The following is a 57,671-nucleotide window of genomic DNA, read 5'->3' as shown; positions in this document are numbered from 1 at the left end:
GTGGTCATATCTTGGAAGGTTTGACGGTTGCTCTGGCAAATATTGATCGCATCATTGAAACCATTAAGACTTCTGCAAATCCTGCTGAAGCGCGTGAGCGTTTACAAGTCGGTGAGTGGTCTGCAGGTGGTGTGGTTGCATTGCTTGAAAAAGCAGGTTCAGTTTCTGTACGTCCTGAAATTATTGAAGGCGAAGACCTGTCTAAACCGTATGGTTTTGATGGTGGCATTTACCGCCTTTCACCTACGCAAGTCGGTGCGATTTTAGAGTTGCGTTTACACCGCTTAACCGGTCTTGAACAAGACAAGTTGCATGCTGAATATTCTGATATTTTAGCTCAAATTGCTGAATATACTGCAATTTTGAATGACTTTAATTTGTTGATGAATGTGATTCGTGAAGAGTTGGCGCTTATTATTCAACAATATGGTGATGCGCGTAAAACTGCCATTATTGAATCACGTATCGATTTCTCTCGTGAAGATTTAATTCCTGAAGAGCAAATGGTACTGACTGTTTCTAAAACAGGTTATGCGAAAACTCAACCATTGTCTGACTATGCCGCTCAGCGTCGTGGCGGTCGTGGTAAGTCTGCAACATCAATGAAAACTGATGATTACATTCAGCATCTGATTGTGACATCGAACCATGCGACAGTTCTATGCTTTACCAATGTCGGTAAAGTCTATCGCCTGAAAGTTTACGAAGTGCCACAAGCATCTCGTGGTGCAAAAGGTCGCCCAATGGTGAACTTGTTGCCGCTTGATGCCAATGAAACGATTACAGCGATTCTTCCTGTGATTGATGCACCGAAGAAATTTAAAGATCGTCTGGCCGATTTCCAGGCATTTGTGAAAGCCAATGCTGCGAAACTGCAAGAAAATGAAATCATCAATTCGCATTTTGTTGAACTTGAAGCGGCTTTAGCCGAGCTTGAAGATGGTGCAGATGACTTGTCTGATGCATTGCGTACTCAATTAAAACAATTGGGTCTTGAGCTATCGACTACTGATTTAGATGATGAAATCATTGCTGACTTTGCACAGCAAGCTGAAGCAGTTCGTAAAAACTTCTATGTGTTTATGGCGACCGAGTACGGTACGATTAAACGTGTAGAACTTGAACAATTCTCGAATGTTCGTTCAAATGGTTTACGTGCGATTGAGCTGAATGGCGATGACACCTTGATTGGTGTTGCGATTACCGATGGCGAACAGCAAATCATGTTGTTCTCGAATGAAGGTAAGGCAATTCGCTTCGCAGAAACTGACGTTCGTTCAATGGGTCGTTCTGCCAAAGGTGTACGCGGTATGCGCGTGACCATCGGTGCAGCAGCCTTACTTGAAGATGCAGAAACTGATGTAGATTCAGATGATGAAGATACTTCAGATTCGGCATTAATCAGCCGTATCGTTTCGTTGGTGGTTGTACCGGAAACTGGCGAAGTGCTTTGTGCATGTGCCAATGGTTACGGTAAACGTACCCCGGTGGGCGAATTCCCAACCAAAAAACGTGGTGGTAAAGGTGTGATTGCAATTAAAACATCTGAACGTAACGGTGAATTGGTCGGTGCAGTATCCATTGATGAAAGCAAAGAACTGATGTTGATTTCTGATGGTGGTACGATGGTTCGTACCCGTGCTTCAGAAGTTGCTACAACAGGTCGTAATGCACAAGGTGTTCGTCTAATCCGTTTGGGTAATGAAGAAGTCTTGGTTGGTGTTGTTTCTGTAGATGCCGTTGAAGAAGAAGAGTTTATTGAAGCAGTTGAAGGCGAAGAAGTCATTGCCTCTGAAGCTTTGATTGATTCTGAAACTTTGGTGGATGATGAAACGATTGCTGATGAAGCTGAAAGTGAATCAGATTTAAGAGATTCTGACGAAGAATAAGTTTTGACTTAAAAAGAAGGGCGCTTAGGCGCTCTTTTTTTGTTATAAATATAAAAATTAATAAGAGATCAGGAATGATTTGTCATTTGTGTTTGGAAGATAAAAAGTTAATAAAATCACACTCAATTCCAAATGGAGTATTTAAAAAGTTAAAAAATAATTCTATTAATAACTCACTTTTAATACAGTTAAATGCCAAAGTAGATAGCTTGGTTGAACTAACTCAAAATACGTTTAATTATGAATTGCTTTGTGCCGAATGTGAACAGCATTTAGGAAAATTAGAAAAAGTCTTTTTGGAAACTATACGGTCTCAGAAATATAAAAATAAAGTAGGGAAGTATTTGATCATTGAAAGTGATAATTTGGATGTAATTAAAATAGTTATTTGTTCAATATTTTGGCGCATGTTTTATGCAAAGAGGGCATACCCTCAATTTAATTTTATACATATAGATAAGGAGATGGCTGAAAAATTACGATTAAGTATTCTAAATAAGGATATTAATTTCCTGCTAGATATAGATGTAAATATTTATCCTGTAAGGGATAAGGTACATGATATGAAAAAGTGTGTAGGATTTTATCCCTCTGATTGCAAAAAATTTTATTACTTACTTATAGAAGGATTATTGATTGAGATATTTAATCCTAAAAATTTAGGCAAAATAAAAATTGGAAAAAATAAAGTTACTACTGTAGAAATTGATCCAAGAAAAGATAAGAAGCTTTTTCAAGTTCTATATCAACCACATGCAAAGCTCAGAAACGAATTATTTCCTCAAAAAATTTTAAATCAGTTAAATTTTAAAAAATGAACCAACTATATTTTCAAGATGTGAATAAATCAAAAAAGGAAGCCGAAGCTTCCTTTTTTGATGTTATAGATTATGCAGCTTCTTTCATTTCAACTTGATAATCTTTTTGCTTTTCAGCATCGAATTGACCTTCCCATTTACTGATCACAAGAACAGCCAACGAGTTACCAATTACATTCAACACAGTACGTGCCATATCTAGAATACGGTCAATACCAGCAATAAATGCCAAACCTTCAAGTGGAATGCCCACACTACCCAATGTCGCCAACAGCACAACGAAAGACACGCCCGGAACACCGGCAATCCCTTTAGAGGTAATCATTAAGGTAAGAACCAAAATCACTTGCTGTGTCACACTTAAATCAATACCGTAAAGTTGCGCAATAAAGATAGCCGCAATACTTTGATATAAGGTCGAACCATCTAGGTTGAATGAATAACCGATTGGAATGACGAAACTGGTAATAGACTTAGGCGCGCCATATGCTTCCATTTTTTCCATGATACGCGGTAAGACGGTTTCAGAACTTGCAGTTGAATAGGAAAGAATCAGTTCATCTTTTAGAATTTTAATAATTTCCCAAATGCTGAAACCACAGAATTTAGCAACTAAACCTAAAATGACAAAGATGAAGAAGAAAATAGCGCCATAAACCAGAAGAGCCAACTTCAATAATGGAAGCAGAGAACTAAATCCAAAGTTCGCAACTGTTGCCGCAATCAGGCCAAACACACCAAAAGGTGCGAATAGCATGATCATGTGCGTCACTTTGAACATGGTTTCAGAAATCGCATGCAACACATCAATTAATGGTTTCTTGGTTTCTTTCGCTAAAGATCCTAAACCAATACCGAAAATCACTGAGAAGAAGATAATTGGCAACATATGCCCATCAGTCAGTGAACCGAAAATATTGGAAGGAATTAAAGAGAGAACAGTATTCACCAGACCATGTGACTGGTTACTCACTTCATTTGTGGTTTGCTGATATTGAGAAATGTCAGTTTGCGTTAAACTCGACATATCAATACCGGCACCCGGCTGAAATACATTTGCCGCAACTAAACCAATAATAATGGCCACTGTGGTAATAATTTCAAAATAGACAATGGTTTTAAAACCGAGCTTACCTACATTTTGACCATGACTTGCATTTGCAATACCTAAAATCAGCATTGAAACCACAAGTGGAATGACGATCATCTTAATCAAATTAATAAAGATTGAACCCAAAGGACTCAGCAGATTATTAATCAGAGTTTCACGATATTCGGGAGAATAATGTAGAAAAGAGCCTACAAGCACACCTAAAATGAGCGCAATTACGATTTGCCACGCAAGGCTAATCTTAATCTTCTTCATGCTAAGCCCTTAAAATCAGATATTTAGTGAAAAAAATGCTGTAATAACGCTGTCGACATCATAAAGACATGTTAATGGAAGCATGGGAATGAATAATATAAAAAATATTCATGAAATATGAACAAAGGGCTATTTTGCATCGATTAGTATATTCAATCTAACTTTTTTCTTCACAATTGATGCGATGGGTTAAAAAAAACTCAGTTTTAGCTGTAAATTTAATTAAATTGTAAAGTTTTATTTAATAATCTTATAAGAAAGACGATCAAACTCTTATTTTTGATCCTGTTTGGTCAGGCGGAAATATCCCCAAACCAATAACAGAGCTCCCAGAGTCGCCAAATAAATCATTTTTGGAATCACAATATTTAAAGGCACGCCCATTTGATTCAACTGAATAAACATTTGAATGCCTTGAGTTGAAGGCAAGATATTTCCGAGCCATTGCATCCACTCAGGCATGGCTGCATGTGGCCACGCTGTCCCTGACAGTAAAAATAGCGGAATAGACGTAAAGACAATCACATGGCCTGCACGTTCAGGCATATCTAAAAATGAAGCAATGACCATGGTCAGACCAATCACGCAACTGATAAAAATCGGTACGCCAATCAGCATGCCGAAGAAATTTCCACCATGCGGATAATCATAGAACCAGAAAGTAAAGCCAAATAAATAGAAACAGCCCAAACAGCCAATGGTTAAAATGGCACTAAAGATGGCAAAAAATTCAGTTTTGCTGGGTCGCCAGTTTTGCAGTCGATAACCTGCAATCAGCATACTTAAACCCAAAACAATCGTCTGATAAATAATTAAAGGGGCAATGGCTGGAAAAATATAACTGCCATAACCGGACATGGTATTGAATAACGGAATTTGATGAATGGAAAGTGCAGGGGAGAAATGCGAAATATCACCAAATTTCTGCGCCCGTTCAGCAATGGCATATTCAATTGAAGTCGCTAAACCCAAACCAATCTGTTTGGTCCTTAAAAAATAGGCCGTACTTAAATATAAGCCAATGCCACCGACTTCACCGCGACGAATGCTGTTGGATAAATTTTCCGGCAATAACAAAATACCATCCGCTTGCTGGTTTTTCACCATCATTTCGGCTTCAGCAAAATTGCCTGTGACTGCCTTGATTTTCACATTCGGGCTTTTTGAGACTTCACCAATAATAGAGGAGGTGATCATGCTTTGTTCTTCATCCACAATCACAATCGGTAAAGACTCGGCATGTTCGGCTTTGTAAGCGGTGGGGTAAAAGAAGCTATAAAAAAATACAGAAAGTACCAAAGTGGTAAAGATTGAAGCATTACGTGTAATATCTTTAAAGGTTTTGAAGTAAAAGCGTAGGAAGTCTTTGATGCTATTTTTCATGACTTAACTTCCTTTAAATATTTACTCAGGAAGAAATAGGCAGTAGCAAAATAGAGCAGACAATAAATAGCCAACACCGCAAGTGGTAATAGGGAAATAGATACAGGACTGCCAATCACCCATTGTTCAGTTTGCAATTTCGCATAGGGCGTATAAGGAATAATACTGGCCCAAAATTGGGTAAATAGTGGCGCATTATTTAAAGGTAAAGTCACCCCTGCAAAACTTAAAGACGACCCCCCATACACCGCAATAAGACCGAAAGACTTGGCTAAGTCACGGGTGGCTAAAACCACAGTACTACTCATAAAAGCATAAGCGCTATAAAAGAAAAACTGACCAAGTAGAATGATCCATAAGTGACCTGCGACAAACCAGCCACGAATTTCAATCAGCCAGAACATCCACACCCACGTCCATGCTGTAAAAATCAGTACATAGGTTAAATTTTTGGCAAATAAGGCACTAAAAATAGTACGTTGATTGAGCCATTTTCCTGTGCTGTTAAATTTAAGTTCTTGTCCAACCGCAAAAGCCACACAACAACACAGCAGTAAATGCAAGATTGCCGGAACCACAAACGGTTCTAAGTAGAACTCGTAACTCAAACCGGGATTATATAAAGGCGATATTTTGACATTTGGCGTAGGAATATCTACATAAGGAATTATATTTTCCAGATAATTGTGTCCTGTAAAATCCGCCATTGCCTCTACGGTACTGACCAGCATTGCAGAGGAAATGCTATTTCCGACACTAAAATAGCTTTGATTGAATACAATGCTAATCTCGGCATCTTCGGCTTGAACCAGTCGCTGTTCCGCACCGGCCGGAATAGAAATATAACCCCAGATTTTGGTTTGATTGAGCAGACGTTCAACTTCATCCGGGCTTTGTGAAATAATCACGATGTCTAGAGTGGAATTATGGCTGACATATTTTGCAATATTTCGGCTCAGTTCACTTTGGTCTTGGTCAATGATTGCAATGGGTAAATGTTCAGGCTTGCCCTGATAAAACATGCTGCTAAATAATACAATAATAAATAAAGGCGCAAGTGTGACTAAGCACAAGTCCCATTTATGTGTCAGTAAATAGCGTAATTCACGCAGCATGCCAGACCACATTATTTCGGCTCTGCAATTTTAAACAGCACGCTCATGCCCACTTTTAAATCTGCAATCGGTTGTACAGGCGCTAAATGAACTTTAAAACTACGAATGTCATAACCACCGGTTTGGCGTGTGGTTTTAATGGTGGCAAATTCACCTTCAGCATCTATATTTTTAATTTTAAAAGTCGCAGTTTGATTTAAGGCTGGAATGAAACCTTCAATGGTTTTGCTTTTATAAACTTGCGCATAGATGTCTTCACGGACATCCACACTCACCCATAAATCATCATCCTCAATAAGGCTGACTATAGGTACAGCGATTGCCACCAGTTCAGAGGCTTTACCATAGGTTTTAGACACTGTGCCATTAATCGGGGAAAGCAATTTGGTTTCCGCTTCTAATGCATTGGCTTCCGCAACCGCCGCTTTGGTAATTTCCACCTGTGCATTGGCTAAAGATTTTTGTTCTGGTGTGCTGCCACGCTTGGCACGTTTATATTGTTGATAAGCCGCTTCGGTAATTTGACTGGCTGAAGCTGCTGCAGCTTGCATTTCATCCCGACGTTGGCGCGAAATAACCCCTTCTTTAAACAGGTTGGCACCACGTTGATAAGTGGTTTGCGCTAAAGTCTGCTGCGCTTTTAGGCTTTGCCAGTTGGCATACAGAGTTTCGATATTTTCTTGCTGCGAACCACGATCGGCAGTGGATTGCAGTGCTAAAGCAGATTGCAAAGAAGCTAGAGCCTGCTGTTTTTTTGCATCGACTTCAGGGCTGAATAATCGTACTAACTCCTGACCTTTTTTAACTTTATCCCCCTCATGCACATAGACTTCTTCAATGCGACTCGGCACTTTGGTGCTGACATGAATGGTTTCCGCTTCAACCCGACCTTGCAGCTCAACTTGTTTGGGTTGGTAGCTTTTCCATAAACCGAAAGCAATTAAGCCTAAGAGTAGAATCAGCACGATGAGGCTTACAACTTTAATGAAAGCTGATTTTTTGGGATTTGGCTTGGTATTTTCAGTCGTCTGAGCTTGTTCTGAATAACTGAAAAATGCGTCATCTGCATGGGTCTGCTGTTCAGAGGTTTCTTGAATATCTGCTTTGCTGCTTTGAGCTGATGTATCTGTAGAGCTTCCTTCTGATGAGGCATTTTCTACATCTTGATCAGGCTTGTTTTGATCTTGATTCATGTTTTTCCCCATCAAAAATTAACGGATATAGTTGGTTTGAGCTTGATTGACATAGCTTTGAAATTGATTGATCGAGCCGTGGCTTTGCAATAAAGCCGCCAGAGACATCACATATTTATAAGCATTCAGCGCCATTTCACTTTTTAAACCGATTAGGGCATTTTGCGCATCAACGACTTGGGTAGCGGTGCCCATATCTTCTTTAAAGGACAGAGTTTGAATACGCAGGTTTTCCTGTGCAGCTTTCATATTTTGCTGTAGCAACTGATGACTTTGCTGGGCGGTGGTCACTTCGCTATACGACTTATAAATTATATTTTCAATTTCCTGCTTGCTGCGTTCAGTCATCAGTTCAGAAGCATAGCGTTGTAATTCGGCAGCCTGAATGTTTTTATTTTTATCGACCCCTGAAAACAGGTTATAGCGTGCCACCACACCGACAATCCAGTTTTGTTTTTCATCCAGACTGTATTCCCCAAAGGCAAAAAGATTGGGCTTTTTCGCTGCACTTTGCGCTTTGACATTGGCATTGGCCAGCTGGGTATCCATTTTCATTTTACGAATCAGGGAAGATTGATCCTGATAGGTTTTTAGCAAGCTATTTAAAGACTGGCTTTGCGTAGAATTCACAAAAAGCGGGGTGCTAAGCTCCGTAATCTGACTGCTTTGCAAAAGATTATTCAGTTGAAAAAGACTCGATCTGAGATTGGCTTCAGCATTTTGATAAATCCGCTGCGCATTGTTTCTTGCCACTTCAAACTGCATGCGCTGACCTTTGCTAATAAAACCCTGCTTTTCCAGTTTGAGTGCATTGTTATAGTGGGTTTGCATGGCATTAAAATTGGAACGGCTTGAATCGAGTAATTGTTTTTGTAGTTGTGCATTAAAATAAGCCTGAATCAGTTCAAAGCGTTGCAGGTCTTGTTGTTGCTGGGTGTTAAGCTGGCTGCGCTGTGCTTTAATACTGGCGACTTCTTTGGCACTGGAAGTCAGTCCGCCGGTATAAAGCGGCATCAATACTGAAACCGTGGGACGAATCACTTGATCTTCCAAAATCACATTCGCAGAATCAGGAAATAAGCCTATACCGCTGTGAATGGTTTGATTGAGACCTTCTTTTAAAGGATCAGCTATTACTGAAGGGAGGTTTTGCTGATTCACACGATCGTTGATGCCTTGAGAAAGCGTTTGTTCCAAATTTTTTTTAAAAGAATCGAGCGGAATATCCACTTCATTATGAAAAGCATAAGCCCGTACATTTAAGTCCACACGGGGCAGCCCTAAACCTTTTACTGCTTCAGCTTCAAGTTGGGAAGCCTGCTGCAAGGCCTGATTGGCTTGGGTGCTATACGAATCCTTTAAAATTGATTGTTCAGCTTGTGCATAACTGATGCTTTGAGCCAATGTTGTCGTTGCATAAAGAGTGGCGCTAGACAATAGAGCAATCTTGATTATTGTTCTGATGGTCTGGTCTATATTTTCTTGTGCCCATGTCAAATTCAGTAACATAAATTCGGCTCTCAACATCATTGTTATAAATTATACATCGCTTGAAAATAAGATGTCTTTATTGTTGTTCGCAGTCGTGTTTAATATGCAATTGTATATTAAGGACTATTTAAAATTAAAGCTACAACGTCCTTACTCGATAATGCGACAAAAAGACTGTGAGTGAATACGAATAAAGTCTGGCATAGCAACCTGGGTAAGCCATTTCAATTTATAGGAAGTAACCCCACGAAACTGACGTGATGGGAAGGTGATGTTCCAATAGCCAATTTAAAACAATAAAAAAATCGAATATAAATCCTCAATTAATCTGTCTTGGTTTACGCTGGATCGAGTTTGCTATTCATGTTTTTTGGTGGTTCTTATTCATGTCGTTATTGTGATTTCTAGTATGATTACCAGTTTAATTGTTCGTACAGTCAGTTATTTAATCATGGATGGAACCGTTTAATGAAATTATTAAACCGAAAACAACAATAGTCCTTTATTGAACTTTTGACTTTAAATGTCCGACAGCATTGAAATATTTTCAGGATAATTTACTGCAAGCACAAGCTATCTGTGGTTAAATGCCGTTATTTTATTGTGTTTCACTTTGAAAGGAAAAATCATGCGCGCGTACAATTTCTGTGCTGGCCCTGCTGCATTACCGACTGCCGTTTTAGAAAAAGCCCAAGCTGAAATGCTCGATTGGCATGGCAAAGGTCTTTCGATCATGGAAATGAGTCACCGTAGTAGTGACTATGTGGCTGTGGCAGAAAAAGCAGAAGCAGATTTACGCAAATTGATGAACATACCAGAGAACTATAAAGTATTGTTCTTACAGGGTGGTGCTTCACTTCAATTCTCTGCAATTCCTTTAAACCTTTTAGGCAAAAATAATAAAGCAGATTATATCCACACCGGAATCTGGTCTGAAAAAGCGTTAAAAGAAGCAAAACGCTATGGCGACATCAATGTCGTGGAAGCAGGCACAAGCATTAATGGTAAGTTAGCGATTACTGATCAAAGCCAGTGGAATTTATCTGACGATGCTGCTTATGTGCATTATGCAGATAATGAAACCATTGGTGGTCTTCAATTTGCGGGTATTCCTGAAGTGAATGCACCATTGGTGTCTGATTTATCTTCAAGCATTCTTTCCGCACCGATTGATGTGTCCAAATTTGGTTTAATCTATGCAGGCGCGCAAAAGAATATTGGTCCTGCAGGCTTAACTTTAGTGATTATTCGTGATGATTTGCTTGATCAAGCGAAACCTGAAATTCCAAGCATTTTGAAATATTCTGCACAAGCGAAGAATGATTCAATGGTGAATACGCCATCAACCTATGCTTGGTACTTGTCTGGTTTAGTATTTGAATGGCTGCTTGAAAATGGTGGTGTTGAAGCCATTCACAAAGTAAACCTTGAAAAAGCCAAATTGCTTTATGGCTATATCGATGCGAGTGATTTCTACGCGAACCCAATTGCAGAACAAAACCGTTCAATCATGAATGTTCCATTTACTTTGGCAAATGCGGATTTAGATAAATTGTTCTTGAAAGAAGCTGAACAAAATCATCTTCTTAATTTGGCAGGTCACCGTTCAGTTGGTGGTATGCGTGCAAGTATTTATAATGCCGTACCATTAGAAGGTGTACAGGCTCTTGTTAAGTTTATGGATGACTTTGCGAAACGCAATGGTTAAGCCCTAAAGTTAAAAAAGCCCATCATATGATGGGCTTTTTATTATCTGTTGAAAGTTGAAACAAGTCTGTTGAAAATCAGGTGTTAAAATAAGCTTAAAGAATAAAGAGATGTAAAAGATAGGCAGACATAAACATGCCTAATACAAAAAATAAGCATGAGATGGTGTCTAACTGGAAGCGTTTTCCAAGTTGATGTTCAACTTGTTGTATATTTTCTTCTTGCACGATTTTCATGGAAAGCTCTATTCCGATTTATTTATCGTTAATTCCTATTTCTAATTTGCATTTTTATCATAAAAAATTGATTAAATAAAGTACTAAATAAAAATATGTAATTAAAATATTTATTTTATCGAAATAAATATCGCATTTATTCTCAGCTTCTTATCAATCAAGGGTTGGACTGTATAAAAAGCTTAAAAATTAACCATAAAATATAATCAGCAGCGTATTTTAAAAGATAAAATTTTGAATTTAAAATTGGGGATAAGTGTATTTTATTTTGAATTTAAAAACGTTAAATATAATGTTTAGCTGTGGATAAATATGTAGCATCATTCAAAACGAGATAATAAAAAATGGGCATAAAAAAGCAGCTAAATTGTGATATTAAGCATCACAATATTCAGCTGCTGTTTGTAGCTTACTGTTTTTTAGAATGAATATTGACTTGAATCCACAGGTTGCCTCGAATAAATTGACCAATCTGAAAGTCTTTATTGGCTGCATTCTTGGTCGCAATACGGATCAGGGTTGCTTCCTGGTTTTCATCATGAATTAAAGCAACGTCATAAAGCGTGTAGTCTTGCTCCATAAACGACATTGAAGTTTTACCGACAATATTACCCTGGAACCAGGCTTCATCTTCTTGGCCCATGTTTTCGCCATAAAGATAAGCCACCATTTTTGAGAAATCGACAGTGACGGGTTCTTTATCATCTTCCGATTTAGGCTCCCAGGCATCAATCTGTTCTTGCAAATTGGCAGGGGCAACACCGTCATTGGCTGCTAAAATATCATTTAAAGCACGGTGGTGTTTAATGGATGCAGGATCATCGACCACCAAGTGTTCATGGTCTGAAACAGCTTCAAGTTCATAAGCCCATGCATTTAACTGAGCAAGATAGGTCTGACCTTTTTCATAGTGTTCATGATTAACGCTATAGAGGGTATCAAAGGCATAAACAATGGTATTTGCACCTAGGTTTAAGCGTAAAACAGCCTGCGTATTTGATTTACAGCTGATAATACGTTCAATTTTAGCATCGACTTTATAGGGACCTTCGAAACTTGGAAATGCAGTTTTCACAGCTTGTGGCTTGTTATTTTCAACCGCAATCACTTGATTTATTTGCACCGCTGCTTTCTTTGGTCCTTGAATAAGCCATGTGGTTTCGTCCATGTCACATTCTTCGGTACACAAACCCATTGGCATAACCGGTGCATTCAGAGCTAAACCAAGCCACTTTGGCACATCTGTAGTTGGGTTGTCTGTGAGTAAATTCCAGTGTTCAACATGGCTGCCAAAGTTTTGATCTTCAATGGTGATAATTTCTGGTCTATTTTGATTTTTCATATTCACAATTGATGTTGGGTTGTATTTATCTATTAAATCGAGGGTTATTTTAAAATTTCAAGTCATCCGACTAAATTTAACCATCAAAGTATGAGAAATGGGCTAAATAACCTATGCAAAGAAACGGGTACGGGTAATAGAGATTATGCTTAAAAATTTGCGTATAAAAAAATCAAGGTCATCTCATTCAAATTTAAAGTGTGAATTGATGCAGTGGATTTATCCATCCTCTTGTCATACGAATTTGTTAAACTAGATCTTAATATTTTCTTGCTATGGATGCTTTGTGCTGCCATTTAAACTTTGGGTCGATGCCGATGCATTGCCTAAAATTCTACGTGAAGTCATTATTCGCGCTTCAGATCGTTATCAGTTAGAAGTCACCTTTGTCGCCAATCAAAATGTAGGCATTACTCCTTCAGTTCGAATCAATTCCATTCAGGTGATGAGTGGGGCAGATGCGGCCGATAAAGAAATCATAGATCGCATGAAAGAGCATGATATTGTGATGACACAAGACATTCCGCTTGCGGCTCTGGTGATTGAAAAGGGTGGAATTGCGATTCATCCACGCGGTGAGGTTTATACCACGGCAAATGTAAAAGCCCGTCTACATTTACGTGATTTTATGGATTCATTACGCGGGGCAGGTGTCAACACTGGTGGGCCACCGCCGATTTCTGAACGTGATAAACGTGAATTCTCCAGTTCACTCGATCAAACCATCCAGAAACAAAAACGTAAAACTGCACTCTAAGCCGAGCTCCATATGCCTTCCAAAGCCAATATTGTTTCAACCTATGCCTTATTGGTATTTATTTGGGCCACGACGCCACTGGCAATTGTGTGGAGTGTCTCTGACCTGCATTTAATGTGGGCGTTGGTGCTGCGGTTTTTTATTGCCTTACCCCTAGCAGTCGTATTATTGGTGATTTTAAAGGTTAAATTTCCCATCGACCAAACCTCTTGGCATAGCTATTTGGCTGGGTCATTTAGTTTAATGGGATCGCAGTTTTTTACTTATATTGCAACCAGCTATTTAAGCTCAGGCATTATTGCCCTGATGTTTGGGGTGGCGCCCATTATGGCAGGTCTGATTGGACGCTTTGGCTTTAAACAGCGTTTAAGTCGCTTGCAGTGGTTGGGCATGCTCATTGCAGTTGCGGGCTTGGCCATTATTTGTTTTGGCGGTGAAAATCAGCATGTCAACCCAATTGGTATTGGCCTCATGTTGCTGAGCGTATTTACTTATGCCTTATCGATTTTTTGGGTCAAGAAAGTGAATGCGAATATTGATCCTGTGGCGCAGGCAACCGGTTCTATTTTGGTTTCAACGGTAGCTGCAATCTGTACTGTGCCTTTTATCTGGCAATATGCACCCACGCATATTCCAAATGCCAAGTCGCTATTGGCACTGCTTTATGCAGTGGTGATGGCATCATTGATTGCAATGTTCTGCTATTTCAAATTGGTGCAAAATATTCAAGCCACAACTTTGTCATTAACCACGGTAATGACTCCAATGATTGCTTTATTTATTGGTGCGGTACTGAATAACGAGTCATTGTCGGCAATGGTTTTTGTCGGTGCATTTATTTTGTTGTTTGGTTTATTTGTCTATTTTTATCGTGACCTTAAGGCGAGTCGTAAGCTCGCCCACAAGATTAAATCTGGCAGTTAAATTTTTAATCCTTAGTCTTGCTCACTGTAATACATTCGCTCAGTTTCACCCGATCTTGTGGATGTAAGGTAATGAAATAGGCGCCAGTACGGAATTTACCATTGTCTTCAGCTCGGCTATAAACCACTTGTGCAGTTGCTGCAATATGAAAGAAATTTTCAGGGTGGCTTAAGGTCACGTGAATATAGGTTCCTTCCTGAATTGGATGCTCATTAAAGAAACTGAATCCGGTTTCTGAAAAATTGACATTTTCCGGGATGGGTAACATGGATTGTACAATTGCATCGTACAAAGAACCGGTAATAAGGTTTAATTTTTGATTGAATAAGGATAAGATTCGAGCAATTTGTTGATCTCTTTCAGATAATTGTTCTAATTCGTAGTTTATTGCATGATCAAATTGATCTAATTCTGCGAGTAGTAGAAAATAGCGTGGCAGTACAAAGTTAGGATCGTAAGGGTCATTAAATGCGACATCATCAGAAATAATCTGATAATTAACTCGCAAGGCAGCATCTATACGCGACATAACGCGACGTTCCATGTTGCCGCTTTGATGCTGTAAATTTTCCATAATTATTCCTCGGACTAAATGGTATGTTTAAACCAATCTCGCTGTATATAGGGTTGAGATATACTCGCGCACGGCGTAGTAACCACTTTATTTCTTTTATTGCTCTGGTTTCTATGATCGGCCTCACATTAGGTGTAGCCGTCCTCATTACAGTCTTATCTGTGATGAATGGCTTTGACCGAGAACTGAAAAACCGCGTCTTAGGAATGATACCTCAAGCTACTGTTTCTTCAACACAAATTTTAACAAATTGGCCTGAACTTGCAAAAAAAGTTGAACAACATGAGCATGTCAAAGGCGTAGCACCATTTACCCAGTTACAGGGGATGCTGACAGCGCAAGGACAAGTGGCCGGAATCATGGTTACGGGAATCGAACCTTCATATGAAAAGAAAGTTTCGATTATCCAGGATCACATGATTGAAGGCAGTATTGATAGCCTGAAAAAAGGTGAATTTGGCATTGTTTTAGGTAAACAAATGACTGATTCACTGGGTTTAGGCTTAAATGACAATATTACTTTAGTGCTTCCAGAAGCAACACCTTCACCGGCCGGTGTGGTACCACGTTTCAAACGTTTTAAAATTGTCGGGATTTTCAGTATTGGGGCAGAAGTGGATTCAATGATGGGCTATATCGCCTTGAATGATGCTTCGACTTTATTACGCTTGCCCGATGGTGCTCAAGGTGTCCGTTTAAAACTGGATGATATTTTCCTTGCGCCTGAAGTCGCGGATGATATTGTTAAAGACTTGCCAAGCAATTTCTATGCATCGAACTGGACTTTTACTCACGGTAATTTGTTCAGTGCCATTCAGATGGAAAAAGCCATGGTCAGCTTGCTGCTGTTCCTGATTGTTTTGGTGGCTGCATTTAATATTGTGTCATCGCTAGTGATGGTGGTAACGGATAAAAAATCCGATATTGCGATCCTACGTACTCTGGGTGCATCACCTGCGACCATCACTCGAATTTTTATGGTGCAGGGAACCATTATTGGGGTGATTGGTACCGTTTCGGGTGCCATTCTCGGGATTATTTTCGCTTCAAGTATTAGTAGTGTGATTGGCTGGCTCAATACCACCTTTGGTTTGAACCTGTTTGATGCTTACTTCATTAATTATTTACCATCTTATTTGCGCTGGCAAGATGTGGTCGTCATTGTGTGCTTATCCTTACTTTTAAGCTTCCTTGCGACGATTTATCCAGCTTTGCGTGCTGCGAAAACTCAACCTGCAGAGGCCTTACGTTATGAGTAATATTGTCCTCGAAGCAAAAAATATCTCGAAAAGTTTTACTGATGGGAAAACCACAGTAGAAGTGATTAAGGACTTGTCTTTACAAGTCAAAGCAGGTGAGTTTGTTTCGATTGTGGGTTCAAGTGGTTCGGGTAAAAGTACCTTGTTGCATGTGTTGGGTGGTCTGGATTGCCCTACAGCAGGACAAGTCTTTTTAAACGGCAAGCGCTTTGATAATTTGGGTGAAGCTGAACGTGGTTATTTACGTAATCAGCATTTGGGTTTTGTGTATCAATTCCATCATCTATTACCTGAATTTACCGCCTTGGAAAATGTCGCAATGCCACTGATGCTGCGCGCAGGTACCAATTATAAGCAATCCAAAGAGCAAGCTGAATACTTGCTGAATCGGGTCGGATTGTCGCACCGTATGACCCATAAACCGGGTGAGTTGTCGGGTGGTGAACGTCAGCGTGTGGCTTTGGCACGTGCTTTGGTGGCGAAGCCTGAACTGATGCTGGCCGATGAACCGACCGGGAACCTGGACCGTAAAAATGCAGTGAAAATTTTTGAACTGCTCAGTGAATTACGCAGTGAGTTCAATATGGCGATGCTGATTGTGACCCATGATGAACAATTGGCCCAAGAAGGAGATTCGATTTTGCATATGCAAGATGGTGTCTGGATTGATGCTTAGACACTGATCGATAAGTTTAAAAATTGATTGAAGCTCACTCCGGTGGGCTTTAATATTGCGCAAAATAAAAAATATTATAAAAATAATGATTCAATTAATCTGCGTAGGCTGGGTAATCGGTATTGCGAGCATGGGAAAAACGTTTCCGTTCTTGCAGTCTTTACTGATTCCTTGTATTGCTCTTTTCATTCTCTTCTTGCTTTTAAAGCTCACTGTTTTAAAACAAGTTCATTCTGTGTGGTTCACATTTTTACAGCTCTGTATTGGCTTTAGTCTGGGCATCACGCTTGGCTATAACTTTGCCCAACATCAACTGAATGACCGTTTACAGTTTCGAGAAAAGCAGACTGAACAAGTTGAAGTGATTGCCTATGTTAAAAACATCAATGAATTGGGTGAAAAATCTATACAACAAAAAATACAGGTGCTAAATCGACATGCTGACGTTGTGCAATGGCAGGCATTTTTAAAAAATGAAATAGATGCTCATCATCAACCTGTACTTGGACTAGGTCAATATTATCGCTTGCAGGGGAAACTTCTGCCGGCGCATAGCTATGCAACTCAAGGTGTTTTTGATCAAGAGCAATGGTATCTCCAGCAAAATATTATGTCGGGCTTTAAAGTCACATCGGCACAAAAGCTGTCTGAACAAGACATTTCTGCTTTAGGTTATGGTCGATATGTCAGGCAGCAACATTCTTTTTCGAATCAAATACAATTCTGGATGGAACAGCAACGCCTAGCGCTACGAAATTTTATTAATCAGCAGCCTGTACAACATAAAGGGCTACTTTTGGCTTTGTTAACAGGTGATAAAAGTTTACTCAAACCTGAAACTGAACAGTTATTTCAGCGCTTTGGCATGAGTCATTTGTTGGCAATTTCTGGACCGCATGTGCTAATTTTTGCGTTATTGTTATGTTGGAGCTTGCATCAACTGATTTGCCGCTATTGTCCCGAACTGTATTTAAAGTGGCCAAAATAATATTTGTTGATTCTGCCTTTTTGTATTTGCGTACTGTTGTATTGTGCTTTTGTAGGGTTTGAAATTCCAGCCCTCAGAACTTTGCTCACGTGCTTGTTGATCAGTGGATTTGTATTGTTAAAACAAAAGATTCAGCCCTTAAGTATTTTGTTGTTTAGTGCTTCAATTTTATTAATGTTTGACCCGTTTAGTATTTTATCGGCTGCATTCTGGCTGTCCTATGGCGCATGCTTTGTGCTGTTACGTATTTATCAAACTGTGCAACAGCAAAGTCATGCTGAAGAAATTAAGACCAAGACTCAAGCGGTTAAAACCCAAGTTAAAATTTTAATCGAATCGCAATGGAAAATATTTTTGGCTTTATTTCCATTAATGCTGATTTTCTTTAAACAGGTGGCCTGGATTACGCCATTGAGCAATTTATTTGCCATTCCATGGATTGGTATCGTGATTGTTCCCTTAGATGTGGTCGCGGCGTTGTGCTATTTCATCTTTGAGCCTTTGGGAAGTCTGATTTTCCAAATCAATGATTTGTGTATTTCAGCTTTGCTTATCCTCATGCAGGGGTTAGATCAGCTTTTTTCACCTACACTCCAACCTATGGCGATGAACATTTGGGTGCTGCTGAGTTTGTGTTTAGGGCTCATGATTCTGTTTTTACCGCGTGGTGTGGTACCAAAAACTTGGTCGGTATTATGCTTTGTGCCTTTAATGATGATTGATTCTAGTAAAAATGAGTTTGAGTTGACAGTATTAGATGTCGGGCAGGGACAAGCTATTTTTGTTCGTGATCAAGAACAGACATTGATGATTGATACGGGTGGAAATTATGATGAAAGTAAATTTAGCGTAGGCAAACAAATCATCTTGCCCTTTTTATCGGTGAATGGTGTGGGGGAATTGAATCAACTGATTTTGACCCATTTGGATCAGGATCATAGCGGAGCATATCAAACCATTAAACAGGACTTACCGATCAAGCACGTCTATTCAAATGAACAGGTTGAGGTCGCTGATTCCAGCCAGTTTGATTATTGTCGTCAAGGTCAAAAGTGGCACTGGAGCGATCAAGTTGCTCTTACCGTTTTGTCACCCAAAGCAGAGCAGTTGGGAAATGCTAAAGATGAAAAAAATGAAATGTCCTGTGTGGTTTATTTACAGGTAAAAAATGCCCAACCTTATCAAAATTTCTTGCTGATGGGAGATGCTGGTTGGCCAACTGAATATCAGATTCTTCAGGATTATCCAGACTTAAAAGTCGATGTTCTGGTTTTGGGGCATCATGGCAGTCGACATAGTTCCGCCTATCATTTTTTGAAGCAATTGAATCCAAAATTGGCAGTGGTGTCAGCAGGTTTTAATAACCGCTATGGACACCCAAGTGTAGTAGTTGAATCCCGCTTGAAAGAATTAAAAATTCCGCTACTTACGACAATTGAACAGGGCAGTATTCGTTTTTCCAAACACAAAAGTATCATGGCTATTGAGTTTGAACGTGACTCACAGCAATGGTTAAAGCCCTAAGCTATTTCAGCCTGATTGGCTTTGGCTCGAACTTCTGCAACCAATTTGAGTGCTTCATCTGTATTTAAATGATAAATATTTTCTAGCTCTGGATTGGCTTTAAAGCGCTTATAACTCCAGTGATAATGTTCTGGATAACGGCGAATTAAATTTTCGATCGCTTCGAAAATAACACCGGTACCCTCATTGGCATTGCCTTGGTAAATACGCTCATCAATAGGCTCAATGTACATATCAAAACCATGATTATCATTACGCAGCGCATATAAAAATAAAGTTTTGGCTTTGGTTTTTTGAATCAGTTTGGCACTTAAATTACTGGTCGCCAGAGGAACCCCAAAATAAGGAATCATTTCTCCACCCACATTCGGGGTATGGTCTGGCAGAATCACCGTAGTACCGCCTTGTTTTAGCGCTTTAAAAATTTGTCTTACCCCGGATTCATCGGTAGGAACCAAGTTGGCTTGTTCACGGCTACGCGCTGCACGCACAAATTGATTGGCTGCTTCATTTTTGACAGGTTTATACAGAATGGTCATTTGGGTGAATTGAGCCAGGTAGGCATTCATGATTTCCCATGTGCCAAAATGCGGGACAATCAGTACCAAGCCTTCAGGTGCTTTGAGCGCATCTTGAAGCAGTTTTTCACCGGTAATGGAATCAATACGTGAAATATTTTTCTTGTTACTTGCACCCCAGATGCTGAAAAATTCAAAATATGAGGTCAATTCATTACGAATGGCGTGTTGAATAATCTGCTCATGTTGTTCGGAAGTTAATTCTGGCAGTGCAATTTGAAGATTAAGGCGGATTGTATCTGACGTTTTTGATAGTTGGAGTAAATTCACTAGACCTGCCAAAGCTCGGGCAATAAATCTCGAAATTTGAATAGGTTGTCGACTTACAAATTTGAGTAAGCGATACGTCGCATTAGGTGGGGTAGTGTCAGTCATTGCCTATCGTCAATGTATGTAAAGAGTCAAAAAGTGCAAATATTATAGGCGAAAATAGATTGTTTAGGCAGATTTCTATAATTCAGTGTATATAATGAGTTCAATTTAACTCATCCTTGGATTATTTTGTATGTCCGATTGGCCACCAAAACCAGAAAATGAAGTTCAGAATACACAACATAACTCGCAAAACATCACTGGCAAAGAATGGCATATTTTAGAAAAAGCCGTTTTAGCTTCGGTAGAAGAGCAGCGCCGTGCACGTCGTTGGAGCATCTTTTTTAAATTTCTAACTTTTGCTTATATCCTGTTTATTTTAGTGCTATTGGGGAAAAGTTGCAGTACCTCATCTACAGATCCAACGGCAACGACCAGTTCGCATATTGCTGTAGTTGATATTATTGGCACCATTGCTGCAGATAAACAAAGTGTCAATAGTGCAGATACAGTCAAAGCATTAAAGAAAGCCTTTGAAAATAAGCAAAGTAAAGCTGTGGTTTTAAATATTAACTCACCAGGGGGTTCACCGGTTCAGTCGGATGAAATCTGGCAAGAAATTCAGTATTTGAAAAAAGCACATGCGGATAAAAAACTGTATGCCGTGATTGGTGATACGGGTGCTTCAGGTGCGTATTACATCGCTTCTGCTGCGGATGAGATCATTGTTAATCCATCTAGCCTTGTTGGTTCGATTGGGGTGATTATGCCGAACTACGGTGTGAATGGCTTGATGAAAAAGTTGGGTGTAGAAGACCGCACCATGACTTCAGGCGAAAACAAAGCATTGCTTTCCATGACTCAACCGGTTGATGCCGCACAAAAAGCACATGTGCAAGGTGTACTTGATAATGTCCATGATCATTTTATCAATGCAGTAAAACAAGGTCGTGGCAAGAAGCTGAAATCTCAAGATCCAGCCATATTCTCTGGTTTATTCTGGACAGGCGATCAGGCAGTGAAATTGGGTATTGCAGATCGTACTGGTAGCTTAAATACGCTGAAGCGCGAATTAAAAGTTGAAAAAGCAGTGAATTACACCATTGAATATAATCCTTTCGATTCTGTACTTGGACGTATCGGAAGCTCTATCGGTCAGGGTTTTGCGACTTCACTTTCACAACAAGTGCAATCTGAACAAACGACCAAATTACAATGAAGCCACTGATCCATTTTGCGCACGCCAATGGCGTGCCATCAAAAGTTTATCAAAAGCTGTTTGATTTACTGAAAGATGAATACGATATTATTTATGTGCCATTGCTTGGACCAGATAAACGCTACCCTATTGATAATCATTGGGAGAGTCTGACCAATCAAGTCATTGACAGTATTGTACGTCAAGCCCAAGGTCGTCCAGTGATTGGACTCGGGCATTCATTGGGTTCGGTACTGACCTTTCAAGCGGCTTTAAAGCGCCCTGAATTGTTTAGTCAGGTGATTATGCTTGATCCGCCCCTGATCATGGGGAAAGAATCTTTTGCCTTACATGTGGCGAAGCTGCTTAAGCTCAAAGCATTGGATAAAATGTCTCCGGCAGGTTTATCCAAGCGTCGTCGGGATCATTGGGAATCTCGGGAACAGGCTGCCGAGTTATTAAGACCCAAAGGTTTTTATCAGCATTTTGAAGCAGCCTGTTTTCAGGCCTATATCGATCATGCCTTGATGGATGATCCATTGCGTGGTGGGGTAGAACTGACCATTCCGAAAATGGATGAGGTGGAAATTTTTAGAACCAATCCATCTCGTTGGTGGTTGCCACAAACCAAACCTAAAATGCCAATACATTTAGTAGTTGCTGAGCAGAGTCCATTTTTGCCGCGCAAATTTCCACAGCAGGTAAAGAAGAAGTTTGGTATTCCTTTTACTGTGACACCCGGTGGTCATATGTTCCCATTGGAGCATCCAGTTGAAGTGGTTAAATTAGTGAAAGAGCTGATTCAAAGGAAGTAAATTTATATGCGATGCTGAGTTTGATTAGCTAAGCATCGCTAATATTAAGTTATGAAAAATCAATTTGTTTATCAGGATTAATAACCCATTCTATAGTGATTTCGTCTCTGTCATCATTTCTAGAATTATCTTTGATATCAATAATTTTAACTAAGGCATAGTGCCCACTTTGATTAACTAGTACTACTATCTCATTTTCATTTATTGTTATAGTTCTTGAAGTGAAATCAAAAACGTTGGGATTCCGTATCTCACTAAAATTGTATACATTTCTGGCTAAAGCAATTTGCCTAATACTAGAGTGATCATTGTACAGATGAATTAACGAATCACTTGCTTTAGTCTATTGAGTACCAAAATTTAAATCATCTTCCCCAATAGTGAATACCCCATTGTTACTGGAATAGTTAAAGCTGTCACGACCTTTTAAACGTTTATTTGAGTAATTGGGTTTAGGCCATATCAGGCTCGATAATGCGGCGATACCACCAAATAATACTGTAAAAGGTTCAAGTCTTGAATTGTCGAAAATCAGCCATAATAGGCAAGATAGTAGAAATAAAACTGAAAAAGTAACATTAATTTTATATTGCCAAATTGTTAGTTTATAGAGCATTTATTTTTTCCAAAGTTATATTTATTAAAGACAATAATATTTTTCACAAATAAAAAACGCATCCTAGGATGCGTTTTTTATTGCAAAAAATTCAGTTTAAAGCTTACAAAATTGAACTGGTTCCTGCATTGCTTGACCACGGTACAATACACCTTGTTCAGTATATTGAACTGTTCCTGTACAAATCCATTCCACCACTTGCGGGTAAATGACATGTTCAAGTACATGAACGCGACTCGCTAAAGAATTTACATCATCATGCAAATTTACTTTTAGTACACCTTGAGCAAGCGCCTGACCGGCATCCAGTTCAGCAGTTACATAATGGACTGTACAGCCATGCAAAACATCACCCGTGTTAAGTACACGTTGATGGGTATGCATACCTTTGTAGTTCGGCAACAGAGAAGGGTGGATGTTGAGCATTTTCCCTTCCCATGCTTTGACAAACTTGGCACTTAAAATGCGCATAAAGCCTGCAAGAACCACCAAATCCACATTCCAATCCAGCAATTGCTGATGCATTACATCATCAAAAGCTTCACGGTTTGGATATTGTTTATGTTCAATAACGGCAGTTTGAATACCTGCATTTTTCGCACGTTCTAAAGCATAAGCTTCAGGCTTATTGGAAATCACCCCAACAATTTGACCTGACAGATTGGCATCTATCAGGGCTTGCAAGTTACTTCCACTGCCTGAAACGAGGACAGCAATTTTGATCATGTGCGGTTCTTTATGCAAAAATTACGCGAATCTTTTCATCAGCGCCGGCAACAGATTCAGCATTGTCTTGGATATGACCCATTGTCCATGCTTTTTCGCCAAGGCTTGTTAACAATTCAACAGTTTTGTCAGCTTCAGTCGCATCAACAACAATCACCATGCCTACGCCACAGTTAAATGTACGGTACATTTCATGTTGTTCAACACCGCCTTCACGTTGAAGAAGTTTGAACAATTCTGGCCATTCCCAAGACGCTTCATTCACGACAGCTTGAGCACCGTTTGGAAGTACGCGAGGTAAGTTACCCGGTAAACCACCACCAGTGATGTGTGCCATAGCGTGAACATCAACTTGTTTGCAAAGTTCAAGCAATGGTTTTACGTAAATGCGTGTAGGTTCCATTGCAACATCGGCAAGTGGGCGACCATCCACGATTTGTGTTAAATCAACGTTTTTCACGTCTAAAATTTTACGAAGTAAAGAGTAACCATTTGAATGTGCACCTGAAGATGCAACACCAATCAATACGTCACCAGCTTTAACTTTGGTACCATCAATAATTTTGCTTTGCTCAACTACACCCACGCAGAAACCTGCAAGGTCGTAATCTTCACCTTCATACATGCCCGGCATTTCGGCAGTTTCACCACCAACCAATGCACAGCCTGCAAGCTCACAACCTGCACCAATACCTGTCACGACATTTGCAGCGACATCCACATTTAAGTGACCAGTTGCATAGTAGTCGAGGAAGAATAATGGTTCAGCACCACATACAAGAAGATCGTTTACACACATTGCAACCAAGTCTTGACCAATTGTGTCATGACGGTTCAAATTGAGTGCTAAACGTAATTTTGTACCAACACCATCTGTGCCAGATACGAGAACAGGTTCTTCATAACCTTTAGGGATTTTACAAAGAGCGCCGAAGCCGCCTAATCCGCCCATAACTTCAGGACGTGAGGTACGCTTAGCGACGGCTTTGATTCGATCGACAAGTGCGTCGCCCGCTTCAATGTCGACACCCGCATCTTTATAGCTTAAACCAGTGTTTGGGGAAGTTGAGTTGCTCATAATGAAGTCTCCGCATTCGCGCGGCGATTATACCCGAATATACGAAACTCTTATGTTATTTATGCGCTAAAATGCTATCTTTATTCAAATATTTTACTTTCTATAACGAATAAACCGAAAAAAGGCGAATTTGCATGGTGGATCGTACCTTACGTCGCATTTTTATACTCTCAGGAATTGCATTAATCCTTTGGGTCTTGTATCTGCTTAAACCAGTAGTATTACCTTTTATAGCTGCATTTTTGGTGGCTTATTTATTTAGCCCGTTGGTGGATAAACTGCATAAGATTGGTTTGCCACGTTGGTTGTCCATTAGTATTGTCTTTGTTGGCATTGGCGTGGTTCTCACCTTGGCAATGTGGTATTTGGTACCACTCGTTTGGCAACAGCTGATGTATGCGCGGGACAGTATTCCAGCAGGAATTCACTGGTTAAATTACACCTTTTTACCTTGGGTGTCGCAAACTTTTAGTGTCGATCCGATGGAAATCGATACGCAGCAAATGTCGACTGTGGTCATGGAATATATTCAGACCAATTATAGTGCTGACAGTATTCAGGCAATGTTGTTAAAAGTCGCTCAATCAGGTCTGAATTTCATCCAGATTGGCGGGACGGTTGTTCTGATCCCCATTATTGCATTCTATTTCCTGTTAGATTGGGATCGTATGCTCGACAGTTTCCGTCGTTTAATCCCTCGTCCTTATGAGAAAAGTACTTTACATATTGTAAATGAATGTCACAGCGTATTAGGTGCCTTTGTTAAAGGTCAGTTTTTGGTGATGTTTCTACTTGGTACGGTGTACGCAGTCGGCTTACAAGTGATTGGTCTTGAAGTAGGACTGATTATTGGAATGGTTGCGGGACTGGCCAGTATTATTCCTTATTTAGGATTTGCTGTTGGGATTATAGCTGCTGTAATTGCAACACTATTCCAGTTTGGTATTGATTGGATGCAACTGGTCTTGGTGGGTGTTGTCTTCATGATTGGCCAGGCAATTGAAGGTTATGTTCTGCAACCTTTCTTACTCGGTGATAAAATTGGTTTATCTCCTGTGGCAGTGGTCTTTGCGGTATTGGCAGGTGCGCAACTTGCTGGTTTCTTGGGAATGTTGATTGCTTTACCGGTTGCAGCCATTATTGTCGTACTGTTACGCCATGCGCGCGACTGCTATGAGAAGAGCCGTATATATGGGCAATCTGGTGTAATCATACAAGAGACTGGAGCAGGATCAATTTCGATTGAAACGGATCAGGTAGATGTCGATATTGAATTGAAAAATCAAGAATCAAAATGTCTGCAAGATGCTGAAAAATCGAGTAAGATTGAATTGATAGACAATAAAGAACCTTAAGGTCAAAACACATATATGCGTCAACTGCAATTAGATATAGAACCTCAACTGGATGCCCGAATTAGTGATTTTTCGGGTCCGAGTTGGGGGCATGTTATTGATGCAGTTCGACAGCTTCATGCCGGTTTAATAAACCGTTTTTATGTGTATGGTGGTGCGGGTTCAGGTAAGAGCCACTTGCTTTCTGCCATTTGTGATTCTTATTTAGAGGTAGGCAAGTCTGCAATTCAAGTTTCATTACTGGAATTGCTTGATGCGCCAACTGAAGCAATTACTTCATTAGATCAATATGACCTTGTGGCCTTGGATGATATCGAAGCCATTAGTGGTGTTCCACATTGGCAAAAAGCAGTATTCCATTTAATTAATTATAATAATGAAGGTGGAGGGCAGTTGGTTTTCTCTTCTCGTGTAGCACCCATTGAATTAAAACTTGAACTTCCGGATTTACAGTCACGTTTGACTCAAGCGGTGAGCGTTAAAGTACCGACAGGGAGTTTATATGCAGATCGCTATGCGCTAGTAACATCAGTCTTAACACGTCGTGGAATTCACATTGATCAACAAATTATCGATTATTTGTTGCTGCATGGGCCTCATCAAACCTCTGTTTTATTACAAACTTTAGAACAATTAATTCAGCTGTTAAAAGGTGAAAAAACAAAAATCAGTCATGCCAATTTAAGACAAATTTATGCATTAATTGATGAATATCGGTAAACAATAAAAAATCTTGAGTAATTACTCTAGCTGTGACAAAGTACAGCAAAATAATTCGCAATTGCAGGGAATATGCAATTTCAGAATAAAAAGATAAAAGAATATAAGGAGAAAGATATGCTCAAACGGAGCATAGGCATAGGGATGCTGTGTCTAGCAGGACATGCTTATAGTGCAGAAATCACCGTCACCATTACAGATGATATCACCAAAGATGATAGTGAATGTTCATTGCGTGAAGCCATTGAATATGTCAATAAAGGCATGCCTGAAGCAGGTTACATGGGCTGTGGCGGTAAAGATGCTTTGTCGACGATTCTATTAGACAAACAAAAAACTTATACCCTAAACGCTAAAGTTGATGTGAAAGCAAGTCTGGCCTTAAAAACTTATTATGACACCACAGTGACTGAAGAAGCGATTGCGGGCTTAAATAATGCTGTCATTAAAATGGCAGGCAAAGATCAAATTTTTAATATTGACCATGATCCGAAAGATTTAGCTTTGATCACTATCAAAGAAGTGAGCTTTGAAGGTTGTAACAAAAGTATTTGTGCCGACAAAGGCGGGATTTTCTATAACAATGAACGTTTGGTCTTGCAATATGTCAAACTCTCTGGCGGTAACGCACGTTTAGGGGGAGCAATTTATAATGTCGGAGAGAGTAGTACAACACAAAATTACATTAGCCAAGTCGCGATTAGCGACAGTATTTTGGAAAATAATACAGCCGTCACTGGTGCTGCTTTGTATGGTCAACGACCGGCATTTACACTGAGCAGTGCTGTCTTTAAAAATAACAATACGACTTCAGGTGCTGCTAATATTTTTAGTGAGAAACCCATTGCTGACGTTACTCTGCTAAACGATAAAAATATAAATAAACTCAGCAATAGTACATTTTTAAATAACAGTGGTTATATCATTAATATTCGTGACGGTATTGCTGTAAATAATGTGACGATTGTAGGCAATAAGGCAGGTGTACAATTCAATTCGGAAAAAGGCTACGGTTATCTTGCCAACAGTATTGTAATAGGCAATGGTAGCGGCACGAATTGCCAATTTAACGCAGATGATAAAACATTAATACAAAACAATTTAGTGGGTACTGAGTGTAAGAATGGCGATGCCAAATATCCAAATGAGTTTTGGACAGGTAGTAAACTTTTTGCCGGTAACAGTAGTGAAGGCAGTTGTAAATCGTTGATGGAAGATCCAGACGCTTTACTGTGTCCATACAGTACGCCGAAAAATACGTTCTTGGGTTATATTCGCCCACGTATTTTACTCAGTGCTAAAAATATGTTTGATACCTTGATTTTGAATAAAGGTCGTCTGGATTTGTCAGTAGGCAGCACACAGTTGATGTGTGAAACCATGGATCAACGCAATAAGAATCGAACAACGGATAATAGCTGGTGTGACCGCGGCGCGATTGAGATTATTGTACCGAGCTCTAAATCGCGTATTGGACAAGATTTAAAAGTGGGTGAAGTTGCTAAGTTAAACATTCTAGAATACTTGGGTGACAGTGACTTATATCCAAAAGAAAAATGCGAAAGCTTGCTAAAAATGAAAAATCCAGCAGGCGGCGAATGGCAAGATGGTTGTGCCTACATTGATCAAACTTTAACAAAGTCAAAAGGAACATTGACTTTAGATATCGATGGTAATTTGGTTTATACCCCAAATGGCAATTGGCATGGTGCAGATATTTTTAACCTTCAAATTGTCACGTCATCGACACATTTCAATGAAAACAAAAAATATATGGTACTTGAAGCCTATATGGTACAAGAACCGAACAATGAATTTGAAGATAAGTCTGTAAAAACCTCAGGTGGGGCGTTCGGATTCTTCGGCTTATTTGCTGTATTGGGACTGGTGGGTATACGCCGCTTTAAAAAATAAGAAAAAGGGAAAAGTGATGCACACTTATAAAAAAGGATTGCTCTGTGTCATGGTTTTATCTGCAATGTCATTGATGGCAGCTGATGATCGAACCATTTATGTCACAACATTTGCAGATGAAAATGGTGAAAATGCGAATGCCTGTTCATTGCGTGAAGCGATTATCACGGCAAAGAAAAATGCAGCTTATGGCGGGTGTACACCAGGAAATACGGTGTTTGGTCAAACTGACTATATTCAACTTGAAGCCGGTAAATATAAATTGGATTCAGAATTAGCGCCTGAATCGGTGATAATTATTAACGGCGCATCGCGTGAGAATTTTAAAGAAAAGAATAAATTGACCCAGACCTATCCAGCGCTGGAAGGTATTAAAACTATAATTAGTGGTGAAGGTCGTACACGGATTTTTAACACCAGCAAAACTGAAATTAGTTTCACCTTAAACGATATTCAGCTTGAAAATGGCTATGCCGGTGTTCAAGCTGGGCAAAATGGTCGTGGTGGGGCAGTACTTATTGGGGGAGATTTAATCTTCAAGAATGGGGCGATTGTCAATTCTAAAGCAGAGGTTGCAGGGGGTGCAATTTATAATGTTGCACTGAATAGCGAGAAAAAAATATCCATTAATGGTAGTTTAATTCAAGGTAACACTGCAGCGAAAGGTAGTGTGATCGCGATGGATTGCTATGGTAATTTGGACGATACTAAACCAGTCGTTTATTTTGAACGTAACAGTATTATCAACAATGGTTCAAGCAGTAGTTTAAGTGCTTTTGATTTCTGTGGTTTAGCAAAAGTTGATTTAATTACCAATACCATTGCGCAAAATAAAGCCAGTACCAGTAATGGTAGTATTCTACGTATGGTAACAGAGGGGTTAAATCGCTTAAGTCCTTTTTCAATGTTTAAAATCAAAAGTAATACTATTGTTGAAAATGAAGCGAACAGTACTTTGCTCTATGATGAGAATGGCAGCAAATATGTCGATTTTAACGTTTTGGCTTTTAATCTAGGTGGTAAATCGTGCCGCTACTATTCTAATACAGGCGTGCCAAAAGAAAATATCGTATTTATTTTGGCAAAAAATGCTTTAAATTTAGGCACGGGTACAGATCAGTGTATGTTGCCTAAAAGTAGTTTAGATGCCACAGCGGAAAACTCAAAAAATATTGATGTATCAACCGCAAGTTTCTCGACTCTACTTTCTAAGCTGATCCCTGCATCTTCATATAACACGTTCTTGCCGCTGTATTATCCACGCAATAATCAAACAGCGACGGATTTAGTCGATGTGAACAGCAGTGGTTGTAGTGATTATGATCAACGACTTCTAGAACGTGCTGATGATACAGTTTTACAATTAAATCCCGATCTACAAAGTAGTTGTGATATTGGTTCTGTTGAGCAAATGAACCTAGCGGCGGTGGATGTTTCTGATCTTAAAAATTCATCTTTAGTCACGCTGTTAGACTACTACCAGAAAAATATTGATGAGCTGAAAGAGATCATTGCTGATAGTAATACCAATAAAGAAGATGTTGATGATTTTAAGGAAGAGTTAGCTGACTATGAAAATCTTTATAAATACACCAAACAGTACCAAAAATATCGCGCGATTTATTTTAATCCGATTGAGCTTGCGATTGCAGGCGAAGAGCGTGTTCTAGACAGTAAAAATGAAGAATATCGAATTAAAGTATTAGATACCAAGCATTACGATATTATCGCAGAGCCTTTGGGGATTGGCGTACTGACCTTTAAAGATGGTCAGCCGATACTGAATGGTTCAATGGATGACTTAAAGTGTGAGTGGAAAGCTGATCTGAAACGTATAATGATCTATCGTAGCAGCGGTGCACTTTTAGAAAATGGTGATAATGCATATTGTAAATATACGATTAAAGAAAAAGCTGGCAAAGTACAACAGTCATCAGGCATTTTAAAAGTCAGTTTCACCAATATCGAACCTATTGCTACAAATGATAATTATGTTTTGGACGCAAGTCAGTATCTAACCATGAGTGTAAACCCACTCGAAAATGACAGTGATGATGGAGATGGCCCGATTTCGACTGTGACGAAACCGAAAGCTATTTATCATCAAAATGATGCAGGACAAGATATTCCAATCCGTTTTCCTGAATTACCTGCGGGTTTAATCATGAAAGCAGAGCATGAAGGCCCTTGTCCTGAAGCATATATCCGTGACACTTGTTATGGTGGCAAAATTCAATTGACCGTAAAAAATGCTTATAGCCAGTTTGATTACTCAATTCGATATGCAATTTTTGACGCAGATGGTGGAATGTCCAAGGAAGCAACATTGTTATTGAAAAATACAGCAAAAGACACCAACTCAAGTAGTAGCGGTGGTGGATCATTCGGTATTTATGGTCTATTGGCACTTATTGGATTGGGGCTGTACCGACGTAAAATGAAATAAAACTAAAAAAGCCTCGAAAGAGGCTTTTTTATGAGTACTGCTGAGTATTTTGAGCATTAATGATTAGTAATATTGGGCTGCTGCAAATATTTAGTGATGTATTCATCACGAATAGCGGGTCTTTCTTCAGCTGTCGCTTTTTGCATACGGCTGCCTAAATCTTTACGCTCTTGGCTACTCATTTTTTGCCAGGTTTCTCGCATTTTTTGCTTTTCTTGCTCGGGTAATTGGGTAAACCAATCCATACGCTGATGCAAAGCTGTACTTTGCGCTTCAGGTAATTCCTTTAGCGATTGATAACGTTGAATAAGGGCACGTTGTTCAGCATCTGACAGAGTTTCCCATGTTTCTGCCACTTGAGTGTCTGCATCTTTAGAAAAAATCCAAAAACGTTCAAAACCAGCGAAACTGGTTTGTAGAAATCCGAGTGCACAAAAAGCAAATGCTAATCTTTTAGCTGCCATGTGGAACTTTGTCCTCGCCTAAAACCATTAACATCTCCAAATCTTCAACCATTTGGGGTGATAATTTTGGAGTAACCACAACTTGATTCTGAGGCTTTGCAGCCATTTCAATAGAATTTGGGAAGACCACGAAACCCGCAATTGCAGCTGCAAGTGCAAATCCTGACATTTTCCAAAGTCCGTAACGGGAAGTTTCTCGGTCTTTAATTTCTTCAATGACATGATTCATCACAACAGGCTTGTCTTTATGATGTTGTGCGAGTCCATCGAGTTTGGAAGTAACTTGTTTTAAGAAATCATCTTGTTTCATTCGGATGACCCTCCAGAATATGGATTCAAATGTGCCAACGAGTTTCTAAGACCTTGTATAGCACGGTGATAATGCGTTTTTACACTACCTTCACTGCATTCCATGATTTGTGCAGTGGTGTGTGTATCAAAACCTTCCCAAGCACGCAGCATAAAAGCTTGTTGCTGCCGAACGGGAAGCTGAGAAATGGCTTCCTGTATTTCTTCGGCAGTCACGGCTTGATCAAGAAAATCGAATGGACTGGGGGTACTTTCATCGATAATATCATTCAGTTCTATATCATCGTCATCTAGGCTGACCTTTTTAAAAAATGAAAAAGGTTGCGCTCGACGGACTTCTTTTCTACGCCAGTCTTGTAGTTTATGGTTCAAAATGGTGTAAAACAGCGGATACCATTCATCAGTCGGTTTTTCGGCATATGTTTTATGCAAGGAAATAAATGCTTCCTGCACTAAATCCATCGCAATGCCTTGTTGACCTTGAGTAGCACTCTCCATCATGACTAAGGCACGTCCAGTCACATCCTGCATGAAAATTTTCAGGCGTTGTTCAGCGGTACTCTTCAGAGTACTCAAATTTTCCGAGTGAGACTGTTTCGGTGCTGAATCCATAGAGATGGAAAATCCTGTCATTGGATACCCACCATTATTTCCATTTTCATATACATATAACGTTGGAAATAATGGTTTGGTTGACAAATAAAACTTATTATTTTTCTAGTGTAATCTATTTTTAAACATCAACGAGTGATGTTTAAAATAAAGTAACGAAAGAGAAAGGATTATAAACGCTGACGAACCATCTCAAAGAAACAAATCGAGCCTGCGACGGCAACATTCAATGATTCTTGTCCACCAGGCTGTGGAATAGAAACAGCTTCAGCATGCTTAAGTGCATAATCAGATACACCTTGACCTTCATTACCCAGAATCCAAACACATTGTTTTCTTAAGTTCTTTGAGTAAAGGCTTTCAGATTGGTGTGAGCTGGTAACATAGACCGGTATGGTGAATTTTTCTAAAAGGTCTTCTAGGGCAATATTTTCATAGGTTTGTAGAGAAAAATGTGCACCCATACCTGCACGTAAAACGCGCGGTGACCAGATCGAGGCTGAACCTTTGGTACATACAACTTGCTCAATGCCGGCAGCGGCAGCTGAGCGTAGCAAAGTTCCCACATTACCCGGATCCTGGATATTATCTAGGATTAGGGTGTCTTCTTTAAAATTTAAGGCCTGATTTGAACTAGGTAAATCAACAATTGCCAAACATGCCAAAGAAGTGCCTAAGGTACTTAGGTCGTTGTATAAAGCTTCACTGAGTATAAAAACATTACCGTCGTACAAGGAAACGATTTTTTCTAAATCAGGATGACTATAGGCAGCTTCGGTGGTGAATATAGAATTAATGCTTCGATTCTGTTCTAACCAGGCAAGGCTTAAATGGGTACCTTCGAGTACCGTTTGACGATTCTTTTTACGGAATGAGCTTTGTTCAATCAATCCACGTAGGTGTTTGATTTTTGGATTGTCTTTTGATTCAAGAAAAAAAGCTGGCATGGGAGAGTTATCCGTGGAAGTAAGCGACAAATACACTTACTTCCATTTTTTAAATTAATTGTGGTAGTGAGTAACTAAGTCAACTTCATTTTTAGAGCCAATCACAACAGGAACACGCTGATGCAATTCAGTCGGTTGAATTTCTAAAATACGAACACGGCCAGTAGTAGATGCACCACCTGCTTGTTCCATCAACATACTCATTGGATTTGCTTCGTACATTAAACGAAGACGACCTGCTTTTTTCGGATCTTTCGTATCGTATGGATATAAGAAAATACCGCTGCGGCAAAGAATACGGTGAATATCACCCACCATACATGCGACCCAACGCATATTGAAGTCTTTGCCACGTACTGAAGTTTTACCGTCCTGAAGTTCAGCAATATAGCGTTTTACTGGTTCTTCCCAATGACGTTGATTTGATGCATTGATTGCATATTCTTTGGTATCAGCAGCAACCTGAATATTTTCAGAAGTTAAAAGGAACTCTTGAGTTTCAGGGTCGAAAGTAAAGAATACAACACCCGCACCGACGGTAAGCGCCATCATGGTCGATGGACCATACAATACATAGCCTGCAGCAGCTTGATTAATACCTGCCTGCATGAAGTCTTCAGCTTTGGTCACTGCATTTTTAGCAGGTAAAATAGAGAAAATTGTGCCGACACACATATTGATGTCAATGTTGCTTGAACCATCAAGTGGGTCGAACAATACCAGGAATTCACCATTTTCTTGTGCAGGAGTGAACTCATCGAGTTCTTCTGAAGCCAAACCACCGACATGTGGATGAATTTTTAAAGCATTAATTAAGTAGTCATTCGAAATAACGTCAAGTTTCTTTTGTTCTTCGCCTTGTACGTTTTCGTGTTGCGCACTACCCAATACACCCGCCAAAGCCCCTTTTTGTAATAACTGATCAATGTCTTTGCATGTATTACCAATTGTTTCAATAACTTGAGCAAGTTCAGGCGTTAAATTCCCTGTTTTTTGTTCTAGAAATTGGGAAAGGGTGAGGTATGACATGACAGGAAAACTCCAATTAGAAAATGATAAAAAATTATCAAAAGAATATGGGGACTCATTTTAGATGAGAACGCAGCAAAAGGACAATTAAACTCGACTATTTGTCGTGATTTTACTCTTGTAAGTTTTGTGGAAAATGCTATGTTGGGGATTAAAGGGTATTAAAATAGTGATAGGAGCACAGTTATGACAACGCAAAAGTTTGATGCGACTCCAACGCCAAATGAAGCTATGAGTTTAGATGATATTTCTGATGAGAAAGTGAAAGAAGCCTGGAAAGCTTATGAAGTCAAACCAGAATATAAAAAATTCAACAAGCATGATCTCATAGAATCCATGCAAAGCTCGAATGATGAAGCCAAAGAATCTGAAAAAGCTTAAAACATAAAAAAGCGCTCAATCTAACGATTCAGCGCTTTTTTATTCAAGCCATTATTTTAATAATGGTGGAACAGCTTCGTAGTTAAGTTCTACGCGGCGGTTTTCTTTCCATGCATTTTCATCATGACCTGCATTAATCGGCATTTCTTTACCATAGCTCACTGCTTCTAATTGTGTTGCAGCAACGCCATTGGTAATCAGGAAGCTTTCTACCGCTTTAGCACGACGTTCACCCAAAGCCATGTTGTATTCACGTGTGCCACGTTCATCGGTATGACCGGTTAAAGCCACTTTCGAATTTGCATTGGCAACAAGGAATTGTGCATGTGCTTGAAGTGTTTGATAGTCTTCGTTAGAAAGATCGCTGCTGTCATAGTCAAAGTGAACAACACGTTTTGCCAAGAATGCTTTATTAGCAGCAGTCACACCTTTTGAAGAAGCACCTGCTAGGTTTTGCGCATTTAGAGCAGCATCTTCACTTAAGCCCTCAGTACTTACTGTACCTGCTTCAGATGGATTTTGACCCGCTTGAATTTCAGCTGCAGGTTTACGGCTTGCACAACCAGTCATCACTAACGCTGTTGCAAGAAAAGGAAGGATTAATAATTTAACGGCTTTCATCTTTATCTCCATGATCATCATTGCTTTAAATTAAATTGTTATTTGGGTGCCCAAGCAGGTTCGCGAACCTCGCCTTGTTCACTTGGTAAATTCATGCGGAAACGACCATCCAGTGACATGATGGACAATAAGCCACGATTCCCTTCACGTGTTGCATAGACCACCATTTGCCCATTTGGCGAGAAACTTGGTGATTCATCCAGACTGGTTGGGGTCAGAATATTGGTAATACCAGTATTGATGTCCTGAATCGCCACTTTGTAATTACTGCCACTTGGACGATGGACTAAAGCGATTTTTTTACCATCCGCACTTAATGTGCCACGTGCATTAAATGCACCACGGAACGTAAGGCGTTTACTTGAAGCATTGGCAAAATTGTAGGTATAAATTTGTGGTGAACCGCCTCGGTCAGAGGTGAAAATAAATGATTTACCGTCTGGGGCATAACGCGCTTCGGTATCAATTGCACTGTCATTGGTCATACGTTGTAACTGACGTGTTTCCAGATTCATTTGATAGATTTCAGGGTTGCCATGCAAAGATGCAGTAAACAGCATGCTTTTACCATCTGGAGAGAAGCTTGGCGCACCGTTTAAACCACGGAAGCTCGCCAGTTTTTCACGTTGACCTGTAGCCAAGTTTTGTACATAAATTGCAGGGCGTTTGGTTTCAAATGAAACATAGGCAATTTTTTTCGCATCCGGTGTCCAGGCAGGTGACAAGATTGGATCACGAGAGGTGAGAATGGTTTTTGGCTGTTCGCCATCCGTATCTGCAATTTGCAGGGTATAACGCTGTTCAGGAGTAGCTGGATTGCGCAGTACATAAGCAATACGTCCGCTAAAGTCACCTGCAATACCGGTCAATGCCTGATAAATTGCATCACTAATCATGTGTCCGGCTTGACGAATACGTGAAGCAGGAACAGTCAGTAATTCATTTAATAAATACTGCTGTTTTTCTACATCATAGAGTTGATAGTGAACTTCAAAACTGCCATTTTCTGTTGTTTTTACTGTACCTGTGACCACATACGGAACACCTGCAGATTTCCATGCCGCTGCATTGGGTGTATTCATACTTGCTGTTGCAGGCAGGTTTTTTGAAGCACTTGAAAATTTGCCTGAACGGTTTAAGTCATTTTCTACAATAGGATAAATGCTTTGATCATTATTAAACGGAATAATGGCAATCTTCGGTGCTTCTTCTGGTGCTTTAGCAATTTCTAAATGCAGTTGTGCATAAGACTGGGTCGCTAAAACGGGACTTAAAGCTGTCAAAATGGTTAGGCAAAGTAGATGTTTACGCGTCATTTCCATCATCCGCTACGTACTCTAAAAAATGTAAATTATTGTGAATTCGGTTGTGTCACATAATGGCATGATTTTGCTTTATTGGAAGTACATCATGATGACTAAACTGTTATAAGACTGTGAAAAGTGAATAAAATATTATCTGTTTTTAGTGAAATTTGAGTTTAAACGTCAAAAAAAGCCACATCAATTAAATTTGATGTGGCTTTTTATTTCATTTCGCAGTAAAGCTTGAGGTAAAGGTTCTTGCTTCACGTCGTGCATCTGGATCGGAAGGCATCGGGTAAGGCGCTGCTGCACGTACAGCGGCTTCCACACTTGCTTTCATATCTGGATCACTTGAACTGACGATAACTGATTGCACTGTACCACTGTCACTTAAAGTCACCCGAGCAGTGGCTTTTTGACCGGAGGAGCCGCTCGGAATATCCCACGCACGTCTAACTTTATTTTCAAAGTCACGTTTTGCAGTTGAGGCAATTTTCTTTGCTTCCGCTTTTTTAGTCGCGGCTTCTTCAGCGGCTTGTTTAGCAGATGATGCTTTGGCTTCTTCAGCAGCACGTTCACGGGCTTCTGCATCGGCTTTAGCTTTATTTGCAGCATCGGCTTTGGCTTTATTCGCTGCATCGGCTTTGGCTTTATTCGCTGCATCGGCTTTTGCTTTATTAGCAGCATCCGCTTTGGCTTTATTCGCTGCATCGGCTTTTGTTTTATTAGCAGCATCCGCTTTGGCTTTATTCGCTGCATCGGCTTTTGCTTTATTTGCAGCATCGGCTTTAGCTTTATTTGCAGCATCTGCTTTGGCTTTATTTGCTGCATCGGCTTTGGCTTTATTCGCTGCATCGACTTTGGCTTTATTCAAAGCATCGGCTTTAGCTTTATTAATGGCATCAGCCTTAGCTTTATTCACTGCATCAGCTTTGGCCTTCGCAGTAGCGTCTGCTTTCGCTTTTTCAGCCGCGTCAGATTTAGCTTTCGCAGCGGTATCAACTCGGGCTTTTTCAGTAGCCTCTGCTTTTGCCTTGGCTTGAGCATCTGCTTGGGCTTTTAACTTATTTGCTTCAGCCGCTTTTGCCTTTTCTGCAGCTTGCTGTTGCGCTTTTTGCACTGCTTCAGCCGCAGCTTTGGCTTCCTGAGCGGCTGGTGCTGGTGCTGGAGTAGGAGGGGTAGGCAGTGCAACTGGAATAACAGGTGCAGGTTCAACACTCGGTTTTGCCGTTTGTTGAACTTGTTCTGCAACCTTTTTATGTGCTGTTTCAGTCGAGTCTGTCTGTTCTAAAGGCACAGGATCGGGAGGGAGCAAGTCCTCAGGCGTGACCAAAACCATTTTAATTTGTTTAGGCGGCTCGACAGGTTTGCTCATGCCCAAAAAAAGTAAGCCAGTCATTGCCACAGCATGGATCCCGAGGGTAAATCCAAGCGCAATTGTTTTTTCTTTGGATTGTGGCTTTTTCAAATCTTTCATACTTTATTCTAGAGGCTTAGTGAGCAGACTAACTTGTGTTAAACCAGCATCTTGAAGACCCGACATTAAAGCCATGACATCTCCATAGGGACGTGTGGTATGCCCATTAATGACAACATTCAGTTCCTTGTTGTCATCCTTGGCTTTTGTTTGTGCCTCAACTAAAAGACTCGTCAACTGAGCGAGATCCACAGGACCTGTTTTTTGGTTTTTGTATTCCAAATAATAAAGACCATCTTGATCCAGCGTCACGATTGTTGGTGCATCTTTAGATTCGATGGGATTGCCATTGGCTTGAGGTAAATCGACTTTAATCCCACTGGTGATCATGGGTGCTGTGACCATAAAAATCACCAAAAGTACCAGCATGACGTCAATATAAGGGACGACATTCATCTCACTTTTTAGTGGTTTTTTAACCCGCTCAAAGCGTCCAGAACGCTGAATTGCCATTAGTCATTTTCCTGTGCAGAACTCACAGTTTGACGTTGTAATAGCGCCACCATTTCTTCAGCAAATAATGCACGGTCTGAATAGACTGTTTCACCTTTCGCCGTGTAATGGTTAAAGGCCAATACAGCAGGAATTGCTGCAAAAAGACCAATCGCGGTTGCAATTAGAGCTTCGGCAATACCCGGAGCTACGGTTGCCAAAGTCACTTGATCAACATCGGCCAGACCAATGAAGGCATTCATAATACCCCAGACTGTACCGAACAGACCGACATAAGGTGCAACAGAACCAATGCTGGCAAGTGCGCCTAAGCCTTGTTCAAGCAGACCTTGGTCACGGCTTAAACCGACACGTAAAATACGTTCTGTACCTTCAATCGTTTGCGTATTCGGGGCTTGGAATTTTTTGAGTTTAAAAAACTCGCCAATGCCTTGATAGAAGATATCTTCCAAACCGGTGCGTTTAGAATTGAGTTGGGCGTTGTTATATAGGGTATTAAGTTCAGCGCCAGACCAGAAGATTTTTTGAAAATGTTCATCATCAGCCTGGGCTTTTTTATAACTCATATGTAACTTGGCAATCAGATACCAACTGTATAAAGATGCTAGCAGGAGCACGAGCATTACCAGTTGAACGATGGGACTTGCTTGTAAAATAAGATCTGATATGTGTAAAGATGATTCTAGTTGTGTTGCCATAGTTACAATGTGCCAATGAATTTTTTAGTCTTGTCCTAACTCTTTTAGAATTAGATTACGGATTTCTTCAGGAAGCCGTGTTGGACGCATGCCGTCTACACTAATACATGCCAATTCGACTTCGCCAGATGCAAGCATGATTTCACCACGATAAATATTTTGTTGCAATACAAAAGATGTTGCTTTGCATGAAACAACACTCGCAGTAACGGTAATGAGGTCATCCATCAGGATTGGACGTGAATATTTCACATTTATTTTATGTACTACAAAGTGATAATCTTTTTGGTGCCAGTAGTGGTCAACACCTGCCGCACGTAACCATTCGGTACGGGTACGTTCCATAAAACGAATATGGTTTGCATGATAGACAATGCCACCTGCGTCAGTGTCTTCAATATATACACGAATGTTGAATTCGAATTTATTCGCCATGATTGTGTCCCATCTTTCAATTCAGTTTTATGGTTTTAGCTATACTTTTAGCGGATTAAAAAATCTGTAAAAATGACGTTTTTTTCGCTAAGAGTCAAGCTGTGTAACGCATTGCAGTTTAGCAGTTTGAGTTTTTAGTCCAATGGCACAAGGTTTCAAATGAGATCTATTCTGTATTCACTCCACAAAACCTTTAGATATAAAAAAAGTGAGCAAAGGATGCTCACTTTTTTTTAAAAATGTACTTTATTTTTTTGCAGCTTGCATCTTTTTCCAGTCTGTCTGTACCTGTTCGGCAACTTTTGGATAATCCAGGATGAAGCGCACATGGCTTTCTACCCCGGTTTTTAAAGTTGCATTATCGACTATAAATAACGGGTTATGGTTAGGTGCAGCTTTCGCCATGTCTTGATCTGCAGGTGTTGCGCCCACAAAGACAAATAAAGACGGCATTAACTTGCCATAATAGGCAAAGTCTTCACTGGCACTGGCATTGTTGTCCAGCACATGCAGTTTATCTTCGCCATTCACTTGGGCAAGCGTGGGTTGCATCAGCTTGGTTAAGGTTTTGTCATTGGTGGTTACTGGCGCATATGGCGCAATTTCCACTTTTGCAGTGACATCATTGGCTGCGGCATTATGTTCGACCATTTTCGGTAAAGTTTTTAAAATGCCTTGTCGCACATCTTCACTGTTAGAGCGAATGGTGCCAACCATATTCACCTGATCGGGGATGACATTACCTGTTGTTCCGCCGTGGATACTGCCAATACTGACTACGCCCATACCTTTGGTTAAATCTGCAGTACGACTGACTAAACTTTGCATGTTGTTAATCATTTGCGCAGAAGCATAGATTGGGTCACGACCAAGCCAAGGCATAGAACCATGGACTTGTTTACCATTGACCTGAATGCGTAAGTGGTCGGCACTATTCAAAATCGCGCCATCTTTATACAAGATATTGCCGCTTGGCATGCCTGCCATTACGTGCATTCCAAAAATCACTTCCGGTTTAGGATTATTCAACGCACCATCGGCAATCATTTTACGTGAACCGATTAAATGACCTTGGGTAAAGTTATCAATATCGGCACCACCTTCTTCAGCCGGTTGGAATACAAATACCACAGTACCTGCAATTTTATCTTTATTGGCTGCTAAAGCTTTGGCGGCACCCAGTAACATTGCGGTATGGGCATCATGACCACAACCGTGCATCACGTGAGTTTCTGCCCCTTGATAAATGGCTTTGGCTTTACTGGCATAAGGAAGTCCAGTTTTTTCTTCAATCGGCAGGGCATCCATATCTGCACGTAGCGCCATAACCGGTCCGGGTTTGGCACCTTTAAGTACACCAATCACACCAGTTTTGGCATAGCCTTTACGTACTTCAATTCCATAAGATTTCAACTCTTTTTGTACCAGTTCAGAAGTTTTGAATTCCATATTTCCAAGTTCAGGGTGTTGATGAATATGTTGTCGAAGCTTAATGGTATGCGCTTCTACATTTTTAACGGAATCATCAATCCAGTCTGCAAAGCTGAGTTGGCTGCAAAGGATAAGTGGAAGACAAAGGGAGATCTGCTTGTACATGTTCATATCTTGGGAAAATCCTTAAGAGTTTGAAATGATTAAAGTGATTCTCTAGCATTGCATACTGATCTAAATTCGACCAAAACCCTCTAAGTATTTGTTGATACTTTAAAGGTATATTGGGTGTTAGTGTTTGTTCTCAAAGGGCTTTATTTGATTTTTTACATTGTAAAATTATGTATTTCATGTGAAAGTGAGTTTATAAAATTTGTATATAACACTTACTTTTTGAATCTATGCTTAGCGATTTCATTTGATTCCATCTATGGATGGCGCATTGCATCACGGTTAAATATTCGAGTTTAAAATGAACCGTTTTTTGAAATATCTCATCATTTTCGCCATTGGATTTGCACTGTGGTCATATTGGCTGAAACCGGATAAAGGTATTTCAGATGCTGCTGATTATCAAACCACAGAGGGGATTCATCAGTTTAATGGCTATAGCATGACAAATTTGCAGCCTTATACAGGAGAGTTTCGGGTTTTATCCAAAGAAAATTATAATTTTGGGCGTGAATCTGAGATTAGCCCGATTGATTTTGCTTTGGGATGGGACAAAATGGCTGATCCTGAAGTTTATAAACAGTTATCTATCCGGCAAAGCAATCGTTGGTATCATTGGCGTTATGAAAATGCTCCACCTATTCCGGTACGTGAAATTGAAACACACAGTGCAAATACGCATTTGATTCCGGCGACTAAAGCCATTGCCAAACAACTGGCTCAAATTGATCAAGACAATTTGATTTATTTAAAAGGACAGTTGGTAGAAGTGAAGTCTCCAGATGGATGGACTTGGCGTAGTTCTTTAAGCCGTGAAGATACAGGCGGTGGTGCGTGTGAGTTGATGTTGGTGGAAGAGGTACGTGTCATCTCTAATTTATAAGTATCTAATTGATTAAAATTAAAAGAAAAAACCTTTAATATATCCCCCCAACAGATATTTAAAAAATAAGTTAGGGAAAGATGGCAGAACAAGAAGGCAAACAAGCGTTAATGATCCAGCTTCCGTGGACAGTACCACAACAGCCATTGGTTAAAACAGAAATTATTGCGGAAACAAATCAGCAGAAGATTCCTTTAGACCTAAATGTCACTTCTACAGATACAACCGCAATTTCCTCTTTTGCACTATCGGTGATTATTGCCCTCATTCTTGGCGGTTTTGCAACATGGCTAGCTTATTGGTATGGGCGGAAAAGTTTTGATTTAACTAAACAGTCTTTTGAAGCTGTTATTAAGCAAATTGAAAGTTCTGAAAGAACCTCGCTTGACTTAAATACAAAGTTATTTGATCAACAACAAATGTTACAAAGTAATGAGCTAGAATTTAAAAAATTAGAAAATTGGGAAAATCAAGTAAGAGCAGTGAGTGCAGAGTATCAAAGTTACATAACGAAGTTTATTTTTAATGCTGAATATTTTGAAGCACATCTATTAGAAAATAATTCTAATGAGAGAAATGTAGCTTATAAACAATTGAAAGAGCTAAATGAACAAGCAATTTTGACATTAGTAAAATTAGATCTTTATTTTGATCCCCATAATGAAAGTCTAGATAAAATAATAATTTACTCTGATATTTTTACAGTGATTGCGTATTATTTATTAAACGAATATAAATCAAAAAGTAATACTAATCAGCTCGAAAAATTTATTGCTCAATCGGGAGATGACCAACATTTTTCAAATAAAGAAAAACAGCAATTAAATGGTTTGCCTAGAATTGAAGTTTTGTCATTTTTAATGAGAAAAATAAATGATAACTTAAAATATATGCTAAATAAAAAAGCAGCCTAAGCTGCTTTTATAAATCATTTATCTTTCGGCTCAGGCGGTGTCATTCCAAACTGTAAATACGCCATATTGGTGGCAATACGTCCACGAGCAGTACGCATCGCATAACCTTGCTGAATCAAATACGGTTCAATCACATCTTCCAAAGTACCAGAATCTTCCGCCATGGCAGCAGCCAAAGCTTCGACACCTGCAGGACCACCATCAAAACGTTCTAACAACATGCTTAAGTAACGACGGTCTAAAGTGTCCAAACCATCTTTATCGACTTTCAACATATCCAGCGCACGTTGTGCCATATCCTGATTGACTTCACCGTTGCCTTTGACTTGTGCATAGTCACGTACACGACGCAGTAAACGGTTGGCAATACGCGGTGTACCACGCGCACGACGGGCAATTTCTTTAGCGCCATCACCCGTCATGGGAACGTCCATTAACGATGCTGAACGTGTCACAATATGGGTTAAATCTTCAACCGAATAAAACTCTAAACGCTGCACAATACCGAAACGGTCACGCAGCGGAGAGGTCAGTAAGCCTGCACGAGTCGTTGCTGCAACTAGTGTAAATGGTGGTAAGTCCAGTTTAATTGAACGTGCACCAGGTCCTTCACCAATCATGATATCGAGTTGGTAATCTTCCATTGCGGGATACAGAATTTCTTCAATCACTGGAGAAAGTCGATGAATTTCATCAATAAATAAAACGTCACCTTCTTCCAGATTGGTTAGCATGGCTGCCAAATCGCCGGCACGTTCAAGTACTGGACCTGAAGTTGATTTTAAATTCCCGCCCATTTCCCGTGCGATAATATTGGCAAGCGTGGTTTTACCCAAACCCGGTGGACCAAAAATTAAGGTATGGTCAAGTGCTTCACCGCGACCACGTGCTGCGCCAATAAAGATTTCCATTTGCTCACGTACCACCGGTTGACCAACATAGTCATCCAGTGAAGTGGGGCGAATGGCACGATCAAAATGATCTTCAGGTTTTTCAGAACCACTGATTAAACGGTCTTGCATAATGAATTAGATTTACCTTTAGGGGCATCAATTGAGTCTGTGATGATTCATACAGCCTCAAATATTTATCTGAGTTTAGATGCCATTGTGTAGGCATAACTTTACTTTTGACAGGGCAAAAGTAACAAAACCCTTTGCAGAAATAATGGCATGTCCGTATGCCATATTTCTGCGGCAGCATCCATGCTGCCTTTCATTACATCTATAATTTTAAATAATGACGTTATTTATTCATCGACTTTAATGCTGCACGGATAATATCACCGGCTTCAGTGTAATCACCTTTCACGGCATTAATCAGTTTTTGAGCTTCAGCAGGTTTGTAACCGAGTGATTGTAAAGCCGCTTCTGCTTCAGCAACAGCAGAATTCCCCATAAATTGAATTTGTGGTGCTGTTGAATTGGTTGGAACATTGCCTGAAGACATGGCTTTAAAACGATCACGAAGTTCAATCATCAAACGTTCAGCGGTTTTTCTACCCACACCCGGAACTTTAATGAGTGTATTGAGGTCTTCATTTTCAACGGTATGAATGAGCAGATCGATACTTAAAGTCGATAAAATACCCAGCGCCATTTTAGGACCAACGCCGTTTACTTTGAGTAGGGTACGGAAAATGGTTTTCTCTTGTGCATCTAAAAAGCCGTAAAGCAATTGTGCATCTTCACGAACGGTCAAATGCGTCCATAGCGTTACCTTTTGCCCCTTTTGTAATTGGCAAAATGTAGAAAGCGGTGTATCCACTTCATAGCCCACGCCATTTACATTTAATAGTACTGTCGGTGCTTCTAAAGCAAATACTTCACCAATGAGACATCCAATCATTTTGATTTTTTCACTTATCTATCGTTCGTTGCATAGTAGTGAGCATTTGCACGAAAGGCAAAATGCGCACGCATATTTATTTAAATTTTGCAGAGAGTTTTGCCTAAATATCTGCAAAATATTTACATCCAGCCCGCTTTATTACCTTGTAACTCTTGCGACAGGTTATAGGCCTGATGGTCTGAAAATTTAGAAATAATGTCCAGAACCTGCATAATATTTTCATAGTGATTACTTTCAAAATTCACACCTGCACGTTGCAGCATCGACATTAAACGCTGTTCCTTGAAACTTAAAGTTTTATGCGGTGTGGTCAAAGGAATAAAGGCATCTAAAATATTTTGCAAACTTTGATGGGCAATAATTTCTAAACCGGCTTTTTGCGGATGTTCAAAAATTTTGTCACGCGCCAAGTTCTTCGCTCGGTCAATGCCACGTTCAATATCTTCAGAACAATATTGCAACAAGCTGCCTTTGAGTTGCCCAGACAAAATTTCATAGTGATGTCTGGCAAATGCCGTGGTCACTTCATCCACCAGACGTTTCATCACACGACCACGTAAAGCGGCAATTTTTTGCTGCCAAGTCGTAGTTGGCATAGACAGTTCTTGAGGTGTTCCATAATCCGCAATCAGGTCGAGGAAAATGGGTTCCACTTCTTCATAAGAGAGCATGTTTAAAATAATGCCATCTTCAAGATCAATCAGGGCATAGCAAATGTCATCTGCTGCTTCCAATAAATAGGTCAGTGGATGACGGCAATAGTGATATTCACCTAGCTGAATTAAACCAAGCTGTTCGGCAATTTGCTGCAAAATCTCTTTTTCGGATTGATAACAACCAAACTTGGCCCGTTGACTGGCAGGGCGGTCGCCTTGTGAGGCAATGGTTTTGGACAGCCATGGGTACTTTAAGTAAGCCCCTAAGGTTGCGTAAGTTAAGCGCATACCACCATCATTGGGATGATAGTCAATTTTGGTCAGTAAGCGTAAACCTTGGGCATTGCCTTCAAACTGGCGCACATCGGCTTGTTCTTCAGGCGAGAGCTTTGCTAAAAAGTTGCCATGTGAAGCATCATCAAACCATTCGCGAATGGCATATTCACCGGCATGTCCAAAAGGTGGATTACCAATATCATGTGCTAAACAGGCAGCCTGAATAATCGCCCCGACATCGGCAGGAGAAATCCACACTGGCAGTTGATCTTTAATTTTTTCAGCCGCGAGCATGCCGAGTGAACGACCAATACAGGATACTTCCAGCGAATGGGTTAAACGGGTATGAATACCGTCATGCTGCGTCAACGGATGAACTTGGGTTTTACGGTTCAGTTGTCGAAAACTTTGCGAGAAAATAATGCGGTCATAATCTTTATGGAAGGGGCTACGAGCCTGCTCTGTACTTTGTTTTTTGCTACCAATACGAACTGTCGAAAGGAGTTCTAACCAACGCATTTGTTCCATTTATCATTATTCAGTGATGACCTGAAATCATCATGCCAAAAAAAAGTCCAACAGACTAGAGTCGTGCGACATGATTTGTCTTTTGAATAAAGCATATAAACAGATAGGGAAATGTTCCATGTTTCCTGAACGCCTTTAATTGCATTGATCATGCGGGTTCAAACTCTGAAATGTTGCGGTCTTGGACCTCTATTATTCTATTTAATGAACAAATGAAAGGTGATGTGCTTGAGTTTTCGCCGTTTTATCTCAGTGCTTGTGACAGCATTGATCAGGTTGATCTGCAATCACTTAAAATTGTAGCTGAGGCGGTGTTTCATCTGCTGAAAACCCTTGATAGGCAATAACTCTACGAATTATAAATCACATTTAGAAACAAGATGCTAAAGAATCCGATAGAGATAAAATTCAAAATTTTTAACTGAAAATTAAAGTATTCTTCAGTATTCTTGCATGAATTGATGGCACATTCGTGAATTTCTATCTAGCTGATTTGGTCAATACGAAGTAGAATATGCGCTCTCTCTAAGTCACATTGGCGGTATGGTCCAAAAGACCTGCCCGTGGAGCCAAAATCAGCATGTTTATCGTGGCCGGTGCACCAGCACACTCTTCTTTTAAGAAAACTCAACTCTTAAACCGTTTAGCGTCAATGAGTTCTGTTCAATCAATTGAAAGTCAATGGATTTATCTGTTTGATCAAGCGCTCAACGAGCAGCAGCATCAATCTGCATTACAACTATTAAATGACGGTGCGTCTTTTGAAGTTCGCCAAGCGGCAAGTGATGAAATTCAAGTTCTTGTAACACCGCGTTTGGGGACAATCTCTCCGTGGTCTTCTAAAGCGACTGATATTTTTGCCAATTGTAATACCCCAATACACCGCCTTGAACGCGGTGTTTTGTTTACTTTAAAGGGTATTTCTGAAATATCGAATGAAGTGAAACTGGCATTGCATGACCGCATGACTGAAAGCGTTTTCAATCAAATTGATGATGCCGTTGCTTTATTTAACGAGACTGAACCAAAACCTTTAAATAGCATTGATATTTTAGGTCAAGGTAAGGAAGCACTGGTTAAAGCCAACTCTGAATTTGGTTTTGCATTGTCAGATGAAGAAATCGACTACCTAACTGCAGCATTTACCAAGATGGGCCGTAACCCACACGACATCGAGCTGATGATGTTTGCTCAAGCAAACTCTGAGCATTGCCGTCATAAAATCTTCGGTTCAGAATGGACAATTGATGGTGAAAAACAGCCATTGTCATTGTTCCAAATGATTAAAAACACCTATAAAGAATCTCCTGCAGATGTATTGTCAGCCTATAAAGACAACGCCTCTGTAATCGTCGGTTATGACACACAACGTTTCTATCCAAAACCGGATGAAAACGGTCACCACGTTTATAAATACAAGAGCCAAGCTGCTCACATCCTCATGAAAGTGGAAACACATAACCATCCAACAGCGATTGCACCATTTGCCGGTGCTGCGACGGGTTCAGGTGGTGAAATTCGTGACGAAGGCGCAACAGGTCGTGGCGGTAAACCAAAAGCAGGTTTAACCGGCTTTACCGTGTCTAACCTGAATATTCCTGGGTTCGAACAACCTTGGGAAGAAAACTACGGCAAACCATCGCGTATGGCGTCTCCACTACAGATCATGATTGATGGTCCTTTGGGTGGTGCTGCATTTAATAACGAATTTGGTCGTCCTGCGTTAAATGGTTACTTCCGTACTTTCGAACAAAATGTAAATGGCGATGTAAAAGGTTTCCACAAACCAATTATGATTGCCGGTGGTTACGGTAACATCCGTCCTGACCATGTAGAAAAAGATCCAATCCAACCGGGCGACTTATTGATCGTTCTGGGTGGTCCTGCAATGCTGATCGGCTTAGGCGGTGGTGCAGCATCTTCTGTAGATAGTGGTAAATTGGGTGAAAACCTGGATTTCGCTTCTGTACAACGTGAAAATCCAGAAATGGAACGCCGTTGCCAAGAAGTGATTGATACTTGCTGGCGCATGGAAGACCACAACCCAATCGTGTCTGTACATGACGTCGGTGCGGGCGGTGTATCCAATGCAATGCCTGAACTGGTGAACGATCACGAACTCGGTGCAGTATTGAATCTTCGTAAGATTCCTTCATTAGAGCCAGGAATGTCTCCAATGGAAATCTGGTCGAATGAAGCGCAAGAACGTTATGTATTGGCGATTCGCCCATCTTCATTAGAATTATTTGAATCAATCTGTGCACGTGAACGCTGTCCGTTTGCAGTACTCGGTGAAGCGACTGAAGCGCGTCATTTGACGGTTGAAGATCCATTGTTTGGTAACAAAGCTGTGGATATGCCAATGCAAGTGATGCTGGGTGGTACACCTCGTATGAGCCGTTCATATGAAACCATTGAACGTCAAGGCGATGATTTCACTGCTGCAAATATTGATTTAAAAGATGCGATTTACCGTGTTCTTAAGAACCCGACAGTTGCGTCTAAATCGTTCTTGATCACCATTGGTGACCGTTCGATTACCGGTATGGTTGCACGTGACCAGATGGTGGGTCGCTGGCAAGTTCCTGTAGCGGATGCTGCAGTAACAACCACAAGCCTTGTAGGTTACACAGGTGAAGCAATGGCGATGGGTGAACGTCCTCCTGTTGCATTGTTAAATCCTGCTGCGTCTGCACGTTTGGCTGTGGCTGAATCGATTTCAAACATCATGTGTGCCAACATCGAACAGATCAGCGACATTAAATTGTCTGCGAACTGGATGGCGGCTGCCGGTCAAAAAGGCGAAGACCAGGCGCTATTCGAAGGTGTTAAAGCTATTGGTATGGAAATGTGTCCAGCCTTGGGTATCGCAATTCCAGTCGGTAAAGACTCGTTGTCTATGCGTACCACCTGGAATGATGAAGGGATTGACAAATCAGTCACTTCACCAATGACCGGTGTGATTACCGCATTTGCACCCGTTGGTGATGTGCGTAAAACATTAACACCTGAATTGAAAAATGAAGATTCAGTATTAGTACGCATTGACTTGTCTAAAGGCCAGTTCCGTTTAGGCGGTTCGATCCTTGCTCAGGTTTACAAAGCCATTGGTTCAGTGACTCCAGACGTAGACAGCTTCGATGACTTCAAAGCATTTTTCGCTTTGGTTCAAGACTGGAATAACCGCGGCTTAGTGAAGGCTTACCATGACATCGGTGATGGTGGTTTACTCGCAACTGTTGCAGAAATGATGTTCGCTTCACGTTTAGGTGTAGCGCTTGAAGACCAATCGACTGAAGCTTTATTTGCTGAAGAAATTGGTGCTGTACTTCAAATCGCAGCAAGCGATTGGGAAGCATTACAAGCTGAAGTTGCTGAATCAGTATTGAAAAATGCAATTAGCGTTGTTGGTCGTGTAAACAAGACAGATCAATTGTCTATCAATGGTCTGGTACTTGAACGTAGCGACTTGCAAGTGGCTTGGACTGAAGTGTCTCACCAAATCCAACGTCTACGTGACAACGTCGAAACTGCGGATTCCGAGTTTGCTTTAATCACAGACAAAAACCACAAAGGTATCATCGCACAGCCGACATTCGACTTGAATGAACCTGTTGAAGCGCCGTTTATTAATTCACGTCGTCCAAACATGGTGATCTTGCGTGAACAAGGTGTAAATGGTCAGGTGGAAATGGCGGCGGCATTCGACAAAGTTGGCTTCAACACTGTCGATGTTCACATGAGCGATTTGATTGCAGGTCGTATTAGCCTGGATGACTTTGAAGGTCTGGTGACTTGTGGTGGTTTCTCTTACGGTGACGTCATGGGTGCAGGTGGTGGTTGGGCTAAATCAGTTCTATTCAACCCTAAACTTCGTGACCAGTTCGAGAAGTTCTTTAATCGTCAAGAAACCTTCTCTCTAGGGATTTGTAACGGTTGTCAAATGTTGTCTCAATTGGCTCCATTGATTCCGGGTGCTGATGCTTGGCCACGTTTCCACCGCAATACTTCTGAGATGTTTGAAGCGCGTGCTGTTAACGTACGTGTTGAAAAATCTAATTCGATTTTGTTAGACGGTATGGAAGGTTCGATTTTACCAATCGCGGTTGCGCATGGTGAAGGTCGTGTCGTTGCAAGTGAAGACAAGATTGCCGCATTAAATGCAAGCAACCAGGTAAGTTTACGTTATGTGGATAGCTTCGGTAACCCTACACAACAGTATCCATTGAATCCGAACGGTTCACCAGAAGCGATTACGGGTGTGACGTCTCTTGATGGTCGTGCAACGATTATGATGCCGCATCCTGAACGTAACTTCCGTGCAGTTCAGCATTCTTGGAAACCTGAAGAATGGACGGAAGATGGTGCATGGTTACGCATGTTCCGCAATGCACGTAAGTTCATTGGTTAATTCTGGAAGTGTTTTGAAAAAGGCCACCTTCGGGTGGCTTTTTTATTTTGTAGATATTTTTTATTTAATTTTTATTTCTCCCGCTGGACTTGGTTTGGATTTTGCTTTTATATTGGAGTGAAAGAGTATTTGTGTATTTTATGCACAATCACGATGCAGTATAGAAGAAAGATGGTTCACTAAATATAAGTTCAGGATTGAATCTCTAAGTGAGGTGACACAATGCTAAAAACTGTGACATATACAGCTGTTGATAAAGCGACTTTACGTAAGAAAGGCTGGATGTTTTTTATGGCAGTAGTTGGGCTGCAAATATTGTTCTTGATAGGCAGCTACCTGCTTCAAAGTTCTTAATTTTTAGATTTAAAAAGCCACCGAGAGGTGGTTTTTTTATCTTGTATATTTTGATTCTGTTACTTTTAAAGCATCAAAAGTAACAAAAATGCTTTGTTTGGTAGAGGACACATCCTTGTATCCCTACCAAACAAGCGACATCCATGTCGCTAGTCATGTGATTTAATCTTTGAAAATTTTTTCGTAGAATTCAGTAAATTCATTTTGCACTAAATATTCATGGTTTTTAAAATTTAAAAGTAAGTCAGCATCACCAAAACTAGGTTCAAATCTTCGTTCAACAAAACCAAAACTTATAAAATCCATATTTAAAAAGGGTATTGACGCACCTCCTTCAAAATCTATATTCTCGATATACAAATCATTTAACTGAATTATTTGTGAGAATAGATGTTGGTTAAGTTTAGTAATAATATAAGTAAACTTATCAAAATCTTGCTTTGAAATTTTTAGACTTTTAAATAGTACCGCGGTTCGACCTATCATTCGTGCTTGTTTTTCTAAATATGTTTGGTCAAGTATTCCTAAGATTTCATAACCTAATTCTGTATTATCTTTGTCTTTAAAAAACTTTTCGATAAATCCATTATTTATATTTTCTACTTCTTGAACAAAGGCTAATAATTGGCGTTGATCTTTTGCAGTCTTATAGTTTGATATCGCTTTTGTTAATCCTAGCGCTAATGAAGCAATAGGAACTGATTTAGCTAAATCTTCAACAAATGTTGTTGCTGATTTAAATATTAACTCATCAGCAATATTTTCTGCAGTTGATAAGGCGATTTCATTGATATTTTGTTTATTAGACACAGTTCATCTTTCTTATAGGTAATTATGGCTAAAAAGATCATAACTAAACTTTTAAGAAGTTAAAATGATCAGATTTAGCAATTTACTAGAATAGTAATTATAAAAAAACGGCTTTAATCAGCCGTTCTTTTATTACCAAAATTTTTATGGTGCTAAGGGTTCTTGCTGTTTTGGATCAGGCATAGGTGCCGATTCTTCTTCATCATTATAAGGATTTTCCAGTTCCAGAGTTTGATCAAGTTCAGAATCAAAAACATCTGTCAACATACTATCGTAGCGCTTGGCATTGTAGGTGAGAAGACTTGATGCTTCCTCTTGAGTCACAAAACCTATCTCGACCGCATCCATAATGCGTTCATCAAAGGTTAAGCCTTTAAATTGTCCTTTAGATTCTGCTTTTTTGAACTTGTCCCAAAGCGGTTCTAACTCAAGCAACATATTAAAAGTCGATTCCATACGACCGGTCACATCATCCGCCTCGGTATTATAGAACACATGCTTTTTCAATTCATCGCGGAAAGCATTGTCCTGCATAATGATATCGCCGGCCTGTTGTTTCAAAGCATCGCTTGGTTTATTAACAGCACGACCAAGTGGGAAACAAATGAATTTCACTAAGCCTGCCGCAATACCGACAGGGAAGTTAGCAAACAAACCATAAAAGGCTTCCTGCGCATTAAACAGGGATTTTTCCAGTGCCAGTTTTGCATGCACTTGTTCAGCGTCAGTTTTTTTACCATGTTCATAATATTTAAGAATGGCGGTACTGATAAACAGGTTGGCATGAATATCTGCCAAACGTCCTGAAAGCATTTCTTTACGTTTAATGTCACCTGCAAGCAGACCCAAACACATATCGGCAGTCAGTGAAAAGTCAGCACTTAAACGATTAATGATTTTGTAATAGGGACGGGTAAATTCATCGGCACTTTTGGGTGCATCTGATGAACCGCCAACATATCCATAAGCAAACGCACGTGCAGTGCGGTTAAAAGTATAACCTAAGTGTTTAAACAGCATCTCGTTAAAGGTGGTGAGGGCAGTATCTTTGTCTTTGGCTTGAAGCAATTGTAATTCCTCAAACAGATAAGGATGACAACGCATAGAACCCTGACCAAAAATCATTAATGAACGACTGAGGATATTGGCGCCTTCAACAGTAATCGAGACTGGAATAGCTTGATAGTAAAGAGCTAAGAAGTTACGCGGCCCCATTTGTACGGCACGACCACCGACGACATCCATACCATGATTGACCACGCGGCGCATAGTTTCAGTGGCATAATATTTGGCCATTGCCGTCATGACCGCGGGTTTACCGCCTTGATTCAGACCACAGGTGACCAGATAGCGGAAGGCTTCCAGCATGTAAGTATCACTGGCAATATCACTGGTTGCTTCCTGCACACCTTCAAATTTACCCACGGAAATTTTGAATTGCTGACGAATTTTGGCAAAAGCACCCACGGTTAAATACGTCATTTCACTTGCGGCAGTCGATAGGGCTGGCAGGGAAATGCCGCGACCAACTGCCAAGCATTCCATCAACATCCGCCAGCCTTTACCAATATTTTTAGAACCGCCAATAATCCAGTCCAATGGAATAAAGACATCTTTACCATCCACCGTTCCGTTCATAAAAGGTGAACCAGGATTATGTCTTGCACCAACTTTCACACCTTCATGACTGGCAGGAATTAGCGCGCAGGTAATGCCATATTCGACTTTATTTTTATCACCCAATAACCCATTCGGATCATAAAGCTTAAACGCTAAGCCAATTACGGTTGCAATCGGAGCCAAGGTAATCCAGCGCTTGGAGAAATTCATGCGTAAGCCCAGTACTTGCTGACCTTCAAAATCTCCATAGCACACCACACCAGTATCAGGGATTGCACCGGCATCTGAACCGGCTTCTGGACTGGTTAAACCAAAACACGGAATCTCTTCACCTTTGGCCAAGCCCGGTAAATAGCGATTCTTTTGTTCTTCAGTTCCATAATGTAGCAATAACTCACCAGGTCCTAAAGAGTTGGGCACCATACAACTCACCGCAGCAGTTAAGGAGCGGGAAGCAATCTTGCTCATAATCCGGCTTTGGGCAAATGAACTAAATGCACGACCGCCATATTCTTTAGGAATAATCAGGCCTAAAAAACCATTTTCCCGAATATAAGTCCAAGCTTCAGGAGGTAAGTCTTTAAAGTGATGATGGATATCCCAGTCATTCAGCATGCCGCATAAATATTCTACCTCGTTATCTAAAAAAGATTGTTCTTCTGCCGAAAGAGTAGGATAGGGATAACTTTCAAACTTAGACCAATCCGGTGCTCCCATAAACAGGTCTTTTTCCCACCAACTGGTTCCTGCATCCAAAGCTTCGCGTTCAGTGATGCTCATTGTCGGCATGGCATTCGCCAGAACCTTATAGGCAGGCTTGGTAATCAATGCCATCCTTAAAGGTTCAATTATCACAATTAAACTGATCAGAATGAGTGGAATACCAAAAATGAGTGACCATGGACTTATAAATGCGGTAACGATTGCCACAATAATGGTTGTGATTGCACCTGCATTACGGCTGAGTCCAAAAAAGAAAATCGCCCAGATTGTAAAAAATTGAATAAGCACACTGATGATGAATAACATTGATTTTCTCCAGTTGCTTACACCAGATGAAAGTCAGAGAAACAGTAAACGGTATATGGAATACCTGAACATCATGTTGGACTGTTTAGTTGGAAAGACTATTGGTGTAATGAAAAATATTGTTGTAATGAGCGAGATAGAAATAAAAAATTTCAAACTCGAAGAAATTATAAAATTGAGTATTATTTTTAAGGTAGTTTGTTTTTTGATCAATGTAAAAGCTTGAACTGTCAGAGAAATGTCACGAAAAGTAATAGGCTATTGTATTTGAAATGATTTGGCTTGTTCTGATTTTATAATCAAGCAATGAAATGTCAGAGAGATTAATCTGGGTTTAAGGATTAAGATAAACCTATCTTTATTCTGTTTGTGTAGAGCATGCTTAAACTGATCTATTACGTTCCTGAATCACATCTTGAATCCACTAAACTTGCAGTGTTTGAAGCTGGGGCAGGTGGTATTGGTAACTATGAGCACTGTGCATGGCAAGTGTTAGGAATAGGGCAGTTTAAGCCAGTGAAAGACGCAAATCCGTTTATTGGCAAATTGGATACTTTGGAACAAATTCCTGAGTGGCGCGTGGAAACCATTGTGCCTGAAGATCAAGCATCGAACGTGGCAAAAGCATTAAAGGCCAGCCACCCTTATGAAGAGCCGGCTTTTGAGTTTATTCAGATGGTGGAAGTTAAGTAATGATGCTTAACTTAATGAGTTTGACCATTATGAACTGCTTTTGCTGCTTTAAATATTAATGCTGTTCCGTAATTGGCTTTAATCCAGTCTAAATATTTCTGGATTTGAATAATTTCATTCTTCTTAGGATCTGTTGAGTAAACAATGGTTGCAGTACCTGTTTTATCATTGGATTTTAATTTTTGATATACGTTGCCATTTAAATAAAATATCAATTCCATTTTAATTGATATTTTTGCACCCAGTACAATTTGGTTTCTATATCGTAGCTACCATCGGGGTGAAGGGAAATGATGTAATGGATATTTTTACCTCGGCTTCGGTTGCCTTTACCTTCAGGAACTTGGTACTTATATTTTTCTACATCTTTAAGGGGAGTGAGTACAATTCGTTTCCAAGCAGTAGCTGGGATTTTTGCTATACCCTCTTGTTGTGCTGCCATTATAGCTAGCCTTTTTTTTTTTGCTGCCTCTTCTCCGCCACCATAACGTAGTTCTTCAGGAACTCCATATCCTTTTTTTATCTGTTCTTCATAAGTTAACCAAGGGGCATACTCAATAATAATTTGTTGAGGGACATAACCTTCGGGGGATATCTTACAGCTACTATAGGTTGTAATATATTTCTGCTTTTTTATCGCATCTGGTGTTCCTGATAAGTTGCCACATTCAGGCCAATTGTTTTTGTAAACTATGCTATGGGTCGGCCAATATTGATTATCCATTTCAAAACTAATTCTATTTTTCATAGTTGGTGCTGTTGCTTGGCAACCATTTAAAAGAAATAAACTACTAATTGTTAAAAATTTTATTTTCATTTTGCTTTAACTCCACTTTCTGCATTAAAAGTAAGTGTTGTCCCGTAATTGGCTTTGATCCAGTTAAGGTAATTTGTAATTTGAATAGCTTCATCCTCTCTGGTTGCTCTATAAACAATAGTTGCAGTACCTGTTTTATCATTGGACTTTAAATCTTGATATTCCGTTGATGCCTTAGATCTTCCCAAGACCTCTTATAAGTTATTTTTCTAGCTTAAAAATAAAAATGGCAATCTTACAATTGCCATTTAAATAAAATATCAATTCCACCTTTCTTGATATTTTTGTACCCAGTACAGTTTGGTTTCTATATCGTAGCTACCATCGGGGTTCAAGGAAATGATGTAATGGATATTTTTGCCACGACGAGAATTACCTTTACCTTCAGGAAGTTGGTACTTGTATTTTTCTACTTCTTTAGGTGGGGTGAGTACAATCTGTTTCCATGCTGTAGGGGGGAGGTTATCGATAGTAGTCATTATTTTTCTTTCTATATTGTCGGCATGGGCATGCAAGACCTCGTCTGATGGCCATTTATCTCTAGGCAGTTCATCTAAATGAAAAAAAGATCTGACATTCCCTAGTCCAGCTTTTACCCGATCTTCATAAGTTAACCAAGGTGCATACTCAATAATAATTTGTTCAGGGACATAACCCTCAGGGGATATCTTACAGCTATCTGATAAGTCATTGTATTTTAAAGATGAATTTATCTTAAAATTAGCACATTCAGGCCATGTATTTTTATAAATATAACTTTTGTTTTGCCCTTTTATTGCAAAACTAATACTATTTTGCATCATAGATGAGCATCCTGTAGCTAACATTATTATATTTATAAGTATGGTCGTTTTAATGAGTTTGACCATTATAAACTCCTGTCTTAGGTGTAAAGGTTAGTACTGTCCCATAATTGGTTTTAATCCAGTCTAGATATTTTTGTGTTTGTATTGCTTCACGTTGTTCTGTGGGATCATAAACAATCGTTGCATCACCAGTTCTATCATTGGATTTTAATTTTTGATATTTTGTTGATGCCTTAGATCTTCCCAAGACCTATTTAGATTTACAGTCTAGGTCGCTTTTAAATTGTTGCTCTGAGTTAAAAATAAAAATGGCAATCTTACAATTGCCATTTAAATAAAATATTAATTCCATTTTTGTTGATATTTTTGGATCCAGTACAATTTGGTTTCTATGCTGTAGCTACCGTCAGGGTAATCCCCCCTGAAAATAATAGGACCTAAAAGTAGAATTTTCTCTTAAAGTATAGGCAGGAGATTCTGCATGAAAACATCTAAATTTACTGACAGTCAGATCATGTCCATTTTGAAACAGGCGGAGTCTGGCACACCTGTAGCTGCCCTTTGTCGTGAACACGGTATGAGTAATGCGACCTTCTATAAATGGCGTGCTAAATATGGCGGTATGGATACATCATTAATGGCAAGACTCCAAGAACTGGAAGCAGAAAATACCAGAMTTAAAAAGATGTAT

Annotated in this window: 51 protein-coding genes and 2 pseudogenes (1 of these 53 running past the window's edge); 21 read left to right on the top strand and 32 right to left on the bottom strand. The window is 39.9% G+C overall.

The window, feature by feature from the left end; genetic code table 11:
• Positions 1 to 1,889, top strand: partial view of a DNA gyrase subunit A gene (gene gyrA, locus B9T23_RS07295; protein ID WP_086193621.1) — the 3' portion only. Its footprint begins 1,120 nt before the window's first position; 1,889 of the gene's 3,009 nt are visible here — the last part of the coding sequence; its start codon lies off the left edge, out of view; its stop codon occupies positions 1,887 to 1,889.
• 74 nt (positions 1,890 to 1,963) lie between these two features.
• Complete coding sequence (locus B9T23_RS07290) at positions 1,964 to 2,707, top strand: hypothetical protein (RefSeq protein WP_086193620.1); 744 nt, start codon at positions 1,964 to 1,966, stop codon at positions 2,705 to 2,707.
• A gap of 70 nt (positions 2,708 to 2,777) precedes the next feature.
• Here B9T23_RS07290 and gltP read toward each other — a convergent pair whose 3' ends face one another.
• From gltP to B9T23_RS07265, 5 genes and pseudogenes are all read right to left on the bottom strand, one after another.
• A complete protein-coding gene (gltP, locus tag B9T23_RS07285; protein ID WP_086193619.1) occupies positions 2,778 to 4,073 on the bottom strand; it encodes a glutamate/aspartate:proton symporter GltP in 1,296 nt (431 codons plus the stop codon).
• 273 nt (positions 4,074 to 4,346) lie between these two features.
• On the bottom strand, positions 4,347 to 5,444 hold the full coding sequence (locus B9T23_RS07280) for an ABC transporter permease (RefSeq protein WP_086193737.1): 1,098 nt from the start codon (positions 5,442 to 5,444) through the stop codon (positions 4,347 to 4,349).
• 8 nt (positions 5,445 to 5,452) lie between these two features.
• Positions 5,453 to 6,583, bottom strand: a complete 1,131-nt coding sequence (locus B9T23_RS07275) for an ABC transporter permease (protein WP_086193618.1) — start codon at positions 6,581 to 6,583, stop codon at positions 5,453 to 5,455.
• Positions 6,583 to 7,536: pseudogene (locus tag B9T23_RS07270) on the bottom strand (HlyD family secretion protein); the annotation flags it as partial. The pseudogene B9T23_RS07270 and the gene B9T23_RS07275, both read right to left, overlap by 1 nt.
• A 246-nt stretch (positions 7,537 to 7,782) precedes the next feature.
• A complete protein-coding gene (locus B9T23_RS07265) occupies positions 7,783 to 9,273 on the bottom strand; it encodes a TolC family protein (protein ID WP_086193616.1) in 1,491 nt (496 codons plus the stop codon).
• Positions 9,274 to 9,883: 610 nt separating this feature from the next.
• Between B9T23_RS07265 and serC the strand changes: the two genes are divergently transcribed.
• Positions 9,884 to 10,963: a 3-phosphoserine/phosphohydroxythreonine transaminase gene (gene serC, locus B9T23_RS07260; RefSeq protein WP_086193615.1), complete on the top strand. Its 1,080-nt coding sequence runs from the start codon at positions 9,884 to 9,886 to the stop codon at positions 10,961 to 10,963.
• 94 nt (positions 10,964 to 11,057) lie between these two features.
• On the opposite strand, the gene B9T23_RS16780 is transcribed toward serC, so the two are convergent.
• Positions 11,058 to 11,198 carry a hypothetical protein gene (locus tag B9T23_RS16780; protein ID WP_165493727.1) on the bottom strand — a complete coding sequence of 47 codons (141 nt, stop codon included), beginning with the start codon at positions 11,196 to 11,198 and terminating at the stop codon, positions 11,058 to 11,060.
• 409 nt (positions 11,199 to 11,607) lie between these two features.
• The gene (locus B9T23_RS07255; RefSeq protein WP_086193614.1) at positions 11,608 to 12,540 is read right to left on the bottom strand and encodes a hypothetical protein; all 933 of its coding nucleotides are present in this window, start codon (positions 12,538 to 12,540) and stop codon (positions 11,608 to 11,610) included.
• Positions 12,541 to 12,826: 286 nt separating this feature from the next.
• Between B9T23_RS07255 and B9T23_RS07250 the strand changes: the two genes are divergently transcribed.
• Both B9T23_RS07250 and B9T23_RS07245 read left to right on the top strand, forming a co-directional pair.
• Positions 12,827 to 13,297 carry a YaiI/YqxD family protein gene (locus B9T23_RS07250; RefSeq protein WP_086193613.1) on the top strand — a complete coding sequence of 157 codons (471 nt, stop codon included), beginning with the start codon at positions 12,827 to 12,829 and terminating at the stop codon, positions 13,295 to 13,297.
• Between the two features lie 12 nt (positions 13,298 to 13,309).
• Entirely contained in the window at positions 13,310 to 14,221 is a 912-nt protein-coding gene (locus tag B9T23_RS07245; protein ID WP_086193612.1) for a DMT family transporter, read from the top strand.
• Between the two features lie 4 nt (positions 14,222 to 14,225).
• Here the strand turns inward: B9T23_RS07245 and B9T23_RS07240 are convergent, their stop codons facing one another.
• On the bottom strand, positions 14,226 to 14,795 hold the full coding sequence (locus B9T23_RS07240) for a PilZ domain-containing protein (RefSeq protein WP_067724879.1): 570 nt from the start codon (positions 14,793 to 14,795) through the stop codon (positions 14,226 to 14,228).
• Positions 14,796 to 14,818: 23 nt separating this feature from the next.
• Here B9T23_RS07240 and B9T23_RS07235 point away from each other — a divergent pair, with 23 nt between their 5' ends.
• From B9T23_RS07235 to B9T23_RS07225, 3 genes and pseudogenes are all read left to right on the top strand, one after another.
• Positions 14,819 to 16,054 (top strand): lipoprotein-releasing ABC transporter permease subunit, encoded by a 1,236-nt coding sequence (locus tag B9T23_RS07235; RefSeq protein ID WP_067724881.1) that lies wholly within the window; start codon positions 14,819 to 14,821, stop codon positions 16,052 to 16,054.
• Positions 16,047 to 16,730, top strand: coding sequence for a lipoprotein-releasing ABC transporter ATP-binding protein LolD (gene lolD, locus B9T23_RS07230; RefSeq protein WP_086193611.1), 684 nt, complete (start codon positions 16,047 to 16,049; stop codon positions 16,728 to 16,730). Before B9T23_RS07235 ends, lolD begins: the two co-directional genes overlap by 8 nt.
• A gap of 85 nt (positions 16,731 to 16,815) precedes the next feature.
• A pseudogene (locus tag B9T23_RS07225) lies at positions 16,816 to 19,242 on the top strand (DNA internalization-related competence protein ComEC/Rec2).
• Here B9T23_RS07225 and B9T23_RS07220 read toward each other — a convergent pair.
• Positions 19,239 to 20,195 carry a lysophospholipid acyltransferase family protein gene (locus B9T23_RS07220; RefSeq protein WP_086193610.1) on the bottom strand — a complete coding sequence of 319 codons (957 nt, stop codon included), beginning with the start codon at positions 20,193 to 20,195 and terminating at the stop codon, positions 19,239 to 19,241. The pseudogene B9T23_RS07225 and the gene B9T23_RS07220 overlap by 4 nt on opposite strands.
• A 130-nt stretch (positions 20,196 to 20,325) precedes the next feature.
• Here B9T23_RS07220 and sppA point away from each other — a divergent pair, with 130 nt between their 5' ends.
• Complete coding sequence (sppA, locus tag B9T23_RS07215; protein WP_086193609.1) at positions 20,326 to 21,351, top strand: signal peptide peptidase SppA; 1,026 nt, start codon at positions 20,326 to 20,328, stop codon at positions 21,349 to 21,351.
• Positions 21,348 to 22,145: an alpha/beta fold hydrolase gene (locus B9T23_RS07210; RefSeq protein ID WP_086193608.1), complete on the top strand. Its 798-nt coding sequence runs from the start codon at positions 21,348 to 21,350 to the stop codon at positions 22,143 to 22,145. The genes sppA and B9T23_RS07210 overlap by 4 nt, the downstream gene beginning before the upstream one ends.
• 343 nt (positions 22,146 to 22,488) lie before the next feature.
• Here the strand turns inward: B9T23_RS07210 and B9T23_RS07205 are convergent, their stop codons facing one another.
• The 3 genes from B9T23_RS07205 to purM all read right to left on the bottom strand — a co-directional run bounded on the left by B9T23_RS07205 (position 22,489) and on the right by purM (position 24,565).
• Positions 22,489 to 22,761, bottom strand: a complete 273-nt coding sequence (locus B9T23_RS07205; protein ID WP_086193607.1) for a hypothetical protein — start codon at positions 22,759 to 22,761, stop codon at positions 22,489 to 22,491.
• Between the two features lie 96 nt (positions 22,762 to 22,857).
• Positions 22,858 to 23,487, bottom strand: coding sequence for a phosphoribosylglycinamide formyltransferase (gene purN, locus B9T23_RS07200; protein WP_086193606.1), 630 nt, complete (start codon positions 23,485 to 23,487; stop codon positions 22,858 to 22,860).
• Positions 23,488 to 23,497: 10 nt separating this feature from the next.
• Positions 23,498 to 24,565, bottom strand: a complete 1,068-nt coding sequence (gene purM / locus B9T23_RS07195) for a phosphoribosylformylglycinamidine cyclo-ligase (RefSeq protein WP_086193605.1) — start codon at positions 24,563 to 24,565, stop codon at positions 23,498 to 23,500.
• A gap of 134 nt (positions 24,566 to 24,699) precedes the next feature.
• On the opposite strand from purM, the gene cxpE reads away from it, so the two are divergent.
• The 4 genes from cxpE (at position 24,700) to B9T23_RS07175 (ending at position 31,000) form a co-directional block, all read left to right on the top strand.
• Positions 24,700 to 25,920, top strand: a complete 1,221-nt coding sequence (cxpE, locus tag B9T23_RS07190) for a chloramphenicol efflux transporter CxpE (RefSeq protein ID WP_067724897.1) — start codon at positions 24,700 to 24,702, stop codon at positions 25,918 to 25,920.
• Positions 25,921 to 25,935: 15 nt separating this feature from the next.
• Positions 25,936 to 26,640, top strand: coding sequence for a DnaA regulatory inactivator Hda (gene hda, locus B9T23_RS07185; RefSeq protein ID WP_067724899.1), 705 nt, complete (start codon positions 25,936 to 25,938; stop codon positions 26,638 to 26,640).
• A gap of 117 nt (positions 26,641 to 26,757) precedes the next feature.
• Positions 26,758 to 28,554, top strand: a complete 1,797-nt coding sequence (gene rbtA, locus B9T23_RS07180; protein ID WP_086193604.1) for a rhombotarget A — start codon at positions 26,758 to 26,760, stop codon at positions 28,552 to 28,554.
• 16 nt (positions 28,555 to 28,570) lie between these two features.
• The gene (locus tag B9T23_RS07175) at positions 28,571 to 31,000 is read left to right on the top strand and encodes a CSLREA domain-containing protein (protein WP_086193603.1); all 2,430 of its coding nucleotides are present in this window, start codon (positions 28,571 to 28,573) and stop codon (positions 30,998 to 31,000) included.
• A 56-nt stretch (positions 31,001 to 31,056) separates the two neighbouring features.
• Here B9T23_RS07175 and B9T23_RS07170 read toward each other — a convergent pair whose 3' ends face one another.
• The 5 genes from B9T23_RS07170 to B9T23_RS07150 all read right to left on the bottom strand — a co-directional run bounded on the left by B9T23_RS07170 (position 31,057) and on the right by B9T23_RS07150 (position 34,361).
• Entirely contained in the window at positions 31,057 to 31,464 is a 408-nt protein-coding gene (locus tag B9T23_RS07170; protein ID WP_086193602.1) for a DUF3106 domain-containing protein, read from the bottom strand.
• Positions 31,454 to 31,774, bottom strand: a complete 321-nt coding sequence (locus B9T23_RS07165; protein WP_086193601.1) for a hypothetical protein — start codon at positions 31,772 to 31,774, stop codon at positions 31,454 to 31,456. Before B9T23_RS07165 ends, B9T23_RS07170 begins: the two co-directional genes overlap by 11 nt.
• Positions 31,771 to 32,385 carry an RNA polymerase sigma factor gene (locus B9T23_RS07160; protein WP_086193600.1) on the bottom strand — a complete coding sequence of 205 codons (615 nt, stop codon included), beginning with the start codon at positions 32,383 to 32,385 and terminating at the stop codon, positions 31,771 to 31,773. Before B9T23_RS07160 ends, B9T23_RS07165 begins: the two co-directional genes overlap by 4 nt.
• Positions 32,386 to 32,555: 170 nt before the next feature.
• Positions 32,556 to 33,332 carry a TrmH family RNA methyltransferase gene (locus tag B9T23_RS07155; protein WP_067724910.1) on the bottom strand — a complete coding sequence of 259 codons (777 nt, stop codon included), beginning with the start codon at positions 33,330 to 33,332 and terminating at the stop codon, positions 32,556 to 32,558.
• Positions 33,333 to 33,386: 54 nt separating this feature from the next.
• Positions 33,387 to 34,361 (bottom strand): class 1 fructose-bisphosphatase, encoded by a 975-nt coding sequence (locus B9T23_RS07150; protein ID WP_086193599.1) that lies wholly within the window; start codon positions 34,359 to 34,361, stop codon positions 33,387 to 33,389.
• A 186-nt stretch (positions 34,362 to 34,547) separates the two neighbouring features.
• Here B9T23_RS07150 and B9T23_RS07145 point away from each other — a divergent pair, with 186 nt between their 5' ends.
• Complete coding sequence (locus B9T23_RS07145; RefSeq protein WP_086193598.1) at positions 34,548 to 34,742, top strand: NF038105 family protein; 195 nt, start codon at positions 34,548 to 34,550, stop codon at positions 34,740 to 34,742.
• A 51-nt stretch (positions 34,743 to 34,793) separates the two neighbouring features.
• On the opposite strand, the gene pal is transcribed toward B9T23_RS07145, so the two are convergent.
• The 7 genes from pal to B9T23_RS07110 all read right to left on the bottom strand — a co-directional run bounded on the left by pal (position 34,794) and on the right by B9T23_RS07110 (position 41,326).
• Positions 34,794 to 35,363 (bottom strand): peptidoglycan-associated lipoprotein Pal, encoded by a 570-nt coding sequence (gene pal / locus B9T23_RS07140; RefSeq protein WP_086193597.1) that lies wholly within the window; start codon positions 35,361 to 35,363, stop codon positions 34,794 to 34,796.
• A gap of 38 nt (positions 35,364 to 35,401) precedes the next feature.
• A complete protein-coding gene (gene tolB, locus B9T23_RS07135) occupies positions 35,402 to 36,685 on the bottom strand; it encodes a Tol-Pal system beta propeller repeat protein TolB (RefSeq protein WP_171263074.1) in 1,284 nt (427 codons plus the stop codon).
• Positions 36,686 to 36,893: 208 nt separating this feature from the next.
• Positions 36,894 to 38,144 carry a cell envelope integrity protein TolA gene (tolA, locus tag B9T23_RS07130; RefSeq protein WP_086193595.1) on the bottom strand — a complete coding sequence of 417 codons (1,251 nt, stop codon included), beginning with the start codon at positions 38,142 to 38,144 and terminating at the stop codon, positions 36,894 to 36,896.
• A 3-nt stretch (positions 38,145 to 38,147) separates the two neighbouring features.
• Entirely contained in the window at positions 38,148 to 38,597 is a 450-nt protein-coding gene (tolR, locus tag B9T23_RS07125) for a protein TolR (protein WP_067724922.1), read from the bottom strand.
• Positions 38,597 to 39,295, bottom strand: a complete 699-nt coding sequence (gene tolQ / locus B9T23_RS07120) for a protein TolQ (protein WP_086193594.1) — start codon at positions 39,293 to 39,295, stop codon at positions 38,597 to 38,599. The genes tolR and tolQ overlap by 1 nt, the downstream gene beginning before the upstream one ends.
• A 24-nt stretch (positions 39,296 to 39,319) precedes the next feature.
• Entirely contained in the window at positions 39,320 to 39,730 is a 411-nt protein-coding gene (gene ybgC / locus B9T23_RS07115) for a tol-pal system-associated acyl-CoA thioesterase (RefSeq protein WP_067724926.1), read from the bottom strand.
• Positions 39,731 to 39,976: 246 nt separating this feature from the next.
• The gene (locus B9T23_RS07110; RefSeq protein ID WP_171263073.1) at positions 39,977 to 41,326 is read right to left on the bottom strand and encodes an amidohydrolase; all 1,350 of its coding nucleotides are present in this window, start codon (positions 41,324 to 41,326) and stop codon (positions 39,977 to 39,979) included.
• 307 nt (positions 41,327 to 41,633) lie between these two features.
• Here B9T23_RS07110 and B9T23_RS07105 point away from each other — a divergent pair, with 307 nt between their 5' ends.
• Complete coding sequence (locus B9T23_RS07105) at positions 41,634 to 42,215, top strand: hypothetical protein (protein ID WP_086193592.1); 582 nt, start codon at positions 41,634 to 41,636, stop codon at positions 42,213 to 42,215.
• An 80-nt stretch (positions 42,216 to 42,295) separates the two neighbouring features.
• Positions 42,296 to 43,129 (top strand): hypothetical protein, encoded by an 834-nt coding sequence (locus B9T23_RS16870; RefSeq protein ID WP_213033031.1) that lies wholly within the window; start codon positions 42,296 to 42,298, stop codon positions 43,127 to 43,129.
• Between the two features lie 14 nt (positions 43,130 to 43,143).
• Here the strand turns inward: B9T23_RS16870 and ruvB are convergent, their stop codons facing one another.
• From ruvB to B9T23_RS07085, 3 genes are all read right to left on the bottom strand, one after another.
• On the bottom strand, positions 43,144 to 44,151 hold the full coding sequence (ruvB, locus tag B9T23_RS07095; RefSeq protein WP_067724937.1) for a Holliday junction branch migration DNA helicase RuvB: 1,008 nt from the start codon (positions 44,149 to 44,151) through the stop codon (positions 43,144 to 43,146).
• 223 nt (positions 44,152 to 44,374) lie between these two features.
• A complete protein-coding gene (ruvA, locus tag B9T23_RS07090; protein ID WP_086193591.1) occupies positions 44,375 to 44,977 on the bottom strand; it encodes a Holliday junction branch migration protein RuvA in 603 nt (200 codons plus the stop codon).
• A gap of 122 nt (positions 44,978 to 45,099) precedes the next feature.
• Positions 45,100 to 46,440 carry a deoxyguanosinetriphosphate triphosphohydrolase gene (locus B9T23_RS07085; RefSeq protein ID WP_086193590.1) on the bottom strand — a complete coding sequence of 447 codons (1,341 nt, stop codon included), beginning with the start codon at positions 46,438 to 46,440 and terminating at the stop codon, positions 45,100 to 45,102.
• A gap of 580 nt (positions 46,441 to 47,020) precedes the next feature.
• Between B9T23_RS07085 and purL the strand changes: the two genes are divergently transcribed.
• Both purL and B9T23_RS17150 read left to right on the top strand, forming a co-directional pair.
• The gene (gene purL / locus B9T23_RS07080; protein ID WP_086193589.1) at positions 47,021 to 50,851 is read left to right on the top strand and encodes a phosphoribosylformylglycinamidine synthase; all 3,831 of its coding nucleotides are present in this window, start codon (positions 47,021 to 47,023) and stop codon (positions 50,849 to 50,851) included.
• A gap of 222 nt (positions 50,852 to 51,073) precedes the next feature.
• Entirely contained in the window at positions 51,074 to 51,205 is a 132-nt protein-coding gene (locus tag B9T23_RS17150; protein WP_265733410.1) for a KGW motif small protein, read from the top strand.
• A gap of 162 nt (positions 51,206 to 51,367) precedes the next feature.
• Here B9T23_RS17150 and B9T23_RS07075 read toward each other — a convergent pair whose 3' ends face one another.
• The gene (locus B9T23_RS07075; protein WP_086193588.1) at positions 51,368 to 52,015 is read right to left on the bottom strand and encodes a hypothetical protein; all 648 of its coding nucleotides are present in this window, start codon (positions 52,013 to 52,015) and stop codon (positions 51,368 to 51,370) included.
• 144 nt (positions 52,016 to 52,159) lie between these two features.
• Positions 52,160 to 54,664 carry an acyl-CoA dehydrogenase gene (locus tag B9T23_RS07070; RefSeq protein WP_086193587.1) on the bottom strand — a complete coding sequence of 835 codons (2,505 nt, stop codon included), beginning with the start codon at positions 54,662 to 54,664 and terminating at the stop codon, positions 52,160 to 52,162.
• A gap of 378 nt (positions 54,665 to 55,042) precedes the next feature.
• Here B9T23_RS07070 and B9T23_RS07060 point away from each other — a divergent pair, with 378 nt between their 5' ends.
• Positions 55,043 to 55,357: an NGG1p interacting factor NIF3 gene (locus B9T23_RS07060; protein WP_086193585.1), complete on the top strand. Its 315-nt coding sequence runs from the start codon at positions 55,043 to 55,045 to the stop codon at positions 55,355 to 55,357.
• A gap of 11 nt (positions 55,358 to 55,368) precedes the next feature.
• Here B9T23_RS07060 and B9T23_RS07055 read toward each other — a convergent pair whose 3' ends face one another.
• The 3 genes from B9T23_RS07055 to B9T23_RS07045 form a co-directional block, all read right to left on the bottom strand.
• Positions 55,369 to 55,578, bottom strand: a complete 210-nt coding sequence (locus B9T23_RS07055) for a hypothetical protein (protein WP_086193584.1) — start codon at positions 55,576 to 55,578, stop codon at positions 55,369 to 55,371.
• Positions 55,569 to 56,174, bottom strand: a complete 606-nt coding sequence (locus tag B9T23_RS07050) for a hypothetical protein (protein ID WP_143222510.1) — start codon at positions 56,172 to 56,174, stop codon at positions 55,569 to 55,571. The genes B9T23_RS07055 and B9T23_RS07050 overlap by 10 nt, the downstream gene beginning before the upstream one ends.
• Positions 56,175 to 56,434: 260 nt before the next feature.
• The gene (locus tag B9T23_RS07045) at positions 56,435 to 57,043 is read right to left on the bottom strand and encodes a hypothetical protein (protein ID WP_086193583.1); all 609 of its coding nucleotides are present in this window, start codon (positions 57,041 to 57,043) and stop codon (positions 56,435 to 56,437) included.
• 418 nt (positions 57,044 to 57,461) lie between these two features.
• Here B9T23_RS07045 and tnpA point away from each other — a divergent pair.
• Positions 57,462 to 57,671, top strand: a 210-nt coding sequence (gene tnpA / locus B9T23_RS07040) for an IS66 family insertion sequence element accessory protein TnpA (protein ID WP_143222509.1), incomplete at its 3' end; no start/stop codon positions are given.

Source organism: Acinetobacter terrae, assembly GCF_002135195.1.
Lineage (GTDB): Bacteria > Pseudomonadota > Gammaproteobacteria > Pseudomonadales > Moraxellaceae > Acinetobacter > Acinetobacter terrae.
The sequence above is the reverse complement of the archived record's forward strand: the minus strand, read 5'-3'. Positions and strand labels throughout refer to the sequence as shown.

Coding starts and splice junctions, on each gene's coding strand:
- B9T23_RS07290 (WP_086193620.1), top strand. CDS start 1,964: ATGATTTGTCATTTGTGTTTGGAAGATAAAAAGTTAATAAAATCACAC.
- gltP (WP_086193619.1), bottom strand. CDS start 4,073: ATGAAGAAGATTAAGATTAGCCTTGCGTGGCAAATCGTAATTGCGCTC.
- B9T23_RS07275 (WP_086193618.1), bottom strand. CDS start 6,583: ATGTGGTCTGGCATGCTGCGTGAATTACGCTATTTACTGACACATAAA.
- B9T23_RS07265 (WP_086193616.1), bottom strand. CDS start 9,273: ATGTTACTGAATTTGACATGGGCACAAGAAAATATAGACCAGACCATC.
- serC (WP_086193615.1), top strand. CDS start 9,884: ATGCGCGCGTACAATTTCTGTGCTGGCCCTGCTGCATTACCGACTGCC.
- B9T23_RS16780 (WP_165493727.1), bottom strand. CDS start 11,198: ATGAAAATCGTGCAAGAAGAAAATATACAACAAGTTGAACATCAACTT.
- B9T23_RS07255 (WP_086193614.1), bottom strand. CDS start 12,540: ATGAAAAATCAAAATAGACCAGAAATTATCACCATTGAAGATCAAAAC.
- B9T23_RS07245 (WP_086193612.1), top strand. CDS start 13,310: ATGCCTTCCAAAGCCAATATTGTTTCAACCTATGCCTTATTGGTATTT.
- B9T23_RS07240 (WP_067724879.1), bottom strand. CDS start 14,795: ATGGAAAATTTACAGCATCAAAGCGGCAACATGGAACGTCGCGTTATG.
- B9T23_RS07235 (WP_067724881.1), top strand. CDS start 14,819: ATGTTTAAACCAATCTCGCTGTATATAGGGTTGAGATATACTCGCGCA.
- lolD (WP_086193611.1), top strand. CDS start 16,047: ATGAGTAATATTGTCCTCGAAGCAAAAAATATCTCGAAAAGTTTTACT.
- B9T23_RS07220 (WP_086193610.1), bottom strand. CDS start 20,195: ATGACTGACACTACCCCACCTAATGCGACGTATCGCTTACTCAAATTT.
- sppA (WP_086193609.1), top strand. CDS start 20,326: ATGTCCGATTGGCCACCAAAACCAGAAAATGAAGTTCAGAATACACAA.
- B9T23_RS07210 (WP_086193608.1), top strand. CDS start 21,348: ATGAAGCCACTGATCCATTTTGCGCACGCCAATGGCGTGCCATCAAAA.
- B9T23_RS07205 (WP_086193607.1), bottom strand. CDS start 22,761: ATGCTCTATAAACTAACAATTTGGCAATATAAAATTAATGTTACTTTT.
- purN (WP_086193606.1), bottom strand. CDS start 23,487: ATGATCAAAATTGCTGTCCTCGTTTCAGGCAGTGGAAGTAACTTGCAA.
- purM (WP_086193605.1), bottom strand. CDS start 24,565: ATGAGCAACTCAACTTCCCCAAACACTGGTTTAAGCTATAAAGATGCG.
- cxpE (WP_067724897.1), top strand. CDS start 24,700: ATGGTGGATCGTACCTTACGTCGCATTTTTATACTCTCAGGAATTGCA.
- hda (WP_067724899.1), top strand. CDS start 25,936: ATGCGTCAACTGCAATTAGATATAGAACCTCAACTGGATGCCCGAATT.
- rbtA (WP_086193604.1), top strand. CDS start 26,758: ATGCTCAAACGGAGCATAGGCATAGGGATGCTGTGTCTAGCAGGACAT.
- B9T23_RS07175 (WP_086193603.1), top strand. CDS start 28,571: ATGCACACTTATAAAAAAGGATTGCTCTGTGTCATGGTTTTATCTGCA.
- B9T23_RS07170 (WP_086193602.1), bottom strand. CDS start 31,464: ATGGCAGCTAAAAGATTAGCATTTGCTTTTTGTGCACTCGGATTTCTA.
- B9T23_RS07165 (WP_086193601.1), bottom strand. CDS start 31,774: ATGAAACAAGATGATTTCTTAAAACAAGTTACTTCCAAACTCGATGGA.
- B9T23_RS07160 (WP_086193600.1), bottom strand. CDS start 32,385: ATGGATTCAGCACCGAAACAGTCTCACTCGGAAAATTTGAGTACTCTG.
- B9T23_RS07155 (WP_067724910.1), bottom strand. CDS start 33,332: ATGCCAGCTTTTTTTCTTGAATCAAAAGACAATCCAAAAATCAAACAC.
- B9T23_RS07150 (WP_086193599.1), bottom strand. CDS start 34,361: ATGTCATACCTCACCCTTTCCCAATTTCTAGAACAAAAAACAGGGAAT.
- B9T23_RS07145 (WP_086193598.1), top strand. CDS start 34,548: ATGACAACGCAAAAGTTTGATGCGACTCCAACGCCAAATGAAGCTATG.
- pal (WP_086193597.1), bottom strand. CDS start 35,363: ATGAAAGCCGTTAAATTATTAATCCTTCCTTTTCTTGCAACAGCGTTA.
- tolB (WP_171263074.1), bottom strand. CDS start 36,685: ATGGAAATGACGCGTAAACATCTACTTTGCCTAACCATTTTGACAGCT.
- tolA (WP_086193595.1), bottom strand. CDS start 38,144: ATGAAAGATTTGAAAAAGCCACAATCCAAAGAAAAAACAATTGCGCTT.
- tolR (WP_067724922.1), bottom strand. CDS start 38,597: ATGGCAATTCAGCGTTCTGGACGCTTTGAGCGGGTTAAAAAACCACTA.
- tolQ (WP_086193594.1), bottom strand. CDS start 39,295: ATGGCAACACAACTAGAATCATCTTTACACATATCAGATCTTATTTTA.
- ybgC (WP_067724926.1), bottom strand. CDS start 39,730: ATGGCGAATAAATTCGAATTCAACATTCGTGTATATATTGAAGACACT.
- B9T23_RS07110 (WP_171263073.1), bottom strand. CDS start 41,326: ATGTACAAGCAGATCTCCCTTTGTCTTCCACTTATCCTTTGCAGCCAA.
- B9T23_RS07105 (WP_086193592.1), top strand. CDS start 41,634: ATGAACCGTTTTTTGAAATATCTCATCATTTTCGCCATTGGATTTGCA.
- B9T23_RS16870 (WP_213033031.1), top strand. CDS start 42,296: ATGGCAGAACAAGAAGGCAAACAAGCGTTAATGATCCAGCTTCCGTGG.
- ruvB (WP_067724937.1), bottom strand. CDS start 44,151: ATGCAAGACCGTTTAATCAGTGGTTCTGAAAAACCTGAAGATCATTTT.
- ruvA (WP_086193591.1), bottom strand. CDS start 44,977: ATGATTGGATGTCTCATTGGTGAAGTATTTGCTTTAGAAGCACCGACA.
- B9T23_RS07085 (WP_086193590.1), bottom strand. CDS start 46,440: ATGGAACAAATGCGTTGGTTAGAACTCCTTTCGACAGTTCGTATTGGT.
- purL (WP_086193589.1), top strand. CDS start 47,021: ATGTTTATCGTGGCCGGTGCACCAGCACACTCTTCTTTTAAGAAAACT.
- B9T23_RS17150 (WP_265733410.1), top strand. CDS start 51,074: ATGCTAAAAACTGTGACATATACAGCTGTTGATAAAGCGACTTTACGT.
- B9T23_RS07070 (WP_086193587.1), bottom strand. CDS start 54,664: ATGTTATTCATCATCAGTGTGCTTATTCAATTTTTTACAATCTGGGCG.
- B9T23_RS07060 (WP_086193585.1), top strand. CDS start 55,043: ATGCTTAAACTGATCTATTACGTTCCTGAATCACATCTTGAATCCACT.
- B9T23_RS07055 (WP_086193584.1), bottom strand. CDS start 55,578: ATGGAATTGATATTTTATTTAAATGGCAACGTATATCAAAAATTAAAA.
- B9T23_RS07050 (WP_143222510.1), bottom strand. CDS start 56,174: ATGAAAATAAAATTTTTAACAATTAGTAGTTTATTTCTTTTAAATGGT.
- B9T23_RS07045 (WP_086193583.1), bottom strand. CDS start 57,043: ATGGTCAAACTCATTAAAACGACCATACTTATAAATATAATAATGTTA.